This window comes from Bacillus sp. FSL K6-1560, from assembly GCF_038592935.1.
In the GTDB taxonomy this organism is placed as follows: domain Bacteria; phylum Bacillota; class Bacilli; order Bacillales; family Bacillaceae; genus Bacillus; species Bacillus subtilis.
In genome coordinates this window covers 2,160,195-2,217,865 of the sequence record NZ_CP151946.1, presented here as the reverse complement: position 1 = coordinate 2,217,865, position 57,671 = coordinate 2,160,195, and the positions used below count along the sequence as shown (strand labels likewise).

Genomic DNA, 57,671 nt, shown 5'->3' with positions numbered 1-57,671 from the left:
CAGCCTGTTGATCTTTTATCACCATATATGCATATATAGCTGTTTGCCCTTGCTCGTCTGCTCTGGTAATGACAGCCGCCTCTTTAATCATTGGATACTGAAGAAGTGCCGCTTGGATTTCGCCTAACTCAATACGGTGCCCTCTGACTTTCACCTGCTCATCAATGCGGCCTAAGTATTCCAGCTCGCCATTTGACAGGCGCTTAGCAAGATCTCCTGTTCGGTATAATCTGTCTCCCGGAAGATAAGGATTGGATACAAAACGGTCAGCGGTCAGCTCATCTCTGTTGAGATATCCCCGTGCCACACCTTCGCCGCCTATATACAGCTCCCCTGGAACTCCGATCGGCTGCAGATTCATATGAGCATCCATCACATAAGCCTGCAGAGTTGAAAGCGGCCGTCCGATATTGCTTTTATTTTTTACAATGTCTGCTGCGGACAATTTTTTGAATGTTACATGGACTGTTGTTTCTGTAATACCGTACATATTAATCAAATCAGTATGAGGATATTTTTTATTCCAGCTTTGAAGCATGCCGGGCTGTAAGGCTTCGCCGCCAAAAATCACGTAGCGGATGTTTAAATGATCTGTATGATTTTGATCTTCAAGCATCAAGCCGTAAAAAGCAGTCGGGGTCTGATTGAGTACAGTGACGCGCTCTTTTTTTAATAATAAACGGAATGCATGGGGGTCACGGGCTGTTTCTTTAGAGACCACGACTAATGTACCTCCGTTCAATAACGCACCGAACATCTCCCATACAGAGAAATCAAAGCAATAAGAATGAAATAACGTCCAGATGTCTTCATGGTTAAATTCAAAAGGCAGGTTTTGATGCTTCAAGAGACTGATCACATTGCGGTGCTCGACAATGACTCCCTTTGGCTGGCCAGTCGTTCCAGATGTGTATATCACGTATGCGGGCTGATCTGTTACTATTTCTTGAATGTTTACATCAGCCGGAAATGAGTCGTTTTCACATTCATCGATATACAAAATATGCCCGGTGTAGTCTGCAGGTTTGTTTTGACCGCGCTCTGTCAGCAGCAGTTTTGCTCCGCTGTCATTAAGCATAAAGCTAATACGCTCCTTGGGATATTCAGGATCAATCGGCAAATAGGCCCCGCCAGCTTTTAAAATCGATAAAACGCCAATGATCACATCAGGTGACCGATCGAGCTTCAGACCGACGATATCGCCAGTTCTCACCCCTTGTTTGATCAGCATAGCAGCTGCCCGCTCGGCTTTTTCATTCAGGTCTCGATACGTAAGCTGAGAATGGCCGCACACCACTGCGATATGCTCCGGATATTTAGCGGCTTGCTTTTCAAATAAGCTTACTATGTTTTCATTTCTCGGATAAGCCGCATACTGTCCCATTTTTTCAAGGAGCAACCTACGCTCTGCAGCAGGAAGCAATTGCATGTCCGAAATTCTCATCTCGGTATCCGCCGTTACCCCTTTCACCAATTCAATAAAATAGGATGCCCACTGCGTAATGGTTTCTTCTTCAAAAAGAGCAGTGCTGTATTCAAAACGGCAGCGTATTCCACTCGGATGCTCCTCAGCGTGTAATGTTAAATCGAATTTAGATATATCATGTTTAGGAGTGACAGACGAAATCGACAGACCAGGCACTTCGAACCGGAAATCTTCACTGCTTTGAAGCACAAGCATCGCATCGAACAGCGGGTTGCGATTTACCTCTCGATTTGTATCGAGCTTATCTGCCAGCTCCTCAAAAGGATAATCCTGATGCTCGTAAGCGGTCAGAGCCAGGTGGCGAATGTCCTGCAAATAGGAGCTGAACGTTTTGTGGCCCTCGGGCTTGCTGCGCATCGCCAATGTATTGACGAACATCCCGATGACGCGCTCCAGATCAGCGTGCGGTCTTCCGGCAGCAGGCGAACCGACAACAATATCCTCTTGCCCGCTTAGCTTAGATAACAAAATAGAATAGACAGCCAGAAGAATCATATACAATGTTGTTCCCGTTTCAGCCATTAAACGGTGCAGTTCATCAGCCGTGTCTTTATCAATGTTGACTTCAATTGTTCCACCGCTGAAATCAGGGAGAAGCGGCCTTGTTTTATCAAGCGGTAATTCTAGTGTAGGAAGACTCCCGCCAAGCTGACCAAGCCAGTAGGCCTCCTGTTTTTTGTATAGCTCTTTCGGGTGCTTCTCTTGCTGCCAAACAGCAAAATCCTTATAATGCAGGTTTAAAGCTGGCAACTCTTTTCCGCAATATAAGTCAGTAAATTCTTGGACAAGAGTGCTCATCGAGACACCGTCGGCAATAATATGGTGCATATCGAGCAGCAAAAAGCCGCGGTGATTGCCGATTGTAATGACACATGCTCTAAAAAGCGGACCGGATGATAGATCAAACGGTTTGATAAAGGTCTCGATTGCAGACTCAAGCATTTGTTCTGATTCCATTTCAAGCTCTTTTAGATCAAAAGCTATCTCTGGATAAATGATCTGCACAGGCTCGTCTCTGTCAAGCACAAAAACAGTCCGTAATGCTTCATGCCGATTCACAAGTTCTGTGAGAACGCTTCTCAACCGCTGGCGATTCAGATTTCCGCGTAATTCAAGTACAGCTGGCATGTTATAACCTGTGCTGGCATCTGCCAGCTGATGAAGAGCATATAATCGTTTTTGCGAGAAAGACAGCGGATAGACATCTCTTTGATCCGCAGGTTCAATCTGTGTAAAAGCGTGTTCTTTTAAGCTCATCAATTTGACCGCCATGCTTTCAACCGTCGGATAAGAAAACACCTCACTGAGCGGCAGCTCGACATTAAGCTTTTTATGTATTCTTGATACCAGTGCGGCCGCTTTTAAGGACTGTCCGCCTAACTGAAAGAAATCATCACGAATGCCGATGTGCTGTTTATTCAGCACATCTTCCCAAATATGTGCGAGATCAGCTTCGATTAAGGTTCGGGGCGCCATATATGTGACAATCGTATTGTTTTCTGGTTCACGAAGCGCAAACCTGTCAAGCTTGCCGCTGGATGTTAATGGCATCCGGCTGATGTTGATAATACTTGCTGGGATCATATAGGACGGCAATGTCCCGGCAAGATGCTGATACAAATCTGGGAGGCTGTTTCCCTTTTCTGGAACGATATAAGCAACGAGCTCCTTTTCCTCAGCAGAAACATCACGGGCCAGTACCGCGGCTTCTTTTACCCCCGGTGCTTGTCGAAGAACTGTTTCAATCTCTCTCAGTTCAATACGGTAACCCCTAATTTTTACTTGATCATCAAAACGTCCAATATATTCAATCGTTCCATCAGGCAAAAAGCGGCCTGCATCACCTGTTCGGTATAAACGCTCCCCTTCAAGGAATGGATGATCGGAGAATGCTTTCTGTGTCAGCTCTTGCTGTTTGTAGTATCCTCTCGCAAGACCCGCGCCGGAAATACACAGTTCACCCGCCGCGCCGATCGGCTGCATTTGATTTCCGTGCAAAACAAATACTTTTGTGTTTCTGATCGGGTGTCCGATCGTGATCCTCTCTTTTTCATTCAGATGCCGCAATATTGTTGTTGCCACACTGTTTTCTGTGGGCCCGTATTCATTTGTCAGTTCAGCAGAAGGACAAATCATTTGACTCAACTCAAGCAGATCAGGCGTGACCGCTTCACCCGCAAATGTCACAATACGAAGACTTTTTGCATCGTCAGCAGTCATCACTTCCAATAATACCCGGTACAGGGAAGGAACAATGATCATGTGGCTGACCTTATAACGGGCTATTTTTCGCTTAAGGGCCAGCACATCCTTCGCTTCGTCATCTGTTGTCAGCAGCACGCACGCACCAGACAAAAGCGGGGTAAATAAGCTCGTTACACAGCCGTCAAACACGTACGAAAACAAATGGAGGGATATATCCTGTTCGGCCATGCCATACTCTTCCCGTCTCCATTGCAATGTATTGGCAATACCGTGATGATCAACTAAAACGCCTTTAGGGCGCCCCGTCGTTCCCGACGTATAGATTAAGTAGGCAAGATCACCAGGCGGTACATCTGGAGCCGCTGTTTGGTGCCTTTCTGTACGTTCTATCGGTATCATATTTCCTTCATAGTGCGGCGGGATGAATGACATAAGGTTTTCTTCTATCAGCAATTGAGCTGCTTGACTGTCCTTCAGCAGGAAAGAAAGACGTTCTTCTGGGAAATTTGGATCAAGCGGCATATAAGCGCCGCCTGCTTTCCAAATCCCAAGTAGAGCTGCAGGCATTTCCATTGACCGGTTCATCATCACAGCCACGATATCTCCAGATCCAACGCCTTTTTCTATCAGGGCGTGCGCAATCTGATTAGCTCTTATATTTAATTGGCGATAGGTCCAGCAATCGTCTCCCATTTTTAATGCAGCCGCTTCAGGTGTTTTGCGGGCTTGTTCCTCGAACAATTGGGATATCGTTTTGTTCACATAAGGACGCTCAGTTTCGTTAAACAATTGGATAACCTGTTTCTCCTCCGGCGGGACGATATTGATGTCACTGACGGCAACATCGGGATTTGTCAAAATGCAATCCAGTGCTTGCTTTAGATGCCCCTGAATCCTCAGCATCTCCTCCCGCTCGTAAACGTCTGCGTTGTAGCTGAATTTGATATAAAATGATTCTCCCGGAACGATAACGATATTAAAGTCGTAATTGGTTTGTTCCGACATTGAAATGTCACTCAGCTTCAGAGCGCCTTCGTCATTTGCACTCTCCACGCTTAATGCCTGATGAAGCTGTACAGGGTAATTTTCAAAAACAAAAATATGATCGATCAACCCTTGCTTCAATGGACTATGGTTTTGAATTTCATAAAGCGGATAATACCCATGCTGTTCAGATGATAAAATATCCTCCTGCACGGCTTTGACCAGCGAAGAAAACGTTATGCCTTCCGCAGATCGGATTCGCACTGGAACAGTATTGATAAACAAGCCGACCATTGATTCAATCCCGTCAATCGCTGACGGGCGTCCCGAAATGACGGAGCCAAAAACGGCATCATCTGCAGCATTATATCGATGGAGCAGCACGCCCCAAATACTCATAAACAGCGTGTTTAATGTCACTCCCCAGTTTTGGGCAGCCTCTGTCAGTTTCTCAACCATATCCGGCGCTAATGAAAAGCTGACCTGGGCGGCTTTATAATCCCCCTCTGCCGTGCGGCGCCTTATTCGGGGAATAGAAGCAGTATTGCCGTACTCCTTCAAATATTCGCTCCAGTAGGCAGCAGTCTCTTCTTGATCTTGTTCTCCGAGCCATTCAATATAACGGCTGTACGGCACCGTGCTGCCAAGCTGTACAGGTGAGTTATTTTTGAGCGAATCATACATGCTGAAAAACTCTTTAAGAATAATGCCGAGACACCACCCATCCATGATGATATGGTGATGTGTCCAGACACATGTATATTGGCTGTCTCCTCTATCAAAAAGGGCAAGACGCATTAAAGGATCTTTTTGCAAATCAAATCCTTTTTCCCGATCCTTAGTCATAAAAGCATCCATCAGCGCCTGCTGTTCTTGATCAGCCAGGCGAGAAATATCTTCTCTATATACTGTCAATTCCCGGTTTGATAAGACTACCTGCTGCGGACCTGTAAGATCTGGTACTTCTTTAATGAAAATCGTTCTGAAAATATCATATCTAGAAACAAGAAGGTTTAAGCTCTTTTGAAACGAGTCGACGCATAGATTCCCTGTGATCGTAAACGAGGTCTGTTCGATATATGCTTTCGAGCTGAAATCCATTAGTGAATGAAACAGCATTCCTTCCTGCATGTGCGATAACGGATAAATATCTTGAATTTGTGCCGATTGTGCCATCAATTCCACACACCTTTTCAAAAGTTAAAGATCTTTCACGAGATCTTCGATGCTAGATAATGCAGACAACGTTAATTCCTTATTGCTGAAATCGCTCAGTGTTTTTTCGCGTGCTTTTTTCTGCGAACAATGCTCAATCGTCTCGATAAGATGCCTGTGAAAACGATCCATAAAGCACTCAATTGAGTGCTTGCTGAACACCTGGGTGTATACCGCTTTTACTTGAAGCCGTCCGTCCGTAATGAGAGCATTGATGTCCAGCTCATACTCTCGTTCTCTCTCACCCGCTATTTCGTGACGGGGCTGGTAATATGATAATTCAAACGTATCAGCTTCCTTCTCTTCGCTAAATTGACCGAGATAATTAAAGCTGACCTCAGGCTCTTTATGCCGCAGTTCTCCTATGTGTGTTAACAATCCATATCCAGTTCCTTTGTTCGGTACTCTTCTCAGCATATCTTTTGTCGTCTTAATTCGGTATGCGAGCTGATCCTCGAAAGGCTCGGGAATACCCATGTCTAGCAGAATAGGATAAATGGAAGTAAACCATCCAACTGTCCTTGAAATATCAATGTTTGGCACATGCCCTTCTCTACCGTGTCCCTCAGTGCTGATCACGATTTGGTCATGCCCAGTCCATTCAGAAAGCGCCATTCCTAAAGCCGTAAGCAAAAGTTCGTTGGCATCAGTACCATAGGCTTGCTGGGTTTCAAACTGCAATTTTTCAGTCCAGTCCCCGGATAGTACAAACGCTGCTGCGTCGCTGTTCTTTTGGAGTCTGTCCGGCACATTTTCTATGTCCTTAGGAAGAAAAGCAGTGTGAGCGTCTAAAATCGTTTGCCAATACGTTTTCTCTGAATGCAATTGTTTACTTTCAGCTATTTGGGTAAGACCATCGGCGTAGGATAAATAAGAATCCGTTTTTGGCGGTAATTGGATTTCTTTCTTTTCTAAAGACTGTTGATATGCTGCAGCTAAATCCTCAAGCAGAATTCTCCAAGAAACGCCATCTATCACAAGATGATGAAGTGCAATCAGCAAATGATCCCCTTCTGCCGTTTTAAACAAACCTGCTTGCAGCAAAGGCCCTTTTTCTACATTCATTTTGCTTTGAATGACGGTTTCCTCAGCGGCAAGTTTTTCATCAAGGTGAGCCCTTTCCAGCGATGCTTTTGTCCAATCTGAAATATAAAGGCCAAACAGTTCATGATCCTTGTGATTGATTCCGCGATTAAACTGAATGACATGGCCGTTTTGGTCACGTTGGAAAATCATGCGAATGGCATCATGATGCTCGGTTATTTTACGCAGCGCTAGATGAAGCGCGTTAGCATTGATTCCTTTTTCACTGAAAAGCATGACGGACTGGTTGTAATGATAGTGAAAAGCATGTACCTGTCCGAAAAATCTTCGCTGAATCGGGGTGAGTTCAGCTTCACCTTCCGCAGGTCCCTGGTCCGCTTGAGATGCCAATGGTGTGATATGTCCGCATAGTTCCTGAATCGTTGAATAACGGAATAAGTCGCGTATTGTCATGCTCCAGCCTTCAGCTGCCAGACGTGCTGCCACTTGTAATGCTTTAATTGAGTCTCCGCCAAGCTCAAAAAAGGAATCGTGAATGCCGACTCGTGACATGCTCAGTACATCTTCCCATATATACGCCATCGTTTTTTGTATGTCGTTAACTGGTGCGGTATATGGACGCGATAACAAATTATTTGGAGCCGGCAAGGCATTTCTGTCCAGCTTTCCGTTTAGGGTTAGCGGCATGTTTTCTAAAGGAATCAGATGTGCAGGAATCATATACGCTGGCAGCTCCTTTGTTAAAGCAGCACGGAGAGCATTCGTATTGACGTCTGAAGGCACAATATATGCTGCCAAACCAGCCTGTCCATTCTTATCATGCTGAACGGCAACAGCAGCTTCTCTGACAAGCCCCGTTTGAAGCAGAACACTTTCAATTTCTTCTGTTTCAATTCTGTATCCATTTATCTTTACTTGATAATCCATTCGGCCAAGAAGCCGGATCGTTCCGTTTGGAAGCCAGCATGCTCGATCACCGGTTCTGTACAGCCTTTCTCCAGAGACAAATGGATTTTCTGTAAATTTCATTTGCGTTAAGTCAGGTTTATGATGATAGCCTTTCGCAACACCTGCCCCGCCGATGCACAGCTCGCCGGCAACGCCGATCGGCTGAATTTGATCAGTCTGGCTGAGTACGTACATACGTACATTCGGCAGCGGGCTGCCGATTGGTACGTTATCGCCCGTACACTCTCCACTCATACTTGTTTCATAAAAGCTCGAATCAATGGTTGCCTCTGTGACACCATAGCTATTGATGATGCGCATGCTTTGACCAAAGCGGTCTGTCAATGTTTTGAAATCTTGAGCTTTCACCATGTCGGAACCAAGAATCAGTATGTCTAAGTCAGGGAGCTTGAACTGGTTACGGTATACATACTCCATCATCGGGATAATGAGAGCCGGTGTCGACTCCATCACCGTGATTCTCTGAGAGTTCATGATTTTATATATTTCAGCAGGTTCCAGCCGTGTTTCATCTGGGCAAACGATTAGAGTCCCGCCGTTGGTCAATGTTCTCGCCAAATCTCCTGAGAAGACATCGAATGAAAAGCTCGCGATTTGAAGCAGTCTGACAGGCTTCCGATCCAGTTCATAAATTTGACGCCAAGCAAGAGCAGCATGAGTAAAGTTCTGATAGGTGACAATAACACCTTTAGGCGCACCCGTCGTTCCTGACGTATAAATGATATATACCGGCTCTTCAGGAGCAGGAGATAAGTTAAGGTTGCAGTTACTTTCTTCATAAGTGCTTTCATCGTCAAGGCAGATATGAGACATCTCAGATTCAGGCAAGTTTGAAATCAAATGCTTCAATTCCTGCTGTGAAAGTAGAATATCTGCTCCGCTATCACGAAGAATATATTCAATACGGGCTTTTGGATAATGTGAATCGATTGGGATATACACTCCGCCAGCTTTCATCACTGCCAGCACTCCAACAATTGCATCAACTGACCGCTTGGCTAAAACAGCCACAGTTGGCTTCGGTCCTTTTCTGTTTTGCAATGTTCGTGCCAGACGATTGGCTCTTTCATTTAGAAGCCGATAGCTAATCTCTGTTTCGTTATCAATAACAGCTATATGTTCTGGAATTTCTTCAGCTTTCGCTTCAAATATGCGATGAAAAGGAACATCTTTTTGAGCAAATTCAACCTGAGTTTTGTTAAATCCAAAGACTATTTTTTGTTTTTCTTTATCACTAAGTATGTTTATTTGTGCAAGGCTTGTTTCAGGAGTTGAAAGTGCCTCATGCAGAAATTCGATAAAATGATCAGCCCAGCGTTCAATCGTAGCTTTCAGGAATACTTCTGTACTAAATTCCATTTCGCAGCAAATAGATCCATTTATTTCAGTAGCTATTAATGTGATATCAAATAAAGATATGTGATGTGCGAAATTGGCAGGCCGGACTTTTATTTCTCTCAGATCTATGTCTTGTTTTTCCACATTTTGAAGGATAAACATCGCATCAAACACTGGGTTCCGGCTCATATCCCGTGTCAATTCAAGCTTATCGACAAGCTCTTCGAACGGGTAATCCTGGTGCTCAAAGGCTTCCAATGCTGTCTCACGCACTTCCTGCAAATACTGTACGAATGGCTTCCTGCCCTCCGGGCGTGTCCGAAGCGCCAGCGTGTTCACAAACATGCCGAGTATCGGCTCAAGATCCTTGTGCGGACGGCCGGCAATTGGCGAGCCGACGATGATATCCTCCTGTCCGCTTAAGCGTGACAAGAACGCGGTGTAAGCCGCAAGGAGCACCATGTACAGTGTGCTTCCGTTTTCTCGTGCCAGCTTGTGAAGGCCTGATGCAACCTCTTGATCCAGCGTAAATGAGACCTTGTCACCCGCGAAGCTTCGCACCGGCGGGCGGGCATGATCAGCCGGAAGATCCAGCACAGGCAGCTCGCCCTCGAGCTGCTTCAGCCAGTACGCCTCCTGCGTTTTGTACGCATCTCCTGTTTTAAATCCTTCTTGCCATACGGCATAATCTTTATATTGAATGCGCAGTGCCAGAAGCTTCCGATTATTGTACAGCTCGCCGAATTCCCGAATCAGAATGTTGACGGAAACACCGTCTGAAATGATGTGATGCATATCAACCAGCAACAGGTGCCGCTCATCTGATATCTTTACGATTTGGGCACGGAACAGCGGCGCTTGGCTGAGATCAAACGGTTTGATAAATGCGGCTGCGGCCTCCTGTTCGGTTCGTTCGCCGAGAACTGTAGTCTGTAACGTAAACGGCACCTCGTCATGGATGCGCTGCACCGGATCGCCTCCTGCGTCCTGTTCGAAGGAGGTACGAAGCGACTCGTGGCGCTTGATCAGCTCTTTGAAAGCTCTGTCCATCCTTTCAGGGTTGAGCTTCCCTTCGAGCTCTAACACAGCCGGCATATTGTAGCCTGTCCCTCCGTCCTCCAGCTGCTGAAGGACATAAATCCGCTTTTGGGCAGAGGAAACCGGATAGGTTTCCTGTTTTTCAGTGGGCTTAATCGCTTCATATGGACTGTCCGTTCCTTCACGGATAACGGTAGCCAGTCCTTCTACCGTCGGATGGGCAAACACATCTTTTAGCGGCACCTGTACATCGAATTCTTTGGCGATCCGTGAGACAAGCGCTGTTGCTTTTAAGGAATGCCCCCCGCGGTCAAAAAAGTTATCGTGAATCCCGACAGGGCCATTTTTCAGCACGTCCTCCCACAGCTGAGAAAGCTTCATCTCAGTCACGTTTCTCGGCGCCGTGTAGGTCTCCGCATCTGCCGCTCCGCCAGGAGCTGGCAGGGCGTTTCGGTCGAGCTTTCCGCTTGGTGTAACCGGCCACTGTTCCATTTCTATCATATAGGCTGGGACCATGTAGCCCGGCATCAGGCTCTCAAGTTGCGCTCGGACTTCGTTTCTTTGGAGCCCTTCTACATAAGCGCATAATTCCGGCTCGCCGCTGTCTGTCCGTACGGTAACGGCCGCCTCTCTTACACCTTCTATACTTCTTAGTGCCGCTTCAATTTCTCCCGGTTCAATCCGGTAGCCGCGAATTTTCACCTGATCATCCAACCGTCCCAGGAATTCAATATTCCCGTCAGGGAGCCAGCGCGCCACATCTCCTGTTTTGTACATACGTTCACCCGGGTAAAACGGGTCTTCTAGAAAACGCTCCTCCGTTAATGCCGGCCGATTCAAATAACCTCTGGCAACACCCGCTCCGGCAATGTATAGTTCGCCGGCGACACCGGAAGGCTGTACGGCTAAATGCGGATCTAAAACATACAAACGCGCACCAGGTACGGGCTTCCCAATCGGAATCCGCAAACGGTCTCTGTCCCGTTCTGGATCCAATACGTAAAATGCCGCGTCTACCGTTGCTTCTGTCGGCCCGTAGCCATGGATTAATGATACCTGCGGCAATACAGAAGCAAAACGGGCTGCCGTACGCGGCGCAAGCGGTTCACCTCCGGCGAATACACGCTTTAGGTTTGTCCCGTCACCAAGCGCTAACATTTCTGCTTGATCCAGAAAGCTATTCAGCATAGCCGGAATAAAATGAACCGTTGTCACTTTTTCCTGAGTAATGGCTTTTACGATCAATGCGGAGTCTTTTTCCCAGCCGGGCGGAAGCAGATACGCCGAAGCACCGGAAAGAGCCCACCAAAACAGCTGCCACACAGACGCATCAAAGGAAAAAGAGGTTTTCACCATGACAATGTCATCTTCTGAAAGCGGAAACTGGTGCTGCATGCCGGTCAGAAAGGAAACAGCCTGACGGTGCTCAACGGCCACTCCTTTCGGCTGCCCGGTAGAGCCCGATGTATAGATGACATAGGCGAGAGAACCGCCGTCAGCAGGAGTAAACAGATGGTTTTCTGCTTTTTCGCTCGCAAGAGATGTCATGTCCACTTCAAGCGTTTCTCCGGAAAAGTTCGGTGCGGAGCATCCCGGCTGTGTCAGCAAGAGCGATGCCCCGCTGTCTTTCAGCATGTAGCTCAGCCGCTCCTTTGGATACGCAGGATCAAGCGGCAAATACGCCCCTCCGGCCTTCAATACAGCAAGGACAGCGATCAGCATGTCAGGTGAGCGTTCAGACAGGACACCGACGATACTTTCGTTTGTGACGCCACGTGCCGCAAGGTGCGCAGCCAGCCGGCTGGCGTACATATCAAGCTCAGCGTATGTCAGCGAACCGCCTGAAAAGCGAATGGCCAGCCGCTCCGGTGTGAAAGCTGCCTGTCGCTCAAACAGCCCATGCAGGGTGAAAGCTTTAGGCGAAACAGCTTCCGTCTTGTTAAACTCATACAACAATTTTTGCTTTTCTCTTGTATTCGTCATATCTAATTCTCTTATAAAGCTGTGCGGATGTTGAAGGGCGTTTTCCAGTATGGTAAGCAGATGAGATTGTATTCGTTTAATATCCTCAAGAGAAAACAAGGTATTTTGATAGTCGAAATTTAATTGAATGGTTCCATTGTCTATCCGTTCTTGTATTTGAACTGAAAGCTCGTTCGCGGTGTATCCGCTGAAATAAAGCGCTGTTTCATAGTCAAAATCATCTGCATTATGCCACTGAAGTGGCTGATACTGCATAGATATACCGATAAGGTTGTGTAAATCCTTCTGTTCATTTCTTAATTCATTTACAAGCAAATTATAAGGAAACCGTTGATGACGCATAACAGAAAGCTGTTCCCTGCCTATTGTGCGGACAAAGGAAAGAAAATCTGTGTCAGGATCAACCGTTATTCTGATTGGAAGAGAACTAACGAACATGCCGAGCATTTCTTTTTCAGCCTTTGACCCTCTGTTGCCATAGTAGGTGCCAATGGCAAGATCTTTTTTAGAAGTGATTCGGCTAATGCATATGTAAAATGAAGCCATAAATAAGGAAATGATATTGATCTTGTGTTCTTCGCAGAAGTTTCGAATCGTTTGCTCTAGATCAGGTGAAAGAATGATGGTGTCTCTGGATGCAGATGTGCTCTGTTTTTGTAAGGACGTCTGGTCGGCTAACGAGTGGTATTCCAACGGGTGCTCAAAGGTTTGTGTCCAAAATAAACGGTCCTTTGCAAACCGCGGAGATTGTAGATATTGACTCTCTTTTTCGATGTAACTCAAGTAAGAAGGTTCCGGCTGATCAGGTAAAGGATCTTTCTTTTTCATTTTTTGATAAAGATCTATAATTTGATTTCCCATCACATTTAAAGAGATTCCATCCATTATGATATGATGGAATTTCGCAAATAGCCAAACTTCATGAGAGTCAATTCTAAGGAGGTAAAATTGATAAAGAGGCGAGTTGAACAGTTTAAATGGAATGCTCGCTTGATCCTGAATCCATTGCTCTATTTCTATCATTTCAACATTTGAAAAATCAATTATTCTAAGTGGATAATATTTATATTCAGTAAGGTGCAATCGCGGCTCAAGCTCTTCTCCTTCTAACAGCTGAAATCTAATGGCGTCGTTGCGGGAGATGGAATGATTCAGCGCTCCCTCGAGAGTATGAAGCTCAATATTGCCTTTGAATTTCACACAGGCTGTGAGATTGCAAATGCTGGTATCTGGCTCCAGCAGTTCAGTAAACCACACTCTCCTTTGGGCATGGGTTAAAGAATAAGTATGTTCGCTCAACGAATTCCCTCCAGTTCTCATAATAAGAGGATAAGAAAAAGTAGAAAAAAGCAGAAAAATGTCAATAAAAGAAATTATATGACTATATAATCCATATATGCACTATATTAACGGATATTTTTTAAAGTACAATAAAAAACATTAAATTTTTATAACATTTTTTTGAATATAGTATTATTTCTTTATTTTTCGTTTCTTTTTTTATCAAATTTCCGGATATAAAGTGATAAAAGTATTGTTTTACATAAGGTCTTATACACTACTTTTTAATCGGACTAATTTTCTTTTGTGCATGATTCTTCTAATTGTTGGAAGGTTCGACAAAGCGTTATTACAGACATAAAAAAACCTGTTTTCTCTTGGAAAACAGGTCTGCCGCTATTATTGATTTGCCAAAATGACAGCGATTTGATCCTCAATATCTTTTCCATCCTCTTCATCAATCAATCCATTTAGAAGAATAGAGAAAACAAGTTTTTTTCCGCTCTTTGTTTCTGCGTACCCCGATAGAGAGCTTACCGTACTGAGCGATCCGGTTTTTGCTCTTACTTTTCCTTGTGCAGGAGTGTCTTTCATGCGGTTTCTCAGCGTTCCGCCCACCATTCTGTCAGGATTGCCCGCAACAGGTAAAGAATTTAGATAAGCCGAGAACCAACTCTGATCCTGAATGTCATATAACAGCTGTGAAAGTTGATCTGAGGATACAGCATCAATATGTGAGATTCCTGATCCGTCTCTTAAGACGAGTGATTTAGAATCAACACCAAATTCCGGAAGCGTACTGTTTAACACTTCGAGCCCCTTTTCCCAGCTCCCTTCTCCTTTTTTCACTTTCCCCATCTCTTTTACGAGCACTTCGGCATGTCCGTTATTACTTAATTTCATGAACGGCACAAAAAGTTTCGATAAAGGCATTGAGCGATGAGAGAGCAGCACATCTGAAGAACTAGGTGCTTCACCCGTCTTGATGTCCCCTTTCACAGTAATACCTTGTTTTTTTAGTGACTGCTTAAATAAATCTAAGGCATATCCGGCAGGCTCCCAGACAGAAATCCATTCCTTTGTCTTGTTTGCGTCAACCGGTACGCTCCCTTCAATTGTAATCGTGTTTGTTCCATGCTCTCTTTCGATTGTGAGGTCTTTCTCTGAACCGGCAGCAGTCGTTTCAGCACCGTTCTTTATCGTTATATAATCGGTTTTCGGAGAGATAGACACGGCAGGCTCTTCCCCTTCTTTTTGATTTGGGGTGACCTCAACAATCACAGTGCCTGCATCATAGTCTTCATTCGGAGACGCTGTTAGAGCGGAGATTGGCGCGCCATAATATGTGTATTCATCGCTCCAAGGCATATCAGGTGATAATCGCATGTCATCATGCCACGTATCATCACCGATCAGATTGCCTTTAATTACTTTTACGCCGGAATGTTTCAATTTCTCAGCCATTTTGTCAAAATCAGATGGTAAAAGTGTCGGATCGCCTTTCCCTTTCAAATAAAGGTTACCATTCAGCTTTTTCCCTTTCAGTGTTCCATCCGTCCGGACCTCGGTTGTAAAAGAATAATTCTCGCCAAGGACAGAAAGTGCCGCGGCCGCTGTCAAAAGCTTTAGAGAAGAGGCAGGCCTCATTCGGGTGTCTCCTGAATGTTCATATAGAACAGCACCTGTTTCCGCAGAGCGAACGGTGATGCCGGCCATTGCGCCTTCGAGGGCAGGATGATCAGCTAAAATCTTATCGATCTGCTCGGAAAGTGCATCTTGTTTTTCAGCGGCAAGCGCAGCCTGATGCATATAAGGCACCGAAGCAACGACGAAAAGCAGTAAAACAGCAACATAAAGCTTTATGCTTTTTTTCATTCATTTCCCCGCCTCTCTGCGCTTCATCATTGGCTATTGATGATTCAGTTCAATGGTGATACTGCTTTTAGCTGTCGTTTCTTCTCCCGGCTCCAGCACTTGTAAACCAGTGAGTGACGAAGGTAAATCAAGATTCACTGCGTTTGTCACCCATGTGTAAGGTTCAGGGCATAAATACCCTTGTTTTCCGTCCGCATTGTATACAACCCAATGGTTAAACTGTTCATCTGCCTTATAAATAATGCTGATATGTGCATGCTGATGATAAATGACTGCCTGGTTTTCTCCGTCCCTCTTCTGATAAGAAGATAAAAAGACATCATCCAGCTGCTTGTGGCGCAAATCCATTCCTTCATGCAAAGCTTCTTTATTCGGTACATCCATCAGTTTCCCGGTCGGCAGCAGGCGTTCATCCAACTCCCACTGCTGATCTGCTGTCAGGGAGAATAACGAGCTTTCTGCCGGAAACACAAATGTAGTATGATAACCAATTCCCCAAGGAAACGCTTCCTTTCCTTTGTTCATGACCGTCGCATGTTTAAATAGAGTATTCCCCTTTACCGTGTATGTCATCCGAACGACGGCATGGTGAGGAAATTGCTTATACACATGGGGGAGCTCAGAAAGATCAATTTCTGTTTCAACAATCACTTCTTCATCAGTTTTCTTCGCGGTCACTACGTTCCAATTTTCATGGTAAAGAAACCCATGAAGATGGTTGTGTTTATCCTTCTCGTTGATATCAAAATGATACGTTCTGCCCCGGAAACTGAATGTACCGTCACTTATGCGGTTAGGCGGGAACAGGATTGGAATGCCATACAATGTTGGTGTGTCGTGAAAACTTTCTGCTGTTTCCGGTTCACGCAAAAGCTGGACTTTTGTTTTTTTGTCCACGAGAGAAATGACGTTGCTCCCCCACTCAGGGACAACAATCATTTCTAGATGTTCGTTGCCCGCTTTGATGGCCGGCGTTCCCAAATACGTGATTTTCTCAATAAAGTTTGCCATGTTTACTCAACCTCTCCTTGATTCATTGCTAGTATAAGAATTCAATGTACTGTGCCATATTTCCTCCATTTTATATTTTCCCCTATCAAATAAAAAAACACCGTTCAAACTTATGAACGGTGTGATTCGGAGGCTATTGGATGAGACGTGTGATTTGTTTCTTTTTCCAGACGAATTGATAATACCCATAAATCAACAGCAAGCTGACGGCAAACGCAGCTGGATAACCAACCCAGACGCCGAGTATTTCAAGCTTTGTATAGTGAGAAAGGACGAAAGCGACAGGCACCTCTACTCCCCAGATTGCAAAAATACTGATGACGGTCGGCCATAAAACTGTTCCGCTTGCCCGCATCGTTGCAGAAATAATTTGGGCATTTCCAAACAGCAAATAACTCCACAATGTAATCATCAAAAGACGGTGTGCAATGTAAAGCGTCTCTTGCTCGGTTAAAAATAACGACAAAATCTGATGTGAAAAAACATAGATCAGTATGATCAGTACGCCGCCAATGATATAATTCAGCCAAATCCCCACGCGAATGACCTGCTTTAAGCGGTCAAACTCGTTTGCCCCAATCGATTGTGCAGCGAAAATAGAAACCGCAATACCAAGGCTGACGGCCGGCATCTGTACATAGCTGGCCACCTGGTTGACCACTCCGTATGCAGCTGTTGCATTAGAGCCGTAATGATTGACGAATGAAATAACCGCTATCTCTGATAATGAGACAAGAATCATATTGATGCTTGCTGGGACCCCAAGACGCAGCAGGAGAACCAGCAGTTCCTTATCCATTTTCAAATAACGACGCACTGTTTTATCAAATTGCAGCGGGTGTTTTCGCTTTCGTAAATACACCATTAACACGAGAAAAGTCGCAATCGTGGAAATGACAGTTGCATATGCCGAGCCGTATATGCCCAGTTTCGGAAAACCAAACATGCCAAGGATTAAAACAGGCAAAAGCGCGATGTTGATGACCGTGCTCACAATCAGCGTATAAAACGGTGTCTTAGAATCCCCTGTTCCGCGCAAAAAGGTAGTATATGCAAAATATAAAAACATAAACGGCATAGCATAAAATAAAATACGTGCATAGTTAGCGCTGACATGAATGACATTTTCAGGCGTGCCCATTAAACGAAGGATATCCAGGGTGAAAATACTGCCGATGACGGCTAACACAACGCCTAATAAAAATGTAAACGTGAGCGTCGTCCCGACAACAGCCTTTAGCCGTTCCTCATTTTTCGCTCCGTAAGCTTGTCCGATCAGAATCGAACTACCTGAACCGATCCCAATCGTAAATGAGATCAAAAGAAAAAATAACGGGAAAAAGGATGATACAGCTGCCACTGCATCAACACCAAGCCATCTGCCTACAGCCATCATCCCGACTAGCTGGCCGACTGATTGCAGCACATTGCTCAGCAGAAGCGGCACTAAAAAGAGTGACATCGACCGCCAAACTGATGGTTTGCTTTTCTTTTGAGTTACAAGAGGTTCTTGTGATGTTTCCATATTAAAGGACTCCTTTATTTGAAATCGTTTTTAAACATGCCCTCATTTTTTGACAAAAACAGGATATGTAACATGTTATTATTCATCACTGCACATATGAAACCCTTCCCGATTCTTCTAATTTTACACATCTTTTTAGCTTATAAAGAATAAACTAGCAAGTAATGGCATATTTTTTGTGAGTAAAAGAATAAAAAATAATTTATGCAAAAGTATTGTAATCTATCCGTAATTATTGTAACATTTGTAACATAAGAGAAAGAGATTTTGAAGGAGAGAGCGATAATGAAAAAATGTCTTCTATTTCTAACAACCATTGCACTTATTCTGTCATTAAGCACAAATGCATTTGCGAAAAATACATCAGGCGATTTATCACAAAAACAAGCATTACAGTTGGCATTATCCGCTAGAGAACATTTTTGGAACACCATGAGCGGTCACAATCCGAAGGTGAAAAAAGCAGTTTGCCCATCAGGCACATTCGAGTATCAAAATCTTCAATATGTATACATGTGCAGTGATCTAGGCACTAAAGCAAAAGCGGTGAATTATTTAACTCCTATTTTTACAAAAACAGCAATCGAAAAAGGCTTTAAAGATTATCATTTCACTGTTTCAAAAGGAAAACTTGCTGTTCCAATCGGTGACGGAGACAATCTTTTGAATTGGAAAAAATCAACTGCTAAACTGATCTCTAAAAAAGGCAGCACAATCACATACGAATTTACCGTCCCTACATTAGACGGATCCCCTTCTGCAAAACGGAAAGTGACATTTGTGAAAGAAAATAAAAAATGGAAAGTCAATCAATTTGACGCAGTTATATAAGAAAAATGCCCGGTATAAGCGGGCGTTTTTTATTTGATTTGCATAAAGAAAGACAACAGGCACTTTTCGCCTGTTGTCTTTTTGTGAATATAACGCTCTAGGAGAGATTCGAACTCCCGACCTGCAGTTTAGGAAACTGCTGCACTATCCGCTGTGCTACTAGAGCTTTTGGTATTTATATAGTAGCTCTGATGATCAATATTTTCAAGCGATTTGTATTAAAGCCCTCCAAAAACCTTATATGCGGCTCTTGTTGTATCTTCATCAATACCGATATACCGCATTGTAATTGATGGTGATGAATGATTCAGTATTCTCTGCAGCTCGGCGATGTCTTTCGTTCGCTGATAAAAATGATAGCCAAACGTTTTCCGGAGTGTATGCGTCCCTATCTCCTCAAGTCCGCACGCCGCAGCGGCCTCTCTTAAAATTCTGTAGGCCTGAATGCGGGAAATCGGCTTCCTGGTGCGCACTGATTTAAAAAGATATTCGTTTTCCTTCATGTCTTTCGTATACTCGTATATTTCCTGTTTCAGCGATTCTAAAATAAGAATCTTTCTTTTCTTTTTCGTTTTGCTTTCAGTCGCCCATAAATGATCTTTATTTTGAACGTCCTTCACTTGCAGCGGCAGAATATCAGAAATGCGGAGCGCGCTGTTGATGCCGAAAATAAACAGAAAATAATCCCGCTTGTTTTTGTTAAGCAAATACTGTTTGACTTCTTGGATTTTCTCTAGACTGCGAATCGGCTGTACAATATGCATCAAAAAACTCCTTAAAAACCGTTATGTAACGTTTTGAGGTCTATGTTACTATTATAGCTGAAAAACGTTGAATGTCAAAGTGCGGCAGCGTTTATGTAACATAATATACATAGTGTTACATAAGCTGTTAAAAAAGCTTCTTAAAACCTTCACCCTATAAAATGAGCTTTAAAGCCTCTTATAAAGCTTTTAACCTCTTGGATACTTATCCCCCTACTAATCCTCAAAAATCCTCTTAAAACGAAATCTGACGCTCCCAATTTTCTGGAGCTTCCGCAAAAAACATACAAAAAAAGACACAATTTCAAATTGTGTCCTAATCCTCATCCTTTACATCAATATCTTCCGGGATTGGTTCATTTAATATTTCCTGCACAAGTGCTTTGTAATTCTCCAGCTGTTCGAGATGCGTTTTGAACTGCTCCTTATAAATCAAAAATTGCTCCCCGTCATGAACGGCTCTGATTTTCCCTTCGAGCACCAAACTTTTAATATAATCCTCTGAAAGATTTGTATATTCTGCTGTTTCTTCAATCGTTAAATACATATAGCAGTCCCTTCTTAATCCGTATGCTGATTCTAATATAGCACATGGCTCATATCAATATAATCAATTTTGCACAGAAAAACGGCTTTATGCACTATATAATATACCATTTGTCACTTGTGAAAACGCTGTAATTTTTTTACGCTAAGATTGTAACAATACAGCTTCATATAGGAGGGAGAACATGAAAAGAACGTGGAACGTCTGTTTAACAGCTCTGCTTAGTGTTCTGTTAGTCGCTGGAAGTGTCCCTTTTCACGCGGAAGCTAAAAAACCGCCCAAAAGCTACGATGAGTACAAACAAGTAGATGTAGGAAAAGACGGCATGGTTGCGACCGCACATCCTCTTGCTTCTGAAATCGGTGCTGATGTGCTGAAAAAAGGAGGAAATGCTATTGACGCAGCGGTTGCCATTCAATTTGCACTCAATGTAACAGAGCCGATGATGTCAGGTATTGGCGGCGGCGGTTTTATGATGGTGTATGACGGAAAAACGAAGGATACAACGATAATCGACAGCCGTGAGCGTGCTCCAGCAGGCGCAACTCCTGATATGTTTCTGGACGAAAACGGCAAAGCAATTCCTTTCTCTGAACGTGTAACAAAAGGTACTGCCGTTGGTGTTCCAGGCACTCTGAAAGGGCTGGAAGAAGCCTTGGATAAATGGGGAACCCGTTCTATGAAGCAATTAATTACCCCTTCTATTAAACTCGCTGAAAAAGGCTTTCCGATTGATTCGGTGTTGGCAGAGGCCATTTCTGATTATCAGGAAAAGCTTTCACGGACTGCCGCAAAAGATGTATTTTTACCAAATGGCGAACCGCTTAAAGAAGGAGATACCCTTATTCAAAAGGATTTGGCTAAAACATTTAAGCTTATTCGCTCCAAAGGCACTGACGCTTTTTATAAAGGAAAATTCGCCAAGACGCTTTCTGACACTGTCCAGGATTTCGGCGGATCAATGACAGAAAAAGATTTAGAAAATTACGACATTACAATTGATGAACCGATTTGGGGAGACTATCAAGGCTATCAAATCGCTACTACTCCTCCTCCAAGCTCCGGCGGTATTTTCTTATTGCAAATGCTGAAAATCCTTGATGATTTTAACCTTTCACAATACGATGTCCGCTCATGGGAAAAATATCAGCTGCTTGCTGAAACGATGCATTTGTCATATGCCGACCGTGCGTCTTACGCAGGTGATCCCGAATTTGTAAATGTTCCTCTCAAAGGCCTGCTTCATCCCGATTATATTAAAGAACGCCAGCAATTAATCAACCTAGATCAAGTGAATAAAAAACCGAAAGCCGGTGACCCTTGGAAATACCAAGAAGGATCAGCAAACTATAAACAAGTTGAACAGCCGAAAGACAAAGTAGAAGGCCAAACAACCCACTTTACAGTTGCTGATCGATGGGGAAATGTTGTTTCTTACACAACAACAATCGAACAGCTATTCGGAACGGGTATTATGGTCCCTGATTACGGTGTTATTTTAAACAATGAATTAACGGATTTTGATGCGATACCAGGCGGAGCTAACGAAGTACAGCCAAACAAACGGCCTTTAAGCAGCATGACCCCGACGATTTTATTTAAGGATGACAAGCCTGTCCTCACTGTTGGATCTCCTGGCGGGGCCACAATTATTTCATCCGTTTTGCAAACCATTCTCTACCACATTGAATATGGTATGGAATTAAAAGCAGCTGTTGAAGAGCCGAGAATTTACACAAACAGTATGAGCTCTTACCGTTACGAAGACGGAGTTCCTAAAGATGTCCTCAGCAAGCTGAACGGTATGGGCCACAAATTCGGCACAAGTCCGGTGGATATCGGAAACGTGCAAAGCATATCGATCGACCATGAAAACGGAACCTTTAAAGGCGTAGCTGATTCAAGCAGAAACGGCGCGGCGATCGGCATTAATTTAAAACGTAAATAAATTAAAAAACTGTACTCGCTTCAAATGAGTACAGTTTTTTCATGCAGATCTTTATAACAACGGGCATTGGTAATGCTCTGTATCCCTGATTGCAATCCAAAATGACAGAATGATGACTGCTTCTTTGACAAAATCTTTATTCTGCTTTCATTTCGTTTATCTCATCAAGAAATGTCTGAAACGCACTCGTAATAAAAAAGTCTTTCCTGTATATAAAGACGATCTCTAAGTCTTGATATGCTGGTGGCAATTGATGAATCCATACATTTGTACGATGCTCGGAGCAGTTAACAGCGGACTTTGGGAGCAGCGCCGTACCCATCCCGGCGGAAACACCTTTTATAATAGCCTCCAATGTGCCAAACTCTATGATTTTTTGATTGTGTATGCCTGCTTCCTCTAGTAATCTTTTGACCCTGTCACGATGAGAACAGCCAGCCCCAAAAAAGAGCATCGGCTGCTGAAGCATGTCTTCTGACGTCCCTTCTCGTGATGAAATCAAAACTAATTCATCATGGGAGACATGGAGTTGTCTAACTGCAGCGTGCTCAACCGGCCCATATACAAAAGCGCCATCAACTTTATGATCAAGAACCTGTTGAATCAAATGATGCGTATCAGCTGTGTTCACTGATAAATCCACTTCAGGAAAACGCCTGAGGAAGGATGCTGCATGCTCAGGCAGATGCGTTACCGCCGTCGTTTCCAGTGATCCGATCCGCAAAGGCCCTTTTGGTTGCCTGCTCATTCGGGTCGATTTTTCAGCTTGGTCTAACAGCGATAATACTTGATCTGCATATTGCAAAAGATTTTCTCCTGCAGCAGTCAGCTTCATCCCCCGATTCGTTCGATGAAAAAGCCTGATATTCAAATCTTCCTCAAGGTTATGCACTCTGGCTGTCACATTCGACTGAACATAATTCAGCATTTGGGCTGCTTTCGTTATGCTTCCTTCGCGAGCAACAGCCTGAAAAATCTTTAAATCTCCGCTTTCCACGCGCTCTCACCTGCTTGCTATGATGAAAAGTGATATTGGCTATCATATTTGTTCATTTTACTCGAAGAAAACCGCTATGTAAAATATGTAAAGATATGAAAATACAATTCAATGAGGAGGCAGACAGCATGAAAGCTGTAATTCACAACGGAAAAGCCGGTCTTCTGGGGTTATCAGTTCAGGACGTTCCATCAACAAAGCCTGGATACGGAGAGGTAAAGGTTAAATTGAAATCTGCAGGCCTGAATCATCGTGACTTGTTTCTTATGAAAAACAAATCTGAACAAGATCCTCACATGATACTGGGTTCTGACGGCGCGGGTATCATCGAAGAGATTGGTGAAGGCGTGAAAAATGTTACTGTTCAGACAGAAGTAGTCATTTTCCCGACATTGAACTGGGATTTGACAGAGACTGTTCCACCTGTACCTGAGATTCTGGGAGGTCCTTCAGACGGAACACTTGCTGAATATGTGATCATTCCTTCACAAAATGCAATCAAAAAACCTGCTTATTTATCTTGGGAAGAAGCGGGCGTTCTACCTTTATCCGCTTTAACCGCATATCGGGCTCTGTTTACAAAGGGGCAATCAAAAAAAGGCGAGCATCTATTGATACCCGGCATCGGCAGCGGTGTGGCAACCTACGCTTTATTGATGGCTAAAGCGATTGGGGCAACAGTAAGCGTGACCTCCCGCAGTGAGGAGAAAAGAAAAAGGGCGCTGCAATTAGGTGCTGATTACGCATTTGACAGCTACAACAATTGGGATGAGCAGTTGCAGGGAAAAAAGATAGATGTTGTTCTTGACAGCATAGGACCTGCCCTCTTTTCGGAATACTTCCGCCATGTAAAACCAAATGGCCGTATTGTCAGCTTTGGGGCAAGCTCAGGGGATAATCTCAGTTTTCCGGTGCGTTCTTTATTCTTTCCTCAGGTCAATGTTTTGGGAACCTCGATGGGAAGCGGTGAGGAATTTCACGATATGCTCGCTTTCATTGGCAAACATAAGCTGCGGCCTGTAATTGACCGGATATACCCTTTAGAAAAAGCATGTGAAGCATATAAAAGAATGCAGGAAGGCAGACAGTTTGGAAACATCGGGATCGTAATGGAATAAAAAAAGAAACCGGCTGGCAACCAGACCGGTTTCTCTTATATGATAATCCCCTTTATTTACGGAAGAACTGAACTCCCCATCAAATATCGATCCACTTCACGCGCCACTTCACGGCCTTCATTAATCGCCCATACGATTAAGCTTTGGCCTCTTCTTGCATCCCCTGCGGCGAATACACCATCGATATTTGTTTGATAATCCCCATATGCTGCACTGATTTTGTTATTTACTGAATCAACACCGAACTGTTTCAACAGCGGCTGTTCTGTGCCTTCAAAGCCGATAGCGATAAAGACAAGCTGAGCAGGCCATACTTTTTCCGTTCCAGGCAGCTCGCGGAACTCGTATTTACCATGCTCATTTTTCACTTTTTCCATTTGGATGGTATGAAGCTCTTTCAGCTTTCCGTTTTTATCCGCGACCATTTTTGTCGTTTGAATGGAGTATTCTCTCGGATCTCTTCCGAATTTTGCTTCTGCTTCCTCGTATGCATATTCAAGCGTAAAGACGTGTGGCTGTTCAGGCCACATATTGTCATTCGTGCGGGCTGGCGGAAGTTTCGGGTGTTTGCCGAATTGGTGCACACTTTTGGCTTTTTGACGCAGAGCGGTAGCCACACAGTCAGCTCCTGTATCTCCGCCTCCGATTACGATGACATCTTTCCCTTTGGCATCAATGAATTGTTTGTCTTTAAAATTAGAATCTAAATAGCTTTTTGTTGCAAGTGTGAGGTAGTCCATCGCGTAATGGACTCCTTTTGAATCGCGTCCTTCAATTAAGAGGTCCCGCTGTTTTTGAGCGCCTGTGCATAGGATCACAGCATCAAATTGCTCCTTTAGCTCATCAGCTGTAATGTCAACACCGATTTCTGTGTTCGTGACAAAATCAATTCCCTCTTGCGTCAGCAATTTAATTCGGCGTTCTACAATGCCCTTCTCAAGCTTCATGTTTGGAATGCCGTATGTTAAAAGGCCGCCCGCTCTGTCTGAGCGCTCAAAAACAGTGACAGAATGCCCCGCTTGATTCAGCTGGTCAGCACTCGCCAGTCCGGCTGGGCCTGACCCGACGATGGCCACTTTTTTGCCTGTTCGTTTTTTAGGAATTCTAGGTTGAATCCAGCCGTTCTCAAATCCTTTGTCGATAATGGTTCGCTCGATATTTTTAATTGAAACGGCCGGGTCTGAAATCGCTAAAGTGCATGATCCTTCACAAGGAGCGGGACATACCCGCCCTGTGAATTCAGGAAAGTTGTTTGTTTTCAACAGACGTTCCAATGCTTCCTTCCATCTGCCCCGGTAGACAAGATCATTCCATTCAGGAATTAAGTTGTAAATCGGACAGCCGGATGTAAATCCGTTAATGTCCGCACCGATCTGGCAAAACGGTGTACCGCAATCCATACACCGCGCCCCCTGCCGTTTCGATGCTTCTTCTGAAAAAGGAGCAGAATATTCTTTCCAATCCTTTAAGCGAGTGAGAGGGTCCCGCTCCGCAGGTTTTTCTCGTTTGATCTCCATAAATCCAGTTGGTTTCCCCATGTTCCTCTCCCCTTCCTTACTGTACTACCGCTTGTTTTTGTCCCGATGCTGCTGTATTCTGCTTTGGCTTCGTGTTGGCCTCAAAAGCGAACATGATGGCTTCTTCATCTGATAAACCTGCAGCTTTTTGCTCTTGGATGCTTGCAAGCATTTGTTTATAGTTTTTCGGAATGACTTTGACGAATTTTTTCACACTGTCTTCCCATTGATCAAGCAAATCTTCTGCTTTTTGGCTGTTTGTATATGCAGTATGTCTTTCAAGCATTGCTTTGATTTGCTGGATTTCTTTCTCGTCCTCTAATGATTCAAATAAAATCATCTCAAGGTTGCATTTGCGTTTAAACGCTTTGACATCTTCGGCCAGTACATAAGCGATTCCGCCGGACATACCTGCCGCAAAGTTTTTGCCTACATCACCGAGAACGACAACGCTGCCGCCAGTCATGTATTCACAGCCGTGGTCGCCAATACCTTCTACAACTACATTCACACCGCTGTTTCGAACGGCAAAGCGTTCACCAGCACGTCCGTTAATATATGCTTCTCCGCTTGTCGCACCGTAAAAAGCCACGTTGCCGATAATGACATTGTCATCCGAAGCAGAGTTGAATCCTTCTGGTGACTTGACGATGATTTTTCCGCCAGAAAGCCCTTTTCCGACGTAATCATTTGAGTCTCCGTCCAAATAAAGCGTCATCCCTTTAGGAACGAAAGCTCCAAAGCTTTGGCCGGCTGATCCGGTAAAGTGCAGCTTGATTGTATCTTCAGGAAGCCCTTCTTCTCCGTAACGCTTTGAGATTTCACTGCCGGTTATCGTTCCGGCTACACGATTTGTATTATTGATTTCAATCGAAATATCAGCTTCTTTTCCAGATTCGATGGCTTCTTGTACAGCCGGGAGAATTGTTGTGATATCAAGCGATTGATCAATTTTATGATTTTGCGGCGATCGGAACGTCCGCACCCCTTCAGGCTGATAAAGAAGTGTAGACAAATCAAGCTGGCTTGCTTTCCAGTGCCCCTTCGCCCGTTCACTTACATGAAGTACATCAGTGCGGCCGATCATTTCATCAAATGTCTTGAAGCCTAACGCAGCCATATACTCACGAACTTCTTCGGCAATGAACAGCATATAGTTCACAATATGGTCAGGATCTCCCATGAACTTTTTGCGAAGCTCTGGATTTTGTGTCGCTACACCGACAGGGCATGTATCCAAATGGCAGGCACGCATCATGACACAGCCGAGTACAACTAACGGAGCCGTTGCGAAACCAAATTCTTCGGCGCCGAGCAAGGCAGCCATCACAACGTCGCGGCCCGTCATGAGCTTTCCGTCTGTTTCTAATACAACACGGTCACGAAGTCCGTTCAGCATTAGTGTTTGATGTGCTTCTGCAAGGCCAAGCTCCCACGGAAGCCCTGTATGTTTAATACTGGTTTTCGGAGAAGCGCCTGTACCTCCGTCATAGCCGCTGATCACAATGACATCTGCAGTCGCTTTGGCAACACCTGCAGCGATTGTTCCTACACCTGCTTTTGACACCAGCTTTACGCTGATTCTTGCGTCACGGTTGGCATTTTTCAAATCGTGGATCAGCTGGGCTAAATCCTCAATCGAATAAATGTCATGGTGTGGCGGAGGTGAGATTAATCCGACACCTGGCGTTGACCCGCGGACATCGGCAACCCATGGATATACCTTGTTGCCAGGAAGCTGCCCGCCTTCACCCGGCTTAGCACCTTGAGCCATTTTAATCTGCAGCTCATCAGCATTGACAAGGTAATGGCTTTTGACACCAAACCGTCCGGATGCAATTTGTTTGATCGCACTTCTTCTATCATCGCCGTTCTCATCTGGAACAAAGCGTTTGGGATCTTCTCCGCCTTCACCGCTGTTGCTTTTTCCTCCAAGACGGTTCATTGCGATTGCTAAAGCTTCGTGCGCTTCCTTACTCAAGGAACCGAATGACATCGCACCCGTTTTAAAACGTTTGACAATCGATTCAGCGGATTCAACCTCCTCCAACTTCAAAGGCTTGCGGTTTCCGTCAAATGCGAACAAGTTCCGCAAAAATCCGATGCGTTCTTCATCAGCCGCTTTTGTATACTGTTTAAACAGACTGTAATCATTTCTGCGGCACGCCCATTGCAAAGTATGAATCGTTTTCGGATTAAACGCATGATGCTCTCCGCCATTTCTCCATTGGAAGTCACTTCCCGGTTCAAGCGTTTTGCTGTAATCATCCTGATACGCTTCCCGGTGGCGGCGCTGTGCCTCTTCTGCAATTGTTTGTAAATCGATGCCGCCTAGCTGTGATGCAGTACCTGTGAAATAGCGGTCGATCACATCGCGGCTGATTCCTACCGCTTCAAAGATTTGGGCGCCTCTGTAGCTTTGCACAGTTGAAATTCCCATCTTGGACATCACTTTTACGACGCCCTCAGTAATGCTTTTTCCATATTTGCTGACCGCTTCTTCATAGCTGATATCCAAACGGCCTTCATCAATTTCCTGCTTGTAGGTCGCATAAGCGAGATAAGGGTTAATCGCATCTGCGCCATAACCGATTAACGCTGCAAAGTGATGCACTTCACGTGCTTCTCCCGATTCCACAATAATGCTGACCTTCGTACGCAGCCCTTTGCGGATTAAGTGCTGGTGCAGCGCGCTTACTGCCAGAAGCGGCGGAATTGGTGTCAGTCGTTCGTTCATCTTTTTGTCTGATAAAATTAACAAACTTACGCCTTGGCTGATGGCTTTCTCTGCTTGTGTGAACATGTCCTTTAATCCGCGTTCAAGATCCTCTGAAAACAGCACATCAATTTTTTGGCTTTTTAAATCTGGATGAACAATCGTTTTCAATGCGTAAAACTGTTCATTGGATAAAACAGGAGTATACAGTTTAATCCGGCGAACATTTCGTTCACTTGGATGAAGAAGATCGCCTTCCGCACCGAGCCAAGTCATCGTTGAAGTGACAAGCTGCTCACGAATCGCGTCGATTGGCGGGTTCGTTACTTGTGCAAACAGCTGTTTAAAGTAGTTAAACAGTGATTGCGCTCGGTCAGAAAGTACAGCAAGCGGAGCGTCATTCCCCATTGAACCAAGGGGATCTTTGCCTTCTTTAATAACAGGAATTAGATACTTTTGGATATCCTCATATGTGTATCCGAATGCCTTCTGGCGAGTAAGAAGATCACTAAATTGTTCTTCTTCTCTTGACTCCGGATCAGGATTTACTTGTACAAGCTCTTCTTCAAGCCATTTTTGGTACGGATACTCAGTTGCAATTTGTGTTTTGACTTCCTCATCGGAGATAATACGGCCTTCTTCCAGGTCGATTAAAAGCATTTTCCCAGGCTCAAGGCGGTTTTTATATAAAACGTTCTCCTGTTCAACTTCAATAACGCCTACTTCAGATGAGAAAATAATATAATCATCTTTTGTGACATAATAACGGGCCGGACGGAGACCATTCCGGTCAAGGATCGCCCCGATTTGTTTACCGTCAGTAAATGAAATGGCTGTCGGTCCGTCCCAAGGCTCCATCAGGGAGCTATGGTACTCGTAAAACGCCCTTTTTTCCTTGGACATATGCGTATTTTCCGTCCAAGGCTCTGGAATGAGCATCATTGCCGTATGTGCCGGTTTGCGTCCAGCCATCACAAAAAACTCAAATGCGTTATCCAAAATGGAAGAGTCACTGCCATCAGCATTGAGAATCGGCAAAATCTTGTTTAAGTCCTCACCGAAGCTTTCAGAAACAAATTGCTGCTCACGTGCTCTCATCCAGTTGATATTTCCGCGAAGGGTGTTAATTTCACCGTTGTGAACCAAATAGCGGTTAGGATGCGCTCTTTCCCATGTAGGGAATGTGTTGGTACTGAAGCGTGAATGAACGAGCGCAAAAGCAGAAACGAATGCTTCGTCTTGCAGATCCGAATAAAATGCATCAACCTGTTCAGGTGTTAAAAGGCCTTTGTAAACAATGGTCTGGCTTGAAAGACTGGCAAAATAAAAATCAAGACCTTCCGTTACTCCCCAATTTTCAGCCTGTTTACGAATGACATACAATTTTCGTTCAAAAGATAAATTGTCCTTTAGATCAGAATTTGCGCCGATAAATACCTGACGGACAAACGGACAGCTTTTTTGTGCCACTGTTCCGATTTTTCCGACATTTACAGGTACAGTTCTCCATCCAAGAACGACTTGGCCTTCTTGTTCAATCAGTGCATTGATTTGCTTTTCAATTTTTTTTCTTTCATCTTCTTTCTGAGAGAAAAAGACCATTCCTACCCCGTAACGTTCTTTTTCTGGCAGATTGATGTCTTTGCACTCTTTTCTAAAGAAAGCATCAGGGATTTGAACCAGTAAGCCGGCTCCGTCTCCTGTATCCGGATCACTGCCTTGCCCTCCTCTATGGTCTAGCTGGCAAAGCATCTTAAGTCCTTGTTTGACAATGGCGTGAGTCTGCTTGCCCTTTAAGTGAGCATATAGGCCGATTCCGCATGCATCATGTTCAAATTCAGGACGGTAGAGACCTTGAGCTTTTGGCATTTGATTGTACGTCATAATTCCTCTCCCCCGATCAATTTCCGATAATACCGGTCATAAAATCTAACAACTCTATAATCATTGTAGGTTTTCAAAACGATATAAACAATATATAATTTAGATCAAAAGAATCTCAAAATGAGATAGATGGATGTGAGACAAACATGGAGCTGCGCCAACTGCGTTATTTTATGGAGGTGGCTGAAAGAGAACACGTTTCAGAAGCCGCTGATCATTTGCATGTGGCCCAATCAGCAATCAGCAGACAAATTGCCAATCTTGAAGAAGAATTAAATGTGACCTTATTTGAGCGTGAAGGGAGAAATATCAAACTCACGCCAATCGGAAAAGAATTTTTGATTCATGTGAAAACGGCGATGAAAGCCATTGATTATGCGAAAGAGCAAATTGATGAGTATCTTGACCCGCATCGCGGAACGGTAAAGATCGGCTTTCCTACAAGCCTCGCCAGCCAGCTTTTGCCGACTGTCATTTCAGCGTTTAAAGAAGAATATCCGCACGTCGAATTTTTGCTGCGCCAAGGCTCCTATAAGTTTCTGATTGAAGCTGTCAGAAACCGCGATATTGATCTTGCCTTATTAGGGCCGGTGCCGACGAATTTCTCTGACATAACGGGAAAAATATTATTTACTGAAAAAATTTACGCGCTTGTTCCATTAAATCATCCGCTTGCTAAACAAAAAACGGTTCATTTAATCGATTTGCGCAACGACCAATTTGTATTGTTCCCGGAAGGATTTGTACTTAGAGAGATGGCAATCGATACTTGCAAACAAGCAGGCTTTGCTCCTCTCGTTTCCACTGAGGGTGAGGATTTGGATGCTATCAAAGGGTTAGTGTCCGCAGGAATGGGCGTTACCCTTCTGCCTGAAAGTACTTTTGCTGAAACAACACCTCGTTTTACTGTGAAAATTCCAATTGAGTTCCCTCAAGTAAAACGGACTGTCGGAATCATTAAACCGAAAAATAGAGAGCTTGCGCCTTCTGCGAATGATTTTTATGAGTTTGTCATTCAATTTTTCTCTAAGCTGGAGCAGTATCAATAAAAAAATGAACCCGAGCTTCTATATAGAAGCTTCGGGTTTTTTTCTGCAAATTAATTTACAGGTAAAGAAAAATCCACATGGCAAACAAATGCTTCTTGATCAATTAGAGCTCTGTTTGTCAGTTCCTTTTTCTTTTCCGGTTCTTGAAGCTGTACAGAAGAGTAATTGACGATTCCAAGGCCGATTTCCGTCCCTTTTGAATCCATCAGCCGAACAACTGAACCGCTTTTGAATTTCCCTTTAATCTTCTGTACACCGTCCAGGTATAAACTCGATTGGCCGTTTGTTATTTTTCGTGAACAATCATCTGATAAAATCATTTCACCTTCCGGACCGGAATTAAAAGCGATCCATTGCTCCTTTTGATTCAACGGAAGCGTTCCTTCTGCTTCAAAATAGGTGCCTTCCGCCTGTTCATGAACGGCGTGATATAAAATATCGCCAGCATCTGCCTGACCAAGGAAACCTTTAATGCCAGACGCCATTACGATTTTAAACGCATCAAGCTTAGAGCGCATGCCGCCGGTGCCAACGATGCTTCCAGTGTCACCTGCGAATGCTTCGATGTCAGGTGTTATTTCACTCACCCGCTGTATCCTTTTCGCTTCTGGATTTGTGCGCGGATTGCCGTCATATAATCCGTCTATATCTGATAAAATCACAAGCATATCTGCATCAATCAATCCTGCGACTTTTGCCGCGAGTGTATCATTGTCGCCAAACTTGAGCCGATTGACGGTAACTGTATCATTTTCGTTTATGATCGGGATGATGCCGCGCTCGAGCAGTACATTCATTGTATTCCTGACATTGTTGTATCGATATTCATCAGAAAAATCGCTTCTCGTAATTAAAATTTGGGATGCGACATAGCCGTGTGCCAAGAACAGCTTTGAATAAGCCTCCATCAGCAATCCCTGGCCGATTGAGGCTGATGCTTGTTTTTCTGGAAGCTTCTCGGGCCTTTGGATAAATCCGAGCTTGCGATATCCCGCCGCCACTGCGCCTGAGGAAACCAAAATCACTTCATAACCGGCGTCTTTGAGTTTGACGACCTGGTCGACCAACGCTTCTAATTTTCGAATGCTGATTTCTCCATGAAGGCTTGTTAATGAACTGCTTCCAATCTTCACAACGACTCTTTTCATGCTTGTATCAGGCGTCACTTTATCACTCCTGATAGCGGTGCTGCAGTTTTTTCGATATCTTCGCTGATTTCCTTTGAACGCTTAGCCGCATGCTTTATTGCTTGAGAAATCGCTTCTCCGCCGCCGCTCTTTTTCAAGGCTTGCAGCCCCGCTGCTGTCGTTCCGTTCGGTGACGTGATATTATCTCTTAAGATCTCAGGATGTTCTCCTGTTTCCATGAGCATTTTTGCGGCACCTAAAAGTGTCTGTGCGCCGATGCTTCGAGATAACTGTTTATCGAGGCCCGCTTCCTCGCCTGTCTTTTCAATGAATTCCATTAAATAATAAAAATACGCGGGTCCGCTGCCTGCAATTCCGGTGAATATATCCATTTGATTTTCTTGGATTGTATAGACTTCGCCCATGCATCCGAGCAATGCTTCGGCCAGCTTCTTCAGGTCTTCCGACACATATTTGCCAAGGGCAATAGCTGTTGCAGAAGCGCCAATCATACTGGAAGTGTTGGGCATCACTCTGACAACCGGCTGTTCATTAAGCAATGATTGTTCAATAAAAGAGGTAGTTATGCCGGCAAGGACCGACAATATTAATTGATGGGGTTGAATACGTGATTTTAGTGATGACAGAGCGTTTTCGGCGTCTTTTGGCTTCATTGCCAAAATGAGCACATCCATGTCTTCAATACATAGTTGGTTCGGCAAGGCGCCTTTAATGCCATATTGAAGTTCAAGTTCAGTTAATCGCTCTGTATTGCTGCGGTTTGTAACGCAGATGTTTTGTTTCGGGATTTTGTTGGCACGAACGATACCTGATATCATTCCTTCCGCCATAGATCCTGCTCCTATAAAGGCTACTTTCTTTTGATCAAAGATCGGTAACATCTCCTTTGTTCGCTTTTTTGTTCGCATTTTCACACGTTTAAAATGTTACCACGTGAGGAAATGATGTCAAGTTTGAAGGTCATCATTGATTTGTATTGTTTCTTTTCGACAAATATGTATAATGAAAAGCAGAAAACACCCGGTTCACACTGCTGCGCCGGGTGTTTGTTTCTATTAAAAATTATCTGAGAGAGCTTTTTCAATCAGTTTTTTACAGCGATCCAGCTCTACCTTCAGCTGTTTTTTATATAGCTTGGCGGCTTCGTAATCTTTAAATTGATAGAGGACGACTTCCTGGAGCTTAGCCCCTTCTTTTTTTACTTTAATTTGTTTTAGTATCCCGTCATCAAGAAGCTCATGCAAAGACCGGTATACTTCTGTATGATTTGGTTTAAAACCAATCTCTTTAAATTCAGACCGAAGTACTTCAAGCAGCTTTAACCCATAGAGTCTCTCTTGCTCTGTCATCGTTATCATATAAAGCTTCAAAAATGCGCGCTGTTTCACTAAAAAGCCTGTTGAACTCCTTTTTTCTTCTTTCATCATATGCACTCCTTCTTCTGTCACTGACAACACTATGTACTAAATATTCAATTTTCTTTTATTGTTTTCCTTCTTTATATTAAAGACTGATAGTCCAGTCATTTCATGTTTACTGATTATAGGTGTAGCGGAAAAAATAAATTTCGACTGAACATTTGGTACATAGTTTTCTTAGTTCTATTATAGCCTGCATTTACTGCTATCTTCAATTTAAACGATTGCCAGGGTTTACATATCTCATTTTACCGGTACGGATTTCATTCAAATAAAAAAACCTGTCGAAAGACAGGTTTTCATTTTTAAGGATTTGTTGACCATAATCCCGCTGTTTTGATGAAAATACGAGGATCTAATTTCAATTGTGCCACCATGTACTCAGCAAGATCCTCAGGCTGCATCACTTTTTCAGGATTACCGTCTGTTAAGTTCAATTCGATAGACATATCACTAGCGACAGTGCTCGGCGTTAACGCGCTGACTCTGATATTATGTTTTCTCACTTCTTGCATAAGAGACTCTGTTAACCCGAGAACGGCAAATTTAGAAGCGCTGTAAGCACTTGTTACAGCAGCTCCTCTTTGACCCGCTGTAGACGAAATATTAATGATGTCTCCGGCTTTGCGTTCGATCATTTCCGGAAGCACCGCGCGCGTGACATGGTACACACCCATTAGGTTGACTTGAATAATATTTTCCCACTCATCGGCTGACAGATCTAAGAAACCGCCAAATTTGCTGATGCCGGCATTATTAATGAGAATATCGATATCACCGAGCTGTTCCTTCACTTGAGCTACAGCTTGGTTAACCTGATCGGCATCTTTTACATCTGCAGCAGCAAATGCAGCTTTTACACCAAGCGCTTTGACTTCTTCAGCCACTTTTTCTACATTAGCGGAAGTCCGGCCAATTAACCCGATATTCACGCCTTCTTTGGCAAGCGCCAAAGCAGTAGCGCGGCCAATTCCTCTGCCTCCGCCTGTGATTAGTGCAGTTTTATGTTGTAAATTTTGCAATTGAAGCACCCTTTCTTTGTTTACATATGTACGATATCACATTATAAGTACAATACATCCAATACGCAAATCAAACGAACTGTGTAAATATCATTTCTTCTGATTAAAAAAACGGATACAGGGTAATGACATAAGAAAAGGAGTGAACATATGATTATAGTTTATATCAGTCTTGCAGTATTAGCAGTTTCTATTATCTTCTTAGGAGTTAACGTGATTCAAAACAAGAAAAAAATGGACCCTGCACTAAAGGAGCTTTCCTCTGTTACGCAGGCTATGCAAAAACAAATCGAAGGATTAAAAACAGAAACAGATCTGCTGACGCAAAAACAAAAGAAGATTCAGCAGGATGTCCAAATGAAAAAATCCGCGTTTCAGCAGACCGCAGCTGAAGTAAAAGAAGTTCCTAAAGCTGTTAAAGAGGTGTGGCAGGCTGGTCATTTAAATAGCAGGTCATGATGAATGATATCCCGTTGTTTCGATCAGAATGGACAATGGGATATCATTTTTTGAGGAGGCTTTCGCATGATTGTAAACCACAGTTGCTTAAAGGAGTTCGCAGAAAAACTACATTCTCTTCCCTCTTCACTTACAAAGTCGGATTTACTTATTTCTCCATTTCATCTCCATCAAGAAAATGAACTTGACATCTACTATTCACCTCATAATGAATATATCAATCGGACTGCTACGATTGTGATTGCCGGGATCACGCCGGGTTTTTCCCAGATGAAAACAGCGTACGAAACAGCAGTCGAAAGTCTGCGGCAAGGCCGCACTCTTGAGCAAATGGCGGTAGATACAAAAATAGCAGCGGGTTTCTCCGGGTCGATGAGACATAACCTTATCACCATGCTGGATTTATGCGGGCTGCCGCAAGCTTTCGGCATTCAAAGCGCCGCAAAGCTTTTTGGAGAATTACGGCATATGCTCCATACAACTTCCGTTATTAAATATCCTGTCTTTATCCAGCAAAAAAACTATACCGGATACAAACCGGCTATCACTCATTCTCCTATCCTAAGCACCTATGCTTTTGGGCACTTCCCTGCGGAGCTTAACCATGTGACGGGACCAGCTCTTCTCATTCCGTTAGGAAAAGCGGCCGAAACAGTATGTGAAACATTGATCAGACAGCACAGCCTCCAGAATTTGATTTGCCTTAACGGCTTTCCCCATCCATCAGGCGCGAACGGCCATCGTTTGAAACAATTCAGCAAAAACAAAGAGCAACTAGAAACACAAATTCGTTCCTTTGCTGCATTGGTTGATTTCGCTATAGAAAAGAGGAAATAAAAGGGATATGATAAACAAAAACACAAACGTGGAGAGTGGTTGAATGTTTCCTATATTAGAAACGGATCGGCTTATACTTAGGCAAATCACAGATCAGGACGCGGAAGCCATTTTTGCTTGTTTCTCAAACGATGAGGTGACACGCTATTATGGGCTTGAAAACATGGAATCTATAGAACAGGCCATTTCAATGATTCAAACGTTTGCTGCCCTCTATCAAGAAAAACGCGGTATACGGTGGGGAATTGAAAGACTGGACACTAAAGAACTGATCGGAACAATAGGCTTTCACGCTCTGGCCCAAAAGCATAGGCGCGCGGAAATCGGTTATGAAATCATCCCGGAGCATTGGCAAAACGGATTTGCATCAGAAGTCCTTTCAAAGGTCGTATCTTACGGATTTTCTGCCCTTGGACTGACGCGTATTGGCGCAGTTGTATTTATCGCTAATGAAGCATCAAATCGTCTGCTTCTAAAAATGGGTTTTCAAAAAGAAGGCGTTTTAAGACAGTACATGTATCAAAATGGGACTCCATATGATACAAATGTGTACTCTATTGTGAAACCAAGAGAATGACGGTATTCTCTTGGTCTGTGCGCACATCCCTTTTCCTTTAAAAAGATAAAAAACGCCCCCAAACAGGGCGCTTTCTAATTAAGATGCATATTGAGGAGATGTTTCCTCCTTAACTGCTTTTTCCTCAGGTATATGAATACATTTTGTCAAGACCGCACTTGCAAGGTAAAGGGCCGCAAAGATCCAGACCACGCCTTGCGCGCCGACGAGACCGATGAACAGCCAAGCGAGTGCGGGGCCGACAAACGCTGATAAACCTGCAGCCAAATTCAATACAGACATGGCTGCCCCTTTATCTTTTCCTGCCACCGTCGGCACAATTGCACCAATAGGCACATAGCCTGCCAGCAAACCGCCCCAAATAAAGCCGATCACGCTGACAACCGCTAAGCTTCCGCCGGAGAAAACAGGTGCGTAGTATAATAAGAGGGTGAAAATGCCGCAGCCGACTCCGCCGAACCAAATAACAGTATTTTTCCAGCCGAATTTATCGCCGACAATACCAAAGATAAGGTTAAACACAATGTTCCCCAGGAAAATCGTTCCCCAAATTTGCAGCCACACATTGGTTGAAATTCCATGCTGGGCCATGTGCATCGGCAAAAAGACTGGAAAACCATATGTACCAATGCTGTTGATGATTCTGATGATTCCGCCTGTAAGCACGCGCGGATTTGTAAATAGAATCGTAACCCCTTTTAAAAGCTCCTCGGCTGTTTCTGATCTTTTTCTTTTCTTCTTTTCAAAACGGTCTTTATTGATAAACAATGCAAAAAATGCACCGAGACATACCCAGAAAATAGAGCTCCAAAGCGTATTCAAATAACCGAACGCTTTGATCGCGTAGCTTGAGTACCAAGCGCCGAACACAAACATGCCGAGGCAATATGCAATCCAAAACCAGCCGACAGCAGTGCTCAGTTTGCTTTGCGGTGTTCTGTAAATGACCCATGTCAAGAAAGAGTAAGCAAAAAGCGGGTAACCTAACCCTTTTACGAAGTAAGTCACATACATCACTGGCAGGTTCAGCTGTTCAAATCCAAATACGATAAAAGCAGCTGTACCGATCACATAAAACAACAGCCCCATAAACATCGTTCGTTTTGCGCCAAATGCTTCGAGACATACACCCGAAAACCAGGAAGCTATGGCAAGCGCAATTCCGTATATACTAAAAATGGAAGCGGACTGCTGAACGGTGAGCCCGTTTTCGATCAAAAAAGGACTGAGCCAGCCTTGTTCAAGGCCATCTCCCATCATAAACAAAACAACCCCTAAAAATCCCCAGGCAAGCCGCTTCGGTATTCCTATTTTATCCAACATATCTGTCTCCTCCTTAGATGCTTATATTCATTACCGTATTACCTTATTAAAGTTGAAAATTAAATGATTCCTCAAAACAGCAAAAATGCCGCCTTAAATCAATACTTTGCTTTCTGAACCTGAAAAAAAGCGCTGTGTTTGCTTCCATTTCTCATATAAAGCCAATTCTGTCTGACAGTCCTTCGGTTCGATCACCCGGACATTTGCTGACATCTCCTCCGTTAATTGAAAGGTTTCATTGCAAATGACTGCAGCTCCAACAACAGATGCCTGATGATATCCCTCTTGGACATAGACCTTTTTTTGAAGAAGATCCGCGATATATTGAGTGAGCGCTTTGCTTTGGAATCCCCCTCCGCACACCCAAACATAGTCACGTTCAAACGGAGTAACCTCTGTTAAAATGTCAAAGTTCCATTTAATTGAAAATGCGATCTCTTCTAGCGCTGCACGTACAAAATGTGCCCTCTTTAAATGTGCTGACAGCGGGGCATCAAAAAGAAAACCGCCTCTCGTTAACGCATTCTTTTCAGCCGATAAATAAGAGCCGAGAGCCGCTACACATGCATGGTCTTCTTTTGCAAGTGCAGAAATCTCCTCCTCCATTACTTCGTACGTTTCATTCGGATAAAAAATCTGTTTTAATTTTTGATAATTCAAGCCGGTAATTCCCGGATTCGTTTCCACAAGCCAATGCCCTTGATCCGTATGACAGTTCAGCCAGGCTTTATGTTTTGTGTCGCCATGATCCGCAGTAATTTTGGTTATTGGCGTTGTTGTCCCTGATACAATGACAATGTCCTCAAGTCCAGCTCCGGTGCTTTTGACAGCTAGCTGTGTATCCCCGCCCCCTGCTATAACCTTAGCATTTATTGAAAGGCCTAATTCGGATGCATATTCATTTGCTATCGTTCCAATTGCTGTTCCCGCTCTTACAAGAGGCGGAAGGATAGATGGAGAAAAGCCGAATATGTCGCACATCTCTTCTGACCAAGTGTTTTGCTTCACATCAAACAGCAGGGTTTCTGTTGCCTGTGATGGTTCATATGTTAATATTCCGCTCAGTTGGTACGTCACCCAATCACTGATGCTAGTAAAGCTTGCAGTCTTTTCCCATAAAGAGGGCTGGCGCTGTTTTAATCCATAAAGCTTGAGCGCGGAAAAAAGTGCGGTTGGCAGGCGGCCTGTGCGGCTGTATATCTCTTCCCGATCGGGAATGCTCGCCTCCCACTCTCGACCGCGGTTATCGATGTTCGGCAGCCCAAGAAAAGAATCGCCGTTTTGATCGATCAGAACAATCCCCTGTCTTTGACTCGTCGATGTCAAACCAATGATGTCAATATCACACGAACGGGATAGCACACGTTTTGCCAAATTCATCACCTGCTTCCACAGCACCTGAGGAGAAAAATAACGGCTGTCCGGGTAAAGCGTCTCTGTGGAATACACGATGTCCTCCCGTTCAACTGTTAAAACACTGCCAGTTACACTCACGACCGCTACCCTCGCATTGCCTGTGCCAATATCAAAAACGAGATAGCCTTTTTGTTTTTTCATTCTCTTAGCCTCCTTTTTTATACCCCTGTTTTCAGTTCGTCCTTGTTATACATTGTCGGAATATTAAGAGTTTTTTCACCCTTCCACTTTTTGAGGGCGTTATTCAGTATCGTCACGTGATGATCCTCCACTTCAAATGTTGCTCCAGCGAGATGCGGTGTTGCCAGAACATTAGGCAATGAAATCAATTCATAATCTGATTGCTCTGGAGGTTCATGATAAAAAACGTCTAATATCGCACCTCTGATTTTATGTTCTTTTAATACAGATAAAAGATCTTCACGGTTTACAACAACTGCTCTTGAAGTATTAACGAAAATCGCACTCTGTTTCATCAGATCAAAATATTGCCGATCTATCAGTCCGAGTGTTTCCTCAGTGCGAGGCAGATGGACAGAAACGATATCGCTGTCTGAAAACACCGTTTTAAGAGATGCTTTTTCATACAACGGATGATCGTCTTGAATGTATGGATCGTAATATTTTATCTTACAGTCAAACACAGTCAGCAGTTTTGCAATCCTTTGCCCGACTGCGCCGAACCCAATCATGCCAACCGTTTTTCCTGTTAGCTCATTTCCTTTAAATTTGACATAAGCCTGCAGGTAATCACTGTCCCACTCTCCATCCTTCAGCCATTGATTCGAGGCGCTGGTATGGCGGAGAAAGGTAATCACATTTCCAATAAACATTTCAGCAACGGCTTGTGCATTCCGCCCTGGTGTATAAAAAACAGGTATGCCTCTTTTTGAAGCAGCTGCCACATCCACATTGGAGGGCATTCCCCTGCAAACACCGACAAATGAAAGTTCGGGAACAGAAGCAAATACGCTGTCTGTTACCTGATCAAGCTCAGTAATCAAGCCTGTCGCATTTGTTGCTTTTAGCAGCTGAATGAGTTCATCTTCCCGATATGCCCGGCCTTGTTCCTTCCAAGATTGATAAGCAACTGAGCCAAACAAGTTTTCTAGCTCTTTTCGTCCTTCTTCGTTGTACGGTGCTGTAACCAAAACCGTCATGGTGCAAAACATCCTTTTCATCGTATTTTTCATAAAAAAAATCTCTTTCCGCAGATGGAAAGAGATTCATATATAGGCGCGCTCTGTTACAGGCAGACGCCGGTATAAACCTTGCTTTCCTATCTTTCAAGCTGACGCTTGCTGGAATTGGCACAATAATGTTGCCGAGGTTTCATAGGGCCAGTCCCTCCACCTCTCTGGATAGAAAATGTTGAGTATGTAATTTTCAGAATGAAGAATACGTTTATCATAAAGAAGTCTCAGATTGATGTCAATCTCTTTTTTCAGAATTGACGTTATCATCCGAAATGTTATAATTCTTACAAAATATCTAACTAGAGAGAGGAACTGGGCCATGAAATCTTTTGCCACACAACAAAACGGCATTTTCAAATCCGTTTGCTCGCTGGACTGCCCGGATCAGTGCGGATTGTTAATACATAAAAAAGACGGGAAAATCGTAAAAATGCAAGGAGACCCTGATCATCCTGTCACAGCCGGAAACATATGCAACAAAGTCCGGAATATGACGGAGCGCATCTATGATGAAAAGCGGCTGACAACACCGCTCAAACGAACAGGTGCGAAAGGCCAAGCGATATTTGAACCGATTTCTTGGGAAGAGGCAATCGATACGATCACCTCCCGCTGGAAACAGCTGATTGATGAAGAGGGAGCTGAAAGCATACTTCCTTACAGCTTTTACGGAAACATGGGGAAATTGACAGCTGAAGGAATGGACCGCCGCTTTTTTTACCGCATGGGGTCAAGCCAGCTTGAACGGACGATTTGCAGCAAAGCGGGATCTGAAGGCTATAAATATACAATGGGCATAAGCGCGGGAATCGACCCTGAGGAAACCATTCATACAAAACTATTTATTTTTTGGGGAATCAATGCGGTCAGCACAAACATGCACCAAATTACGATCGCCCAAAAAGCGCGAAAACAAGGTGCCAAAATTGTCGTGATCGATGTGCATAAAAATCAAACAGGACGTCTCGCAGATTGGTTTATTCCGATAAAGCCGGGAACCGACAGTGCACTTGCTCTTGGCATCATGCACATTTTATTTAAAGAAAACCTTCATGATGAAGCATTTCTGTCCGAGTACACGGTTGGCTATGAAGAGCTCCGTGAACACGTGAAACAATATGATCCTGAAAAGGTATCGACGATCACCGGTGTCAGTACCGAAGATATTTACCGACTGGCAAAAATGTACGGGGAAACCTCCCCTTCTTTTATCAGAATCGGAAACGGACCCCAGCATCACGATAACGGGGGGATGATTGTAAGGACGATTGCCTGTCTTCCGGCGATCACCGGCCAATGGCTGCACACAGGGGGCGGCGCAATTAAGCATAACAGCGGAATTTTAGAATATAACACAAATGCCTTGCAGCGGCCCGACTTATTGAAAGGGCGCACCCCGAGGTCGTTTAATATGAATCAGCTTGGCAGGGTGCTTTTGGAAACAGACCCGCCGATTCGCTCTCTATGTATTTACGGAACGAACCCTGCCGTCGTCGCGCCCGAAGCAAACAAAGTCAGACAGGGCTTGCTGCGGGAAGACTTGTTTACTGTGGTTCATGATTTGTTTTTAACGGAAACGGCTGCATATGCGGACATTGTACTGCCTGCAACATCCGCTTTTGAAAATACTGATTTTTACACCTCCTACTGGCACCATTACATTCAGCTTCAGCAGCCGGTGATTGAGAGATATGGGGAAAGCAAGTCTAACACTGAGGTTTTCCGATTACTGGCTGAAGCCATGGGATTCACAGACCAGGAGCTTAAAGATTCAGATGAAGTATTAATCCGCCAGGCGCTTGACCATCCAGATAATCCGCATTTGGCAGAGATTGATTACGATGCACTTGCTAAGCATTCATTTATGAAAGCAAAACGCGAAAAGCCGCTGTTTCCGGGCGAACTTCCAACGCCAAGCGGAAAAATAGAATTATATTCAGAAAAAATGAAACAAGACGGCTTCCCTGCTTTACCGACATATACACCTCTTGTAACCGATAATGAACATCCGTTTATGTATGTTCCGGGGCCAAACCATAATTTCTTAAACTCAACATTTTCCAATAATGAAAAACACATCAAGCTTGAAAAGACGCCAAAGCTCTTTATCAACACAAAAGATGCTGAAGAACACGGAATCGTTGATGGGGCACCTGTACGAATTTGGAACAGCCGAGGAGAATGCCAGCTGACCGCTGCAGTTGGAGAACAAGTGCTGCCAGGTGTCGTTGTCAGCCAAGGATTATGGGCGGATGAACAAGGAAAAAAACAGCTTGTAAACGCGCTAACCCCAGACCGATTGTCCGATATGAGCGGCGGCGCCACCTTTTTTTCAGGCCGTGTACAGATTGAAAAGGTTTGAAAAATAATGAAACCCGGAGTATGCCAAGCCCGTATAACATAACATTGACATAATGGAGGCATACACATGGACGTTTTTTTAGGAATTGGTATTGCTTTGGCAGGATATTTTATCGGTGAAGGCTTAAAGCAGAGGAACCAAACCAAAGGTAATGAACAAAATGATATCTTGCTTATAAAAGAACGGGATATTTACTTTTACATCGGACTTTTTTTAGGAATAACAACGACTGAAGCAAAACAGTTAGCCGGAGATACGGCAGACCTGCCTTACATTGAAATAAACGGAAAAAAATATGTACAGAAACATATGTTAAAAGATTGGACATTCACATTAGTTGAAAAACATCAGGGTGAATAAAACAAATCTGAGGAGAGCGAGATTCATTGTCACGCTCTCCTCTCTTAGCTTTATGGATTGACCGCCACCAAAACTTTGTTCTATAAGCGCTGATAAAACGATAAACCACTATCTATGTTCTTTCCTCAAACGGCTCGAGATGCCCGTTCCACAACAATAGTTTTTATATTCCTTTGATGACGTGATGTTCTTGATGAACGTATGTATCGTAAAACACTTAGAAAACCTATTCGGTTCGAATGTGTGCTCTCATTATGCCCCCATACTGCGCCTTTATCCGCGGAGGATTTTTTTAAAAAATATGAAACCTAAAGCTTTTAGATCCTGAATTTTTATTGAACCTCCATATTTCTCCGATTGGTAAAAATTAGCCTATACACCGGAAGCTGTACGTTTATAAAGGATCAGAGAATCCCATAACCAGTAAATCACTGCAGCCGCAATACTTAACATATAATAAAAGTACGATTGCAATGTCCATGCTATTGACGCAGGTTCATTGATAACAAAAAACAGGAAAGCTGCGATAAAAGCAACCACACTGTAAATCAATAGGTACATGACATTGAATGTTCTCGCTTTTTTCTGCAACTTCATTTGGAGCGGAACAGCAAAAAGGCCATACACCACAAAACCGTATAATAAAGCAATTGCTGCCGTAAACAATGCAATTATCATATCGCCATACATAACGAAAGAATAAAACCCTAAAAACAAACCAAATGTAAGGCTGGATAGCCCTAATGTCATTAAATAATATGATGCGATTTTTTTCATTTTTTCACCCCCCTTGTTTGATTTATTCACAGTGCTGTTAGTATAAATTCACAACCTTTGTATTTCTTTTATCGAGATGTCTTCCCCAACGTGCTATACGCAATGCGCTAATAAAAGGTTTCAAAAATGACGTTCTTTTATTAGATAATACGCTGGCATGAAAACGCATCTCCTAATTGGCGAAAGCGCGAATGAAAAAAGTGAATGAATACCTGATCAACAGACAAAATAAGAAGAGTTGATATTCAACACTTTTCGTAAAGGAGTGAAACCAATGAGTAAAAAGGGAATTCAAAATTCAAGTATTGAACAAATGAGAAATGACCATGAGACTGAAACAGCTTTTAAAGCAGATGATCCTAAAAAACATGGTTCTGATCCTAAAAGAACGAAATAAGTTCTTACCCCCACTAAAATATCAATAATCTGGAGGAAGTAAAGTGACTCAAAAAAACGGTGCAGACAGACCTGATGATTATAAAAGATTTTCTTCATTAGACAAGGAATATGATTTTCAGCAATCTATAAGCAGCAATACTGAGACAGAAAGTGTAAACACTGAAACACAAACTCATAACAAAGAAAACAAAAATGACACAACAGATGTAGCCGGGAAATACTTTGAGCCCTCAGATTATAAAGGAAGCACGCAATTGGAAAAAGGATTGGCTGAAACTCATGAACAGGTGAGCGATGACTATTTTGAAGGAACGATCGATCAAAATTTGGACTAGCCATACAAACGGAGCTAACTTAAAAGAAGTCAGTTAGCTCCGTTTGTAGAAACAACCACAGTAAAAGTAGCCAACCCCCACCGAATAAGATGGGGGTTGCACGTAAGTAGCCTGTTTAATATTTAAAACGATTAATGACGGTTTGAAGCTCTTCTGCCAACTGAGATAGAGATTCTGCGGCATAGGAGATTTCCTCCATTGAATGTAGCTGTTCCTCTGATGATTTTGCAACCGCTTCTGTATTTGCTGACGTTTCTTTTGTACCAGCAGCCAATGTATGAACTGTGTGCTGAATCACTTCAACGCCTGAAGTAAGCTGTTGAGTTGCTGCTGCAACTTCTTGTATTTGAGAAGTGACCTGTTCCACCAGGTTCAGTATTTCATTGAAATTTCCTGTTGTCTCTTGAGAAAGAACAATACCTGAGCTCACATTTTCTTGAACAACTTTAATATTATTTACCGTTTCTATCGATTCGTTTTGGATGGTCGCTACCACCGATTGGATGTGGTTTGCTGATTTATTTGTTTCATCCGCTAATTTCCGAACTTCTTCAGCCACCACGGCAAATCCTTTTCCTTGCTCTCCGGCTCTGGCCGCCTCGATCGCTGCGTTTAGGGCCAGCAAATTGGTCTGCTCTGAAATCGTCGTGATAAGCGAGGAAATATCACTGATTTCTGCTGTGCTCGCTACCAATGCCTGTAATCCATTGCCGGCTGAATCTACAGATTTATCAATGAATTTCATCTGATCTAACATCTTGTTGACGGACTTAGAGCCTATTTCAGCCTTGTCTCTCATCGAAGAAGAGAGATCCGCTATGTTCCCTGTATTTGAAGCAACAGATGATATACTGTCTAATAATTCAGTAATGGATTCCGCACTCTTTTCTGTCATTGAGCTTTGTTTCACATTGCTTTCGGCAGCCATCTGCATGGCTCGGGAAATATGTTCAGATGTTGATTTTGATTCTTCTGCGCTTGCCGATAATTCTTCGGAGGAAGCGGCGACTTGTTCAGATGAACTGCTGATTTGCTTCACAATTTGAGATAATGAATGAGTAAAAGAATTAAAAGATTTGGCAAGCTGGCCAAATTCATCTTTATTTTTCACTATGACTTTTTTGGTTAAATCAGCCTCGCCATGAGCAATTTCCTCTAGCTGCTTATTTATGCTTCTTAGTGGCACCATAATGGACTTTAACAGCATTATGCTTAGAACAATGCCTAACATTACTGATATCCCTGTGACAATGATAATGAGCGATTGACTCATTTTCCCATTGCCCCGTATTTCATCCTTTAGATCCTCTACCTCTTGATCCAGGCGATCAGACAGCTTATTGACAGCCGGATCTACGACTTCTTTTCTTAATGTTCTTTCTTCTCCAAAATGGATGGTTTCTGCTTTTTTAGGATTTGAAGAGTAGGCTGTTACTACCTGCTGATTCAAAGCTCTATACTGAGTAAAACTTGTCTTAATGTCTTCAATATTGGATTGATACTTCTCTTCATCAATCAAGTCATTAACCCGGTCAAGGCTCTTTAAGACATCGTCTGCTTTTTCCTTCATACCCTCGTCGTATTCTTTGTCTCCGGTAATCAAGAAGCCTCTTTCATCATTTGATAACCCGGTCAATTCATATTGGATGTGTTTTATCTCTTTTTGGAATTCCATTTTGTCTTTAAGTTCTTCATTCTTTTTCACAGTAGAAGAAATCATAAATACTGAGGAGCCTCCAATTCCAATAATTGAAACAACTAATATTGATATAATCCCCAGCAATTTTGTTTTCACTTTCATGTGTCGTTTTCCCTTTCCGCACAATGTAATGGCTGAAATAAAATATGTTCAAGCGCGTTTGAATCCAATTCGCTTACGCTCATGTCCATAATATCGACACGTGTTATCAAGTTTTATAGTGCTATTTTCATATGAATAAGCAAATTCTTTACGGCTCTAAATCTTCAAAAAGGCTTCACGAAAAATTTACTGTCTTTTGTCGTATAAGTCACTCTTATTCTCATTTTCTATTAGGCATACAAAAAAGGCTTTTCCCACCTCAAATTGGCTGAACCGGCTGTTTTCTCGAAAATATAATACAATACGCAGCATAATATGAAGGAGCGAAACTTAAATGGGGATCATCAATGGTAAAGAATTCATTGACCGATTGAATAAACTAGAAAACGAAATATGGTATGATGGCGAAAAAATAAAGGGTAACATTTCTGAGCATCCTGCATTTAAAGGAATAATCAAAACAAAAAGCTCACTTTATGAATTGCAAACAAAGGATGAGTTAATACATGAAATGACTTATTGCCTTCCTGGAGATCATAATCGAATCGGCCTTTCCTATCTCCAGCCTAAAACCAAAAATGATTTGAAAAAAAGAAGGACCATGATTGAACATTGGGCTAGACATACTCACGGAATGATGGGGAGAAGTCCGGATTACATGAATACGGTTATGATGAGCTTTGCTTCGTCAGCGGAGCTTCTAAAAGATAAAGAGAATTGCTTTCCTGAACATATACTAGATATGTATGAACAAGCTGCTAAGCATGACCTTTCTTTTACCCATACATTCATTACTCCGCAAGTGAACCGGTCACAGTCCTATTTTGGGCTAAGTGAAAAACCGATATCTGCTAAAGTCATTGATAGAACCGAAAAAGGTTTAATGATTCATGGCGCACGACTGCTTGCAACACAAGGCGGATTGACCGATGAAATCTTGGTTTTTTCAGCGCCTAAATTTTTCTTTGAAACAGATGAAGCTTATGCTTTTTCAATCCCTTCTAATACAAAAGGCGTAAAATTCATCACAAGAGAATCATTTGTATTAAGCGACTCTTCCTTTAATCATCCCTTAAGCTCAAGGTATGAAGAAATGGATTCAATTGTGGTTTTTGATCATGTGTTAGTGCCGTGGAATCGTGTGTTTTTTTACGATAATGTGGAAGCAGCTAAAGATTTTATGACAAAAAGCTCTTTTCATGCCTTTACCTTTCACCAGGTTGTCATTAGGCAAATGATAAAAATTGAATTTCTATTAGGTGTTGCACAGCTTCTTGTCGACACCATTAATGTTTCCGAATATCAGCACATCCAAGAAAAGCTCTCAGAAATCATTGTGGGATTGGAAACAATCAAAGCCCTCATTGACAAATCGGAAAATGATGCTCAGTTAGATGAATTCGGCTATATGCGCCCCTGTTTAATTCCTCTTCAAGTCATCAGTACGATCATTCCTAAGCTATATCCTCGATTTACTGAAATCATACAATTAATTGGAGCTAGCGGAATGGTGACACTGCCTACCGAAAATGCATTTGACTCAGAGATACGGGAAGATCTTGACCAATATCTTCAAGCAACCAATACAAATGCTGAAGAACGTGTGAAAATTTTCCGTTTGGCATGGGATTTAACAATGAGTTCATTCGGAACTAGACAAACTCACTACGAAAGATATTTTTTCGGAGATCCTATTCGGATTTCAAGCAGGCTGTATACCAGTTATCCAAAGCAGGAGCAGTTGAACATGATTAAAACATTTTTACATGCAGATGCAGAACAATGAAAAAACAGCGGGAAAAGATCCGCTGTTTCGTATTTTTTATTCAGGAAACTGAACATGGCCCGGTACTGTATAGGCTTTGGACGTTCCGCTTTCAGGCAGCTTTGGAATGGTGTCTTTCACAACGTTTCCGCGGATGTCAGTCATTCTGACTTTGAGAGAACCTGTCCCTAAATTCGTACTTACAAAATGGTTATAGTCCATTTTCTCCATGTTGATCCACTTACCATCCTTTTCATATTGCATTTTCATAACAGGATACTTGTGATTTCTGACTTGGATTGCTGCCCACCACCTGCTGCTGCCTTCTTTGATCCGGTAGGTGAAATTGCCGGTGATTGGGGCTTTGACAACACGCCATTTAATATTGATTTTTCCGTCTTTCATATTGCCGATTTTACGGAAGGCATTAGGTGACAGATCAAGAGCTCCCCGAGCGCCTTCGGGATAAAGATCAGTAACATATACGGTTGTTTTCCCTTTTGGCCCTTCAACTTCCAAATAAGAGCCGGCAAGTGCTGCTTTTACTCCTCCGTAATTGAGATCCGCCGGATTTATTGCAGTAATCTCCATATCGGAAGGAATGGGATCCAGCAGGAAAGCTCCTCCTGAATAACCTGACCCTGTATACGTTGCATAACCTTCATGCAGGTCGTCATATGCTGCCGAAGCTTGCGGGGAAAAACAGAAGATCGTCAACAAAACCATACCAACAAATGCACTCATAATCTTTTTCATATTTGGTCCTCCTCAAACCAGACTTCAAATGAGAATCATTATCATTATAAGACTCAATCCATCTGGTTTGAAAGAGGAAATAGATTCATAGATGATTTTAAGGCAAATTCACTATCATTCATATATCAAATGTAGGTACTTATGAAAAAGCCAATACAAATGAACGAATGTGCACTTCAGCCAAATGTCTTATTTTTCCCTCTCAAAATTCGCACTTCAATAACGAAATGAAACAGGCTGTTGGCCTGATAACAGCTATACAGGAAAAGCTATTTTTCCCCGCTCAGTTTCAACTTAGCTGTCATCATGATGCCAAAGATCAGCACAATCGGAACCCAAATAATGAAGTGATAAAAATCAGGCTCAGCCAGAGCAACAATAATAGCCCCTACACAATACAAAATAATAGCCAGTGCTCTTAACACAGTATCTCTTAAGAAAGTCTTCTTTTGCTTCTTAAAAAACAAACGGCCGGATATATCCTCTAAAAGAGAAGCCAAAGTGCCGGTCAACACAGTTGAAGAAATACCTGCAATCCCCAGTTTTTTTGCTGCTGTAGTTTGAATCCCCATAGAAATGCTCATGAGTATAATCAGAATGTGCACAGGAACAAATGCCCGGTAAAAAGAAAGACAAGCAAAGACAAACAAAATGAATGCTTCAAGTGCGAGGGCTTTTGTCACAGCAGAAGGCCAAAGGGTATTTTCCGCCTTTCCGACCATCAATGTAGCAATGATCACGCCGCATATAAATCCGATTAGCGCAGTCAAGGAATTAAAAACAGTGACCTGAATGGATTTGCCGATAGCTAACCCCAATAATACAATGTTTCCAGTCATATTAGCTGTGAACACATGTCCCAGGCTTAAATACCCGATTACATCCACGATTCCAGCTGTTAAACATAAAAGTGATAGCAAGGTGTTTCGATAAGCTGCTGCAGTCAACGGTGTATCAATCCTTTCTTCTATTTCAATTGTTAGTATGTCTTCTTTTGGCGCAATCTCTATTTTTTAAGTAACCCAACATTAATTAGGAAGATAGAACCTATCATTCCTTTCCATTAACTGTAATAATAATCCCCGCAAGGAAATTAAAATTGAAAGGAAGCATATTGTGATGAAACGACTTTTTTTATGGTTCACCGTCTTTAGCTTGTTTTTGGTTCTCTTGCCTGGAAAAGCATTAGGTGCAGTCGATTTTCCAAATACCTCAACAAATGGCCTTTTAGGTTTTGCCGGAAATGCCAAAAATGAAAAAGGCATCTCTAAAACGGGCACAACGGGTGGAAAAAACGGGCAGATTGTTTACATTCAAAGCGTAAATGATTTAAAAACCCATCTAGGAGGATCCACTCCGAAAATTTTAGTGCTTCAAAATGATCTTTCCGCATCTGCGAAAACAACAGTTACCATTGGCTCAAATAAAACACTCGTGGGCTCTTACGCGAAAAAAACGCTGAAAAATATTTATTTAACAACTTCATCAGCTTCTGGAAATGTCATTTTTCAAAATTTAACGTTTGAACACAGTCCGCAGATTAACGGAAATAATGATATCCAGCTTTATTTAGATTCCGGTATGAACTATTGGATTGATCACGTCACATTCTCAGGTCATAGCTATAATGCAAGCGGAAGCGACTTGGACAAACTCGTGTATATCGGAAAATCCGCAGATTATATCACGATCAGCAACTCAAAATTTGCGAATCATAAATACGGTTTGATTTTAGGATACCCGGATGATTCTCAGCATCAATATGACGGCTACCCCCACATGACAATCGCCAATAATTATTTTGAGAACTTGTATGTTAGAGGCCCAGGTCTGATGAGATACGGTTACTTTCATGTTAAAAACAATTACAGCAATAATTTTAACCAGGCGATTACAATTGCTACAAAAGCAAAAATATATTCCGAATATAATTACTTTGGGAAAGGCAGTGAAAAAGGCGGCATCCTTGACGACAAGGGCACTGGTTATTTCAAAGACATAGGCAGCTATCCATCACTCAACAAGCAAACCTCTCCGCTGACTTCTTGGAATCCCGGTTCAAACTATAGCTATCGTGTCCAAACGCCGGAATATACAAAAGAATTTGTCACGAAATATGCCGGATCACAAAGTACAACTCTGGTATTTGGCTACTGATATAAAAGAGGCCATGCGTTAAAAACGCTGTGCCTCTTTTTATACTATAGGCTATTTTTAAGCGATCCTTGTAATTCCATCAAGATCCAGCGTCGGTCAAACTAAAAAGCATATGTTCTATTCCACAATAACTTCTTAACTGGCTTTCTTATTATACCAGTTTATCGCAAGTGAAAAGAAATCATTGTTCTGGACCTGTATTAAATGAACGTTCGTCCCACAAACTATTCAAAAACCCCTAAAAAGGATGATGGATATGTGCGGCAGGTTTACTTTGTACTCTGCATTTGATGATATTATTGACCAATTTGACATCGATCAATTTTTTCCTAAAGGTGAATACCAGCCAAGCTATAATGTCGCACCATCACAAAACATCCTTGCAATCATCAATGATGGATCAAATAATCGCTTAGGCAAGCTTAGATGGGGACTTATTCCACCTTGGGCAAAAGATGAAAAGATCGGTTATAAAATGATCAATGCTCGAGCCGAAACAATTACCGAGAAACCGGCCTTTCGAAGACCGCTTGTCAGCAAACGCTGCATCATACCAGCAGACAGTTTTTATGAATGGAAACGGCTTGATTCCAAAACCAAAATCCCAATGCGGATCAAATTGAAATCATCTGCTCTTTTTGCGTTTGCTGGCTTATATGAAAAGTGGAGCACACATCAAGGATACCCTCTTTATACCTGCACTATCATAACAACTGAGCCTAATGAGTTCATGAAAGATATACACGACCGAATGCCGGTTATATTGGCCCATGATCATGAAAAGGAGTGGCTTAACCCCAAAAATACAAGCCCTGATTATCTGCAAAGTTTGCTGCTGCCTTATGATGCTGATGACATGGAAGCATACCAGGTTTCATCATTAGTAAATTCACCTAAAAATAATTCAGCTGAGCTTCTTGATGCAGAAAATCATATGTAGTGATTGAAATTCTCTAGCAAGAACTTGTCAAATAGCTTTGTTCCTTAGGTGCCAATCCCTCTAGTAGTTATGAATATTTAGTACATAGATCAATTAGTTATTTTCGATATCAGTTTGAAATAATTTTATTATGTAAACTTAAATAAGCAATGTTATCCCTTTCATATAAAATAGTTTACATTTTTATAAAATCGCTTCACTTTTCTATTTTGTCAGCAAAAAAACTGAACCACATTAAACTTATGAATCCTGCCGCACCTGTGATTGCAAATATGATATAAGCCCATAGAGGTAAATCCATACACTTTCCCTCCTAAGAATTAAATGAAATTTCTTTCATCTTACATGAAGGTCTTCTTTCTTTTGTTTATCCAGTGTAATACTTAATAATATGTTGATGAATGCAGCTGGAAAATATATAAATCCCACTCCAAGAATGCCTAGTATCGTACTTAAACTTACTATGTAATTCTTTGTCATCGTTTGACTATCAATCAATATTAGAAGTGAAATCAATCCAGCTAAAACACCTATAAACCAAGCATCGCCAACAGCATAAGAATCATCCAGCATCCCTAACCATCGCCCCAATATAGAGCTCCCAATGGCAGTCAAACTGGATAAAAATATGAGTGCTTTCATTTCTTGTCCTCCTTTAAAGCCAATCAAACTGGTAGAAATCGGCCATTGAATTCCCATTATCGAATGGTTATCATTTCCACATTAACATTTTAAAGCTCATTACAATACGATTCAAGCAGAAAAACCCTACATAACGTATATATAGGGATTTAATAAAACACAGGCCAACACCCAGCTCTAGTTACTTTAAGACCACTGTGTGATCGGTTCAGTCTTTACGTACCGGGATATTTCACAACAGGCACTTTCTTCTTACGCAGAGAATCAAGCATGACTGATCCAGCATTCAAGTTGCTTTGCACTAATTCTTTAGGCGTCAATGCCATCCACTGATTGAGTGACACATCTGCATAACGGTCACTTTTGAACATTTCTAAAAACCATAATGTTTCTGTACCAGTGTTTTGTATATAGTGTCCGGCATTAGAAGGCACGTATCCAACGTCGCCTGCTCTATAATCAAATGTGCGGGCAGTCCCATTTCCGATAAATACCGTCATTCGTCCCTGTCCTGTTAGATAATATTGCCACTCATCGCTATTGGGATGCCAATGAAGCTCTCTCATCGCGCCAGGCTCAATCTGAACAAGTGCAGCGGCTATCGTTTTTGAAATTGGGAAGTTAGAAGAATCCACAATTCGTACACTCCCCCCTGGCATTTGAATTGGGGGTTGATTTAACAACTCGTGTTTAAAGGTCATGGGGACTTTTCCATATGGTGACTGAATGTCTTCACTGGCGACTGATCCCGGCACATTCCCTTGGTAGATATAGACTTGCTCAGACGGAAGAGAGTTGAAAGCATTCTCCGGGACACCGAAATTTGCAGACAGAACGTCTTTTGGTGTGTGTGCAAGCCAATCTGAAATGGTTAACGTTGAAAACTCAGAAAAGTTTCCATCATCGAATACGAGCAGAAACTCGCAGTGTTCCAATCCCTGTATGGAATGCGGGATTCCTGCTGGGAAGTACCAAAGGTCGCCGGGACCAACATCAGCAATGAAATTTCGTCCGTCTTGGTCAACAGCGGTGATACGTGCCCGTCCCAAAAGCATATAAGCCCACTCCGCTTGCTTATGCCAATGAAGCTCACGGACGCCTCCCGCAGTTAAGCTCATGTTTACACCTGCAATCGCAGTCGAAATCGGAAGCTGTCTTACGGTGATTTCTCTTGACCAGCCGCCGTGATCTAATTTCATGGGAGCGTCTGAGAATGAAAATCTCAAGTTAGGAATCATACCCTCATCTGTAACAGGCGGAACAAGTATATTCGGATTTTGAATATCCCGTATTATATTTCGCGGGCCTGCATCAATAGCTCCAGCTCCATCACTTCGAATAGGCTGCGGCACGTTTCTGTCTTCATGATTGATTGGTTGTTGTTCCAACAGCATGCACCTCGTTTTAGAAATGAACAAGATTTTATTTCAGCCTATGCAGAATCTTAGATTGCTGTGCCTAGGAATCCGCAAATAAAAAAGTGACCACCAATGTGATCACAAATACAGCGAATAAGCTATTTTTTATACCATGGCTTCTTATGTAATTTGATTTCTTCTGTCTGTTTTTTCTGGCCTGTCCTCCACTCCACTTTTACTAATACATCATGTCCTATCACTTCATCTTCAGGCATATAATCAAAGGTGGCAATATGGTCCTCCATGCGTCCCCCACCTGGCATTTCATCACCTGTGTACTCTGATAAGTCGTACTCATCTACGTTATCATCTTGATACTTTTCGCCATCAACATACAGAGTAATTCTTTCAACAACAGTCCTCTTTTCGTCCTTCTTACTCCCCTGCCAATACAGATTTAGAAAATAATTAGGTCCAATTGAAGTTTTGTCTGATTTTTCAAGGTTAGACATCCACAGTCCGCTTTTCCCGCTGCCCTCATATTTCACTTTGTTTCCTGATACCATTACAAATAATGTGATGATGCAGATGATCAAGAATCCAGCAATGATCAATAGCCATTTCTTATATTGTTCTTTTTTCTCATGCTTTTCCCCACTTCCCTAACTCTTTAGTAGGAAAATATGATCAAAATGTTACTGAAAAGAAAATAAAAGAGCTAATGATCTAACAGATGACTGTCTAAACTTTTGACTTAAATTAAAGCGCTCTCTAAAGACAAGATTAAAACGTATAACAGCTCTTTTGTTTCACTGAGTCAAGAACCTTAAAATGGCTTTTTATTATTAAAAATCAAGCTAGTGTATTAAGTAACTTTTCAAATTTATTTATACTCATGATCTCGTGAGTCACAAATCTCCCATCAAAAAAACGCTAAAAGTTGTCCAAATAGCTGGTGACTTTTGTTCCTCTTCTTTTGATGATAACTGAATTGACTGAAATTGAACTGTGAAAATTTCGAAATTAAAGATTTTTAATAATGAAACGGGCTGCACTTGTTTAGGTGTCACTGTCATTATCAGTAAAATGTTACGCTGAAATGCGCAGTCATTCACAAAGTCTCTATTCGTATTTCATAAAGACTTTGTGATCATCGAGAAACATTTCACTCCCATCGGATAAGTGTATCCAAAAAGCCTCCTCTGGTTCTTCTCTATAGTCATAAATCACAGTCACTTTGACATTTGACTCAGCTATGATTGGTTTTCCAACAATTATTTTCGTTTTTTCCTCAGGCAAAGTAAGAGATCGAATCATCAAAGCCATTCCATCTTTACTGTCTAATTAACGCCATCTTCAGTGAATTTAAAGGTCTGTTTTAAATTGCGTCCTTCTTGCCCCTTCTGTGTCCAAATAATGAGAACCTCTAATTCAGAGGCTTTATCTGCCAGCATAAAATGATTGAACTTCAGCGGTGAGCCATCATTTAAACTTTCAGCTAACATTTTAGAATCTTCTTTTGGTTTGACACAATTTGCATCGGGACATCCAAAAAGTGAAAACCTTGTGATTGAATCAGGGTCATTTCTATACAATTGCACATCCACTGTAGCTGCTTTTTCCCCTATATTTTTGACTTCCAAGGAATATACTTGATATTCTCCTTTTTGAGGTCTCGCAAATTCCTTTACATTTTTTGCTTCACTTACTTTTACTGACCACTGGTCTGTTTTTTGTGTAATAGGCAACACCGTAAAAGTCAGGGCATGCGCTTTTGATTGGCAAAACGTAAATCCAACTGCTGTAAAAACAATTACAGAAAATAATACCCTTTTCACTTCATTTATCCCTCCTTCCTTTCACTGGCTGCTCCTTAAAGAATTGATTTTGAGCAATCTACAAGCTCTCTTAACCAAAACCTTACCTGAGGTTTTGTCTTTTACTGCTCTGCATTTATTTCTTTCGGTATCCGAGATGGAGCCTTGGGGATTTTTCTCAATTTGCTGTTTATCACATCAGAAGAGTATAGCGTAATAATCATACTTCCCCCATACCTTTTTGCCCGAATTAAGATTGGTTGGTTATATTGGTTTTGAAAGCGAAAGTCAGGACCTCCCCAGCTTACCGTCGCATCCCGTCCGGGCGGTACATATGGTACACTTCTAGTATGAGAATAGCGTTGAACGATCTGCAGTCCTGCACGATCAACGGCATTAAATAGAGTTGAGGACACCTGACAAATTCCTCCTCCTACACCTTCAGACAACTCCCCTTTTACAATAATGGGTGCACTTTTATATCCTTTGTTCCGAGTTCTCATTCCCACAACTTGGTTAAACGAAAACGTCTCATTAGGGAAAACAACGTGATTGTCGATTGCTTTTGCAGAAAGAGAAATATTGTGTGAACGGCTTTTATTGCTTGAGTTAAAATACGTCACGTACTGACCAAGCTGCTGCGTACTGATGTGAGCTAGCAGCTCGCTGTCAACTTTCGGATAAATGTTCATTTCCGGCACTTCTATCTTGGAGGGACCTTGCCCATAAAAATACGCATAAAACTTTTCCATAAACGCCTGTTGATACAGTTTGTAGCCAACCCTGCCCGGGACGATGCTTCCATGATCGTTAAGGACAGCATTTATCGGCTCACGGTACACTTTCTGATCAAGCTGTTTGATGAATTTACTGTATTTTTCATAGTCAACCATTGGAGTGCCGGGAAGAGGCATTGTAAAGTCTTCACGGTTAACAGTGGCAATCGTCCGTCCTTGCTGTGTGACCGTTAAACTGTCCTGCGGCTCACTCGGCTGAGCCAATAAAAAAAGACCAGTGATCAAAATTTGTATCATAAGTCGGTTTACCTCCCGATCATTAGTATGAACAGCCGCTTATCCTTTGATGTATTTCTTCCCATCGTTTGTTTGAATCTTTAGACGTTGATAAAAACCTTCATAAAAGAGCTTAGCTTTATGTTCACACCGATCCCTGAGCTCACTGAGGCAAACGGTTCATTCAGTCGGCAAGTTTGAAGTAGTTCAGCATCTCCCAGTGATGAGGGATGTTTTTTTGTCTTGTCAAAAATGAAAAGGGTCTCCTATAACAACAACAAATCAATCCATATCAATATTTTTTTATTGAGAAACGATAACTTTTTTGTTATATTCAATTAGACAACAAATAAATGAGGTGCTTGTTATGAATCGAATGTCGACAATTTTTTTAAAGATAGCTTTGGTTCTTATTGGAATTCCAATTCTTGCTTTATGCATTTTTTTAGTGCCTAAGATAGCCAACTA

The 57,671-nt window shown here is 42.7% G+C and carries 41 protein-coding genes, 1 tRNA gene, 4 pseudogenes and 1 riboswitch (2 of these 47 cut by a window edge); of the genes and pseudogenes, 15 read left to right on the top strand and 31 right to left on the bottom strand.

Annotated features, from left to right (window positions below):
• The 5 genes from ppsB to NYE22_RS12295 form a co-directional block, all read right to left on the bottom strand.
• Positions 1–5,851: the 5' portion of a plipastatin non-ribosomal peptide synthetase PpsB gene (gene ppsB, locus NYE22_RS12315; protein WP_342411877.1), read on the bottom strand. It extends 1,832 nt beyond the left edge of the window; 5,851 of the gene's 7,683 nt are visible here — the first part of the coding sequence; the start codon lies at positions 5,849–5,851; its stop codon lies beyond the left edge, outside the window.
• Positions 5,852–5,875: 24 nt separating this feature from the next.
• Entirely contained in the window at positions 5,876–13,561 is a 7,686-nt protein-coding gene (gene ppsA / locus NYE22_RS12310) for a plipastatin non-ribosomal peptide synthetase PpsA (protein ID WP_342411876.1), read from the bottom strand.
• A 381-nt stretch (positions 13,562–13,942) separates the two neighbouring features.
• Positions 13,943–15,418, bottom strand: coding sequence for a D-alanyl-D-alanine carboxypeptidase/D-alanyl-D-alanine-endopeptidase (gene dacB / locus NYE22_RS12305; protein WP_151870210.1), 1,476 nt, complete (start codon positions 15,416–15,418; stop codon positions 13,943–13,945).
• Between the two features lie 33 nt (positions 15,419–15,451).
• Positions 15,452–16,429: an aldose 1-epimerase gene (galM, locus tag NYE22_RS12300; RefSeq protein WP_151870209.1), complete on the bottom strand. Its 978-nt coding sequence runs from the start codon at positions 16,427–16,429 to the stop codon at positions 15,452–15,454.
• Positions 16,430–16,562: 133 nt separating this feature from the next.
• Entirely contained in the window at positions 16,563–17,954 is a 1,392-nt protein-coding gene (locus tag NYE22_RS12295; protein ID WP_004399508.1) for an MATE family efflux transporter, read from the bottom strand.
• Positions 17,955–18,239: 285 nt separating this feature from the next.
• Between NYE22_RS12295 and iseA the strand changes: the two genes are divergently transcribed.
• Entirely contained in the window at positions 18,240–18,785 is a 546-nt protein-coding gene (gene iseA / locus NYE22_RS12290; RefSeq protein WP_004399558.1) for a DL-endopeptidase inhibitor IseA, read from the top strand.
• A gap of 93 nt (positions 18,786–18,878) precedes the next feature.
• Here iseA and NYE22_RS12285 read toward each other — a convergent pair.
• The 3 genes from NYE22_RS12285 to NYE22_RS12275 all read right to left on the bottom strand — a co-directional run bounded on the left by NYE22_RS12285 (position 18,879) and on the right by NYE22_RS12275 (position 20,096).
• A tRNA-Arg gene (locus NYE22_RS12285) sits at positions 18,879–18,951 on the bottom strand.
• A 52-nt stretch (positions 18,952–19,003) separates the two neighbouring features.
• Positions 19,004–19,549 carry a site-specific integrase gene (locus NYE22_RS12280; protein ID WP_003231473.1) on the bottom strand — a complete coding sequence of 182 codons (546 nt, stop codon included), beginning with the start codon at positions 19,547–19,549 and terminating at the stop codon, positions 19,004–19,006.
• A 316-nt stretch (positions 19,550–19,865) separates the two neighbouring features.
• Positions 19,866–20,096 (bottom strand): excisionase family DNA-binding protein, encoded by a 231-nt coding sequence (locus tag NYE22_RS12275; protein ID WP_003231472.1) that lies wholly within the window; start codon positions 20,094–20,096, stop codon positions 19,866–19,868.
• Positions 20,097–20,280: 184 nt separating this feature from the next.
• Between NYE22_RS12275 and ggt the strand changes: the two genes are divergently transcribed.
• The gene (ggt, locus tag NYE22_RS12270; protein WP_014476980.1) at positions 20,281–22,044 is read left to right on the top strand and encodes a gamma-glutamyltransferase; all 1,764 of its coding nucleotides are present in this window, start codon (positions 20,281–20,283) and stop codon (positions 22,042–22,044) included.
• Positions 22,045–22,180: 136 nt separating this feature from the next.
• Here the strand turns inward: ggt and yofA are convergent, their stop codons facing one another.
• The gene (gene yofA, locus NYE22_RS12265) at positions 22,181–23,041 is read right to left on the bottom strand and encodes a LysR family transcriptional regulator YofA (protein ID WP_161986051.1); all 861 of its coding nucleotides are present in this window, start codon (positions 23,039–23,041) and stop codon (positions 22,181–22,183) included.
• 128 nt (positions 23,042–23,169) lie between these two features.
• Here yofA and NYE22_RS12260 point away from each other — a divergent pair, with 128 nt between their 5' ends.
• Entirely contained in the window at positions 23,170–24,159 is a 990-nt protein-coding gene (locus tag NYE22_RS12260) for a zinc-binding dehydrogenase (protein WP_161986052.1), read from the top strand.
• Positions 24,160–24,215: 56 nt separating this feature from the next.
• Here NYE22_RS12260 and gltD read toward each other — a convergent pair whose 3' ends face one another.
• Positions 24,216–25,697: a glutamate synthase small subunit gene (gene gltD, locus NYE22_RS12255; RefSeq protein ID WP_014479972.1), complete on the bottom strand. Its 1,482-nt coding sequence runs from the start codon at positions 25,695–25,697 to the stop codon at positions 24,216–24,218.
• 16 nt (positions 25,698–25,713) lie between these two features.
• Positions 25,714–30,276 (bottom strand): glutamate synthase large subunit, encoded by a 4,563-nt coding sequence (gene gltB / locus NYE22_RS12250; protein WP_069703927.1) that lies wholly within the window; start codon positions 30,274–30,276, stop codon positions 25,714–25,716.
• A 146-nt stretch (positions 30,277–30,422) separates the two neighbouring features.
• Here gltB and gltC point away from each other — a divergent pair, with 146 nt between their 5' ends.
• A complete protein-coding gene (gene gltC / locus NYE22_RS12245; RefSeq protein ID WP_004399246.1) occupies positions 30,423–31,325 on the top strand; it encodes a glutamate biosynthesis transcriptional regulator GltC in 903 nt (300 codons plus the stop codon).
• Between the two features lie 50 nt (positions 31,326–31,375).
• On the opposite strand, the gene proB is transcribed toward gltC, so the two are convergent.
• From proB to NYE22_RS12225, 4 genes are all read right to left on the bottom strand, one after another.
• Positions 31,376–32,491 (bottom strand): glutamate 5-kinase, encoded by a 1,116-nt coding sequence (gene proB / locus NYE22_RS12240; RefSeq protein WP_161986054.1) that lies wholly within the window; start codon positions 32,489–32,491, stop codon positions 31,376–31,378.
• A complete protein-coding gene (gene proC / locus NYE22_RS12235; RefSeq protein WP_010886524.1) occupies positions 32,488–33,381 on the bottom strand; it encodes a pyrroline-5-carboxylate reductase in 894 nt (297 codons plus the stop codon). Before proC ends, proB begins: the two co-directional genes overlap by 4 nt.
• 147 nt (positions 33,382–33,528) lie before the next feature.
• Positions 33,529–33,897, bottom strand: coding sequence for a replication termination protein (rtp, locus tag NYE22_RS12230; protein WP_003220337.1), 369 nt, complete (start codon positions 33,895–33,897; stop codon positions 33,529–33,531).
• A 299-nt stretch (positions 33,898–34,196) separates the two neighbouring features.
• Entirely contained in the window at positions 34,197–34,913 is a 717-nt protein-coding gene (locus NYE22_RS12225) for a 3-ketoacyl-ACP reductase (RefSeq protein WP_015483302.1), read from the bottom strand.
• A 150-nt stretch (positions 34,914–35,063) separates the two neighbouring features.
• On the opposite strand from NYE22_RS12225, the gene NYE22_RS12220 reads away from it, so the two are divergent.
• From NYE22_RS12220 to NYE22_RS12210, 3 genes are all read left to right on the top strand, one after another.
• Complete coding sequence (locus NYE22_RS12220) at positions 35,064–35,372, top strand: DUF948 domain-containing protein (RefSeq protein WP_015251969.1); 309 nt, start codon at positions 35,064–35,066, stop codon at positions 35,370–35,372.
• 66 nt (positions 35,373–35,438) lie between these two features.
• Positions 35,439–36,209 carry a hypothetical protein gene (locus NYE22_RS12215; RefSeq protein ID WP_021481396.1) on the top strand — a complete coding sequence of 257 codons (771 nt, stop codon included), beginning with the start codon at positions 35,439–35,441 and terminating at the stop codon, positions 36,207–36,209.
• Between the two features lie 43 nt (positions 36,210–36,252).
• Positions 36,253–36,786, top strand: a complete 534-nt coding sequence (locus NYE22_RS12210; RefSeq protein WP_021481397.1) for a GNAT family protein — start codon at positions 36,253–36,255, stop codon at positions 36,784–36,786.
• A gap of 78 nt (positions 36,787–36,864) precedes the next feature.
• Here NYE22_RS12210 and NYE22_RS12205 read toward each other — a convergent pair whose 3' ends face one another.
• From NYE22_RS12205 to NYE22_RS12195, 3 genes are all read right to left on the bottom strand, one after another.
• On the bottom strand, positions 36,865–38,109 hold the full coding sequence (locus NYE22_RS12205; protein ID WP_021481398.1) for an MFS transporter: 1,245 nt from the start codon (positions 38,107–38,109) through the stop codon (positions 36,865–36,867).
• A gap of 93 nt (positions 38,110–38,202) precedes the next feature.
• Positions 38,203–39,666 (bottom strand): FGGY-family carbohydrate kinase, encoded by a 1,464-nt coding sequence (locus tag NYE22_RS12200; RefSeq protein ID WP_032725875.1) that lies wholly within the window; start codon positions 39,664–39,666, stop codon positions 38,203–38,205.
• 17 nt (positions 39,667–39,683) lie between these two features.
• The gene (locus tag NYE22_RS12195) at positions 39,684–40,718 is read right to left on the bottom strand and encodes a 2-hydroxyacid dehydrogenase (protein WP_029318083.1); all 1,035 of its coding nucleotides are present in this window, start codon (positions 40,716–40,718) and stop codon (positions 39,684–39,686) included.
• Positions 40,719–40,801: 83 nt separating this feature from the next.
• A riboswitch (SAM riboswitch) is annotated at positions 40,802–40,893 on the bottom strand.
• Between the two features lie 147 nt (positions 40,894–41,040).
• Here NYE22_RS12195 and NYE22_RS12190 point away from each other — a divergent pair.
• Both NYE22_RS12190 and NYE22_RS12185 read left to right on the top strand, forming a co-directional pair.
• Positions 41,041–43,083 carry a molybdopterin oxidoreductase family protein gene (locus NYE22_RS12190; protein WP_342411875.1) on the top strand — a complete coding sequence of 681 codons (2,043 nt, stop codon included), beginning with the start codon at positions 41,041–41,043 and terminating at the stop codon, positions 43,081–43,083.
• 66 nt (positions 43,084–43,149) lie between these two features.
• Positions 43,150–43,443, top strand: coding sequence for a hypothetical protein (locus NYE22_RS12185; protein ID WP_029318081.1), 294 nt, complete (start codon positions 43,150–43,152; stop codon positions 43,441–43,443).
• 372 nt (positions 43,444–43,815) lie between these two features.
• Here NYE22_RS12185 and NYE22_RS12180 read toward each other — a convergent pair whose 3' ends face one another.
• Positions 43,816–44,220 (bottom strand): UPF0715 family protein, encoded by a 405-nt coding sequence (locus tag NYE22_RS12180; protein WP_015714052.1) that lies wholly within the window; start codon positions 44,218–44,220, stop codon positions 43,816–43,818.
• A gap of 88 nt (positions 44,221–44,308) precedes the next feature.
• Positions 44,309–44,426: pseudogene (locus tag NYE22_RS12175) on the bottom strand (hypothetical protein); the annotation flags it as partial.
• A gap of 68 nt (positions 44,427–44,494) precedes the next feature.
• Here NYE22_RS12175 and NYE22_RS12170 point away from each other — a divergent pair.
• Together NYE22_RS12170 and NYE22_RS12165 are read left to right on the top strand one after the other, a co-directional pair.
• Positions 44,495–44,617: a hypothetical protein gene (locus NYE22_RS12170; RefSeq protein ID WP_014477000.1), complete on the top strand. Its 123-nt coding sequence runs from the start codon at positions 44,495–44,497 to the stop codon at positions 44,615–44,617.
• 43 nt (positions 44,618–44,660) lie between these two features.
• Entirely contained in the window at positions 44,661–44,954 is a 294-nt protein-coding gene (locus NYE22_RS12165) for a YozQ family protein (protein ID WP_014477001.1), read from the top strand.
• Positions 44,955–45,069: 115 nt separating this feature from the next.
• On the opposite strand, the gene NYE22_RS12160 is transcribed toward NYE22_RS12165, so the two are convergent.
• Positions 45,070–46,755 (bottom strand): methyl-accepting chemotaxis protein, encoded by a 1,686-nt coding sequence (locus tag NYE22_RS12160; RefSeq protein WP_064911703.1) that lies wholly within the window; start codon positions 46,753–46,755, stop codon positions 45,070–45,072.
• Positions 46,756–47,089: 334 nt separating this feature from the next.
• Here NYE22_RS12160 and hpaB point away from each other — a divergent pair, with 334 nt between their 5' ends.
• Positions 47,090–48,541, top strand: a complete 1,452-nt coding sequence (gene hpaB / locus NYE22_RS12155) for a 4-hydroxyphenylacetate 3-monooxygenase, oxygenase component (RefSeq protein ID WP_015714054.1) — start codon at positions 47,090–47,092, stop codon at positions 48,539–48,541.
• Positions 48,542–48,577: 36 nt separating this feature from the next.
• On the opposite strand, the gene exlX is transcribed toward hpaB, so the two are convergent.
• Together exlX and NYE22_RS12145 are read right to left on the bottom strand one after the other, a co-directional pair.
• The gene (gene exlX / locus NYE22_RS12150) at positions 48,578–49,276 is read right to left on the bottom strand and encodes an expansin ExlX (protein ID WP_015714055.1); all 699 of its coding nucleotides are present in this window, start codon (positions 49,274–49,276) and stop codon (positions 48,578–48,580) included.
• Positions 49,277–49,545: 269 nt separating this feature from the next.
• Positions 49,546–50,223 (bottom strand): YoaK family protein, encoded by a 678-nt coding sequence (locus NYE22_RS12145; protein ID WP_004399503.1) that lies wholly within the window; start codon positions 50,221–50,223, stop codon positions 49,546–49,548.
• Between the two features lie 172 nt (positions 50,224–50,395).
• On the opposite strand from NYE22_RS12145, the gene NYE22_RS12140 reads away from it, so the two are divergent.
• Positions 50,396–51,433: a polysaccharide lyase family 1 protein gene (locus tag NYE22_RS12140; protein WP_286316286.1), complete on the top strand. Its 1,038-nt coding sequence runs from the start codon at positions 50,396–50,398 to the stop codon at positions 51,431–51,433.
• Between the two features lie 256 nt (positions 51,434–51,689).
• Entirely contained in the window at positions 51,690–52,373 is a 684-nt protein-coding gene (locus tag NYE22_RS12135; protein WP_004399422.1) for an SOS response-associated peptidase, read from the top strand.
• A 336-nt stretch (positions 52,374–52,709) separates the two neighbouring features.
• Here NYE22_RS12135 and NYE22_RS12130 read toward each other — a convergent pair whose 3' ends face one another.
• From NYE22_RS12130 to NYE22_RS12095, 8 genes and pseudogenes are all read right to left on the bottom strand, one after another.
• On the bottom strand, positions 52,710–53,015 hold the full coding sequence (locus NYE22_RS12130) for a membrane protein (RefSeq protein ID WP_004399414.1): 306 nt from the start codon (positions 53,013–53,015) through the stop codon (positions 52,710–52,712).
• A 215-nt stretch (positions 53,016–53,230) separates the two neighbouring features.
• A complete protein-coding gene (gene oxdD / locus NYE22_RS12125; protein ID WP_041520472.1) occupies positions 53,231–54,409 on the bottom strand; it encodes an oxalate decarboxylase in 1,179 nt (392 codons plus the stop codon).
• Positions 54,410–54,531: 122 nt separating this feature from the next.
• Positions 54,532–54,987 (bottom strand): YdhH/YoaO family protein, encoded by a 456-nt coding sequence (locus tag NYE22_RS12120; protein ID WP_342412760.1) that lies wholly within the window; start codon positions 54,985–54,987, stop codon positions 54,532–54,534.
• A 56-nt stretch (positions 54,988–55,043) separates the two neighbouring features.
• Positions 55,044–55,167, bottom strand: a pseudogene (locus NYE22_RS12115) (hypothetical protein).
• 58 nt (positions 55,168–55,225) lie between these two features.
• Positions 55,226–55,380, bottom strand: a pseudogene (locus tag NYE22_RS12110) (YoaP domain-containing protein); the annotation flags it as partial.
• Positions 55,375–55,609 (bottom strand): annotated as a pseudogene (locus tag NYE22_RS12105) (hypothetical protein); the annotation flags it as partial. The pseudogenes NYE22_RS12105 and NYE22_RS12110, both read right to left, overlap by 6 nt.
• Before the next feature lie 104 nt (positions 55,610–55,713).
• Positions 55,714–56,211 (bottom strand): hypothetical protein, encoded by a 498-nt coding sequence (locus tag NYE22_RS12100; protein WP_342412759.1) that lies wholly within the window; start codon positions 56,209–56,211, stop codon positions 55,714–55,716.
• 101 nt (positions 56,212–56,312) lie between these two features.
• Positions 56,313–57,224 carry a VanW family protein gene (locus tag NYE22_RS12095; protein WP_015714063.1) on the bottom strand — a complete coding sequence of 304 codons (912 nt, stop codon included), beginning with the start codon at positions 57,222–57,224 and terminating at the stop codon, positions 56,313–56,315.
• A 346-nt stretch (positions 57,225–57,570) separates the two neighbouring features.
• On the opposite strand from NYE22_RS12095, the gene NYE22_RS12090 reads away from it, so the two are divergent.
• On the top strand, positions 57,571–57,671 hold the beginning of the coding sequence (locus NYE22_RS12090; RefSeq protein ID WP_160244965.1) for a DUF2975 domain-containing protein. Its footprint extends 382 nt past the window's final position; only the first 101 of its 483 coding nucleotides appear in the window; the start codon lies at positions 57,571–57,573; its stop codon lies off the right edge, out of view.

Excerpts from the sequence above, each read along its gene's own strand:
- NYE22_RS12195 (WP_029318083.1), bottom strand. The coding sequence starts at position 40,718 with ATGAAAAATACGATGAAAAGGATGTTTTGCACCATGACGGTTTTGGTT.
- NYE22_RS12280 (WP_003231473.1), bottom strand. The coding sequence starts at position 19,549 with ATGCATATTGTACAGCCGATTCGCAGTCTAGAGAAAATCCAAGAAGTC.
- NYE22_RS12130 (WP_004399414.1), bottom strand. The coding sequence starts at position 53,015 with ATGAAAGCACTCATATTTTTATCCAGTTTGACTGCCATTGGGAGCTCT.
- NYE22_RS12200 (WP_032725875.1), bottom strand. The coding sequence starts at position 39,666 with ATGAAAAAACAAAAAGGCTATCTCGTTTTTGATATTGGCACAGGCAAT.
- gltC (WP_004399246.1), top strand. The coding sequence starts at position 30,423 with ATGGAGCTGCGCCAACTGCGTTATTTTATGGAGGTGGCTGAAAGAGAA.
- NYE22_RS12135 (WP_004399422.1), top strand. The coding sequence starts at position 51,690 with ATGTGCGGCAGGTTTACTTTGTACTCTGCATTTGATGATATTATTGAC.
- NYE22_RS12215 (WP_021481396.1), top strand. The coding sequence starts at position 35,439 with ATGATTGTAAACCACAGTTGCTTAAAGGAGTTCGCAGAAAAACTACAT.
- dacB (WP_151870210.1), bottom strand. The coding sequence starts at position 15,418 with ATGAAAAAAAGCATAAAGCTTTATGTTGCTGTTTTACTGCTTTTCGTC.
- iseA (WP_004399558.1), top strand. The coding sequence starts at position 18,240 with ATGAAAAAATGTCTTCTATTTCTAACAACCATTGCACTTATTCTGTCA.
- gltD (WP_014479972.1), bottom strand. The coding sequence starts at position 25,697 with ATGGGGAAACCAACTGGATTTATGGAGATCAAACGAGAAAAACCTGCG.
- NYE22_RS12095 (WP_015714063.1), bottom strand. The coding sequence starts at position 57,224 with ATGATACAAATTTTGATCACTGGTCTTTTTTTATTGGCTCAGCCGAGT.
- proC (WP_010886524.1), bottom strand. The coding sequence starts at position 33,381 with ATGCGAACAAAAAAGCGAACAAAGGAGATGTTACCGATCTTTGATCAA.
- NYE22_RS12275 (WP_003231472.1), bottom strand. The coding sequence starts at position 20,096 with ATGTATTTAACGATTGAAGAAACAGCAGAATATACAAATCTTTCAGAG.
- NYE22_RS12185 (WP_029318081.1), top strand. The coding sequence starts at position 43,150 with ATGGACGTTTTTTTAGGAATTGGTATTGCTTTGGCAGGATATTTTATC.
- NYE22_RS12295 (WP_004399508.1), bottom strand. The coding sequence starts at position 17,954 with ATGGAAACATCACAAGAACCTCTTGTAACTCAAAAGAAAAGCAAACCA.
- NYE22_RS12190 (WP_342411875.1), top strand. The coding sequence starts at position 41,041 with ATGAAATCTTTTGCCACACAACAAAACGGCATTTTCAAATCCGTTTGC.
- rtp (WP_003220337.1), bottom strand. The coding sequence starts at position 33,897 with ATGAAAGAAGAAAAAAGGAGTTCAACAGGCTTTTTAGTGAAACAGCGC.
- gltB (WP_069703927.1), bottom strand. The coding sequence starts at position 30,276 with ATGACGTACAATCAAATGCCAAAAGCTCAAGGTCTCTACCGTCCTGAA.
- oxdD (WP_041520472.1), bottom strand. The coding sequence starts at position 54,409 with ATGCTGTTGGAACAACAACCAATCAATCATGAAGACAGAAACGTGCCG.
- ggt (WP_014476980.1), top strand. The coding sequence starts at position 20,281 with ATGAAAAGAACGTGGAACGTCTGTTTAACAGCTCTGCTTAGTGTTCTG.
- hpaB (WP_015714054.1), top strand. The coding sequence starts at position 47,090 with ATGGGGATCATCAATGGTAAAGAATTCATTGACCGATTGAATAAACTA.
- galM (WP_151870209.1), bottom strand. The coding sequence starts at position 16,429 with ATGGCAAACTTTATTGAGAAAATCACGTATTTGGGAACGCCGGCCATC.
- NYE22_RS12210 (WP_021481397.1), top strand. The coding sequence starts at position 36,253 with ATGTTTCCTATATTAGAAACGGATCGGCTTATACTTAGGCAAATCACA.
- NYE22_RS12140 (WP_286316286.1), top strand. The coding sequence starts at position 50,396 with ATGAAACGACTTTTTTTATGGTTCACCGTCTTTAGCTTGTTTTTGGTT.
- NYE22_RS12180 (WP_015714052.1), bottom strand. The coding sequence starts at position 44,220 with ATGAAAAAAATCGCATCATATTATTTAATGACATTAGGGCTATCCAGC.
- NYE22_RS12205 (WP_021481398.1), bottom strand. The coding sequence starts at position 38,109 with ATGTTGGATAAAATAGGAATACCGAAGCGGCTTGCCTGGGGATTTTTA.
- NYE22_RS12170 (WP_014477000.1), top strand. The coding sequence starts at position 44,495 with ATGAGTAAAAAGGGAATTCAAAATTCAAGTATTGAACAAATGAGAAAT.
- NYE22_RS12220 (WP_015251969.1), top strand. The coding sequence starts at position 35,064 with ATGATTATAGTTTATATCAGTCTTGCAGTATTAGCAGTTTCTATTATC.
- NYE22_RS12260 (WP_161986052.1), top strand. The coding sequence starts at position 23,170 with ATGAAAGCTGTAATTCACAACGGAAAAGCCGGTCTTCTGGGGTTATCA.
- exlX (WP_015714055.1), bottom strand. The coding sequence starts at position 49,276 with ATGAAAAAGATTATGAGTGCATTTGTTGGTATGGTTTTGTTGACGATC.
- NYE22_RS12160 (WP_064911703.1), bottom strand. The coding sequence starts at position 46,755 with ATGAAAGTGAAAACAAAATTGCTGGGGATTATATCAATATTAGTTGTT.